The sequence below is a fragment of the Streptomyces jeddahensis genome, assembly GCF_001642995.1.
GTDB classification, from domain to species: Bacteria; Actinomycetota; Actinomycetes; order Streptomycetales; family Streptomycetaceae; genus Streptomyces; species Streptomyces jeddahensis.
The window spans coordinates 1-57671 of sequence record NZ_LOHS01000075.1 but is presented as its reverse complement, the minus strand read 5'-3'; the positions used below and the strand labels follow the sequence as shown (position 1 = coordinate 57671).

The window sequence follows — 57671 nt, the reverse complement described above, 5'->3', positions numbered from 1 at the left end:
ACACCACCGACCAGGTCGCCGTGGTCGAGGCCGGAGTGGTCAACGCCGTGTTCTCGCGGGCCGTCGCCGAGCACGGCCTGTTCTACCCGCCGGACCCGTCGTCGTGGGAGATGTCGACGCTCGGCGGCAACGCCGCGACGAACGCCGGGGGCCTGTGCTGCGTGAAGTACGGGGTCACCGGGGACTTCGTGCGCGGCCTGACCGTCGTCCTCGCCGACGGCACCGTACTGCGGACCGGGCGCCGCACCGCCAAGGGCGTGGCCGGCTACGACCTCACACACCTGTTCGTGGGCTCCGAGGGCACGCTGGGCGTCATCACCGAAGTCGTCCTGGCGCTGCGCCCTGCCGCGCAGACCCCGCTGACCGCCGTCGCATTCTTCCCGACACCCGCTGAAGCGTGTGCCGCCGTCGCCGACTACATGGCGGACGGCACGCGGCCCAGCCTGCTGGAACTGATGGACCGTCCGACGATGGACGTGGTCTCGGCCTACCGCGACCTGGGCTTTCCGCCGGAGGCGGGCGCGGTGCTCATCGCCCAGTCGGACCGGGGTGATCAGGCGGCCGAGGACCTGAAGCGGTTCGCTCATGTCGCGCAGACGCACAGGGGCGACGCTGTGGTGGCCGACGACCCCGCGGAGGCCGAGATGCTGCTGGAGGCCCGTCGCCTGGTCGGGATCGCGACCCAGAGCCTCGGTGCCTACCTGGCCGAGGACGTGTGCGTGCCGCGCCGCGTGCTGGCGGACCTCGTCGACGGTGTGGCGGACATCGCGCGCCGTCACCGTGTGCTCATCACCTGCGTCGCGCACGCCGGGGACGGGAACCTGCACCCTCATGTGATCTTCGACCCGGCCAGGACGGACGAGGTGGAACGGGCGCAACGGGCCTTCGGCGCGGTGATGGACCTGGGCCTGGCACTGGGCGGCACGATCACCGGCGAGCACGGCGTCGGCGTACTCAAACGCGACTGGCTCACCAAGGAACTCGGGCCGGCCGGTCTACGGGTCCACCACAGCATCAAGCGGGCCCTGGACCCGCACGGCATCCTGAACCCGGGCAAGGTCCTGGCCGATCGGGTGTGAGAGCAGTCCTGATGTCGACCGGTCCGGCTCCGCGTGTCCACGAGTTCCCTGCGGGGCTCGAAGGGATCCGTAAGGGGCTCGAAGAGGGTCCGCAGGGAGATCGAAACTTGCCGAATATCTTTACGAGTACCGGGAATTGATACCTTCCCGGAGCGTGAGGCGAGGCCGGTCGAGGGGAGTGGGGTGGCTGACGACAGAGCCGGCAGAACCGAGCGGGATGCCGCGATACGCCGGCATCTCGCCGAGCACCTGCACAGACCGCAGGGGCCCTTGCGACCGCTGCCCGCGCTCGTGCTGCTCGGCTCGCGCGGCAGCGGCAAATCGGCGCTCACGGCGCAACTGCGCGAGTGGGCCCAGCGCATCCCGTTGGCGGCGCTCGATCTGGAGCCCATCGGCGAGCGTGGCGGCACCCGGATCGACGTACTGACCGAGCTGGCCTTCCAGCTCAGCGCACACCGCGACGGGTTGCCGCAACTGGGCTTCCCCGCACTGGGATCGCTGCTCGCCGCGGTGGGCACCGCGGTCGACGTACGCAGCCGGGAGCAAGCCGTACGCGACATGGCGGAAGCGCTGCGGCAGGGCCGCGCGCGTGAGCACTCGTACGAGGAACTGCAGGGCATCGCCGACGGCATCGCCCAGCTCGCCGGGCTGCCCGGGTGGACCTCCGCCGTGCTGCCGCTGGTCCAGGGCGGCATGCGGCTGGGCCTGTGGATGCGGCTGCGCCGCCGCTTCTCGGAGACCTCAGCGGGCGGCCCCGGCCGGGGCTCGACGACCGACTTCCTGGTCGGCGTCAACCGTCTCTACCACGGCTATCCGGCCCAGCGCGCCGAGGCGGAGCGGGTCCTGCTCGACGCCTTCCTCGCCGACCTGCGCGGTGCCTACGCGACGAGGCGCGCCGACCGGCTGCGCACCACGCACTGCCTGGCCCTGCTCGACAACGCCGACTCGCCCGTCGGGGAGTCCTTCCTCAACCTGCTGCTCGACGCCCGTACGCGTTCCGGCCGCCCCGACCCGCTGCTCGTGGTCGCCACGGCCCGCCGCCGGCCCGAGGCCCTGGTACGCGCCGAGACCGGCGGCGGCCGCCGCCTCGACTACCGCGACAGCTGGTCGCAGGACGGCGAGTTCCAGCCCCTGGCGGCGGGCCTGCTGACCGCCGGGCGGTTGCGCGACCTGGAGCGGCGCGAGGTCGAGGCCCAGGCCGCCACCACGCTCGACGCACTGCCGCCCGGCTCCGTGCTGCCCCACGCCGACAACGCGGTGCGCTGGCTCGGCTGGATCGTGTACGAGCTCACGCGGGGGCACCCTCGCGGTACCGCCGCCGTCCTCGACACCCTGCGCCGCATGCCCGCCGACATGCCCTGGGACGAGCGGGTACGCCAGTGCCTCGCGCCGCTCGACGGCAGTGTCCAGCCGCAGCCGGTACTGTCCGCAGGGCCCGCCCTGCTCGACCTGCTGCTGCGCGACTGCTCGGCGCAGCTGACCCGGGTCCTGCCGCGCACCGCCGCCTGCGCCACGCTGGGCCGCGCCGAGACCTGCGAAGGCCTCTGGGAGGGGCAGGAGCCGGTGCTGCGCGAGTTCGTCAGCCTCAGCGCCGACGACCTGCGCACCGTGCCCGATCCGGACGAAGGGCTGCCGGCGCTGCACCGCCTCACCCGTTTCCTGCTCCTGCGCCGCCTCGACGCCGTGCAGGGCGACGCCGTCCAGCCGGACACCTGGACGGGCGCGCACCGTGCGCTGCGCGCGGCCGCCCGCGCCCGCGGCGACCTGCGCGCCGTCGCCTACCACGATCTGGCCCTGGGCGACCTGCGCGCCGCGGCGGACTACCTGCGGGAGCGTTTCGACGAGTGCGGCGCCGACGAGTGGTGCGCCGACCTGGCCTGGATCCAGCGGGCCCCCGCGCGCTGGGGCGGCGCCCTGCCCGAACCGGCCCGCGAGCGCTACGAACGCCTCGTCGGGGTCGCCGAGGGCGATGCCGCACGGCGCGCCATCACCCGCCTCCTCACGGCGGGCTGGATCACCGCGCACCCCAGGCACGACGGTACGGGCCCGCAACCGTACGCGGATCCGCTCGGCGATCCGTACGCCGAGCTGTACCCGGACATCGCCGAGGAGTTCCTCACCCTGCGGCGGCCCATCGGCAACGAGCACGACCGTCATGTGCTGCTGCGCATGGCCCAGCGGTACGAAAGGAAGCCCTGGTGGTGACGATGACCGACGACCGCACGTTCGTCCCGCCGCGCCCGCCGCGCCGCACGGCCCCGTGGATCGCCGCCGGCGCTGTTGTGCTGGCCGGCGCGGTGTGGGGCGCCTGGGCGGCGTACGACGCCTATCAGCAGGACCGGCAGGAGTGTGCGCCGGGCATCCTCAAGCAGGGGCCGCGCCAGGAGTGCATCGGCGTCAGCGACGGCTCGTTCGCCTTCGACGACTCGCTCGCGGACGTCATGGACAAGATCGAGGCGGAGAACCGCCGGGTCGAGGAGTCCGGCAAGCCGTACGTGTCGATCGCCTACGTCGAGCCGCTGACCACCGTGAAGGGCGAGGAGGAGGCGAAGTACGGGCTGCGCGGCGAGCTGATCGGCGCGTATCTCGCTCAACTGGAGCTAAACGACCCCGAGTTGGGTGCGGGCCGCGGCGACCTTCCGCAGATCCGGCTCCTCGTCGGCAATCTCGGTTTGCGCTCCGAACAGTGGAAGCCTCTCACCGACGACCTGATCGCCAAGTCGAAGGACGACAACCACCTGGTGGCCGTCGCTGGTTTCGGCCAGAGCCGCGGCGGCACCCAGTACGCGGTCGACGCGCTGCGCGCCGCCGGCATCCCCATGATGGGCGCGACAGTGACCGCGGACAGCCTCAGCGACGCCTCCAGGCCGGGCTTCTTCCGCGTCTCGGCACCCAACCGGGACCAGGCGAGCGGCGCTGTCAACTACCTGAAGGAGCAGCAGAAGAAGGACCCCGGCTACAAGGTCGCGGTGATCCGCGACCGCAACACGGACGACATCTACAACACGTCCCTCTCGGCGTCCTTCGAGTCCGCCGCGACGGACCGCGGGCTGCGGCTCGAAGGCGCCCCGCTGGAGTTCCTCTCCGGGGTCGACGGCGTCTCGAACGCGTTCTCGTCCGTCACCGACAAGGTGTGCGCTCTCAAGCCCGATGCCGTGTTCTTCGCGGGCCGCGGCATCAACCTCCGCAATTTCATCAACTCGATGTCGGCGCCGGACCGCCGCTGCGAGGTCACCTTGCTGACCGGGGACGACGCGGTCGGCGTGTACTACGGCTCATCGGAGAGCGAGTCGCGGCGGGCGAAGTTCCGTACGGAGTGGCAGGACAGCCGGGTCACCGTCCTGTACACGGCACTCGGCCATCCCAGCCTCGCCGCGGAGCTGTACGCCAAGGCCAACAATCCGCTTCCGGACTTCCTGAAGCTGTACCACGCGGAGTTCGGCGGTGCGTCGGACGACGACCAGCGGGTCCTCCAGGACGGGCAGACCGTCCTCGGCCACGACGCGGTGTGGACGGTCGGCGTCGCCGTGCGCAACGCGGCGGGGCCCGACGGCAAGGGCCAGGTGAACCCGGGAGCCACCCTGCAGATGCTGATGCAACTCGGCGGTTCCGAAGCCGTGTCCGGGCTGAGCGGCCCCATCTCCTTCGGCTCGGACGGCAACCCGGACGGCAAGCCGATGGCTCTGGTGCGGATGGAGCCGAACGGGACGTACACGTTCCGGGACGTGCTGCGGCCGTAGCCGTTCACCCTGAAGCGGGCGACCGCTTCACCACTCGTCCAACACGACGCGGCGGGTGCCCTGGAGGATACCGCCACGCCCCTGAGGCAGTGGGGGATTGATTCCGAGGCACCCGCGTCGCTCCGTCAGCGGTCGGTCGAAGGGCGCCGGCGTCAGTCGAGGCCGGCGGACTTCAGCCAGGCCTTGGCTACGTCCAGCGGGTCCTTCTTCTCGAGCTGAACCTGGGCGTCCAGATCGAGGAGTGCCTCCGTGTCGAGCTTGGCCGAGACCGCGTTGAGGGCGTCGACGCCCTCCTGGGACAGCCCCGACTTGTAGACCAGCGGTTGCACGTTCTGGAACCCGAAGAGGTTCTTCGGGTCCTGGAGGACCACGAACTTCTCCTTGGTGATGGTCGGGTCCGTGGTGAAGATGTCCGCGGCCTGCACGGTGTTCTTCTTCAGCGCCGCCTGGGTCAGCGGGCCGCCCGCGTCCAGGGCCTTGAAGGACTTGAACTCCAGGCCGTACACGGACTTCAGGCCCACCATGCCCTGATGCCGGGTCTGGAACTCCGGGCCGCCGCCGAAGACCAGGTCCTTCGCTATGTCCTTGAGGTCGGCGATGCTGGACTTCTCGGTGAGGTTGTACTTCTTGGCGGTCTCCGCGTTGACCGTGACGGAGTCCTTGTCCTGCGCGGTCGACGGCTCCAGCAGCGTCAGCTTGGAGTCGAGTTCGGCGTTGATGGCGGCCGTCGTCTCGGCGACCGTCTTCGGGGTGGCCTTGGGGTCGAGGTAGGCCAGCAGCGCGCCGTTGTACTCGGGCATGACGCTGATGGAGCCGTTCTTGATCAGACCGTAGGTCGTCTCGCGGCTGCCGATGTTGTGCTTGTAGGTGACCTTGATGCCCTTGGCTTTCAGGGCCTCGCCATAAATGTCGGCGAGCAGGATGCTCTCGGCGAAGTTGTTCGAGCCGACGACGACGGTGCTGCCGTTCGCCTTGTCTTCCGAAAGCGGGTTGTCGGACTTGTTGTCGGAGGACGACGAACACCCGGCGAGGAGCGCCGCCGCGGCCGTGAGCGCGACGGCGGCCGCGCCAGGATGTCTCGTGCTGGACCTGCTGCTCTTCGCGGTATGAGTCACAATTCCCGTTCCGATTCCGGAGGTTGGTGGGGGGATGGCAATGGAAGGGTCGGGGCGGCGTACTCGCACCGCCACTTCACTGATCCAATCCAGCCGCCTCTCAGTCAGTCAAGAGTGGACTGGGCAGTTTGGATACAGCCATGTGAATTCTTCGTACGCCGCACGCGGTGCCCGACGGGCCCGGGACGATGGAGGATCCGCCCCGGGCCCGGGGCCCTTTGTACACCGCCGCTAGGCGCTCCTGCGCACCCCTGGCGACACCGCGAGCCGCGTGACCGCCCAGAACACCGCCAGCGTCGCCAGCGCCAGCACGGCGACCAGGGTGGCGCCGCCCACCACCTTCTCGTAGTCGCGCTGGTAGAGGCCGTCGACGATGTAGCGGCCGAGGCCGCCGAGGCTGACGTAGGCGGCGATCGTGGCCGTCGAGACGATCTGGATGGCCGCCGAGCGCAGGCCGCTCAGGATCAGCGGCAGCGCGACGGGCAGTTCGACCTGGAGCAGGATCCGGGACTCCTGCATGCCCATGCCCCGCGCGGCGTCCACCGGGGACGGGTCGACGGAGCGCACGGCCTCGTACGTGGTCACCAGGATCGGCGGGATCGCGAGGACGACGAGCGGGATCATCACGGGCAGCAGCCCGAGCCCGAGCAGTACGAACATCAGCACGAGCAGGCCGAAGCTGGGCAGCGCGCGGGCGGCGGTGGCGATGAAGGCCAGCGTGTTGCCGCCGCGCCCGGTGTGGCCGGTCAGCAGGCCCACCGGCAGTCCGATGGCGGCGGCGATGCCGAGCGCCATCAGCGAGTACCCGATGTGTTCGAGGACCCGGTGCGGGATGCCGTCGTAGCCGTGCCAGTGGGCGCTGTCGCTGAAGAAGGCGTTGACGAAGCTCAGTACGTTCACCGGACGGCGTCCTCCAGGGCGGGCGCGGCCGGTTCGGGCGCTCCGGCCGCCTTCGGTCGCTTACGGGTGCCGCGCGGCATCCACGGGGTCAGCAGGACGCGTACGAGGACCAGCAGGGCGTCCATGACGATGGCGAGGAAGGCCGTCGTGACCACGGAGTTCACCGCGAGCACGGGCCGGTGGTAGAACATCGCGTCCGCGAGCAGGTTGCCGAGGGCCCCCTGGTTGCCGATGAGGGTTCCGACGCTCACGAGGGAGATGCTCGAGACGGTGGCGACCCGCAGGCCGGCGATGATGGCGGGCACGGCGATCGGCAACTGCACCTGGACGTACCGCCGTACGGGCCCGAAGCCCATGGCGGTGGCCGCGGCCAGCGTCTCCTGCGGAACGGAGCGGACGCCGTCGACGATCGCGGGGACGAGTACGACCAGGCTGTACACGGCGAGCGGGATCATCACGGTGAGCTCGGTCTGGCCGGTGTAGTCAATCAGGACGACGAAGAAGGCCAGCGACGGGATGGCGTACAGCACGGTCGTGACGCCGAGCACCGGCGGATACAGCCAGCGGAACCGCACGCACAGCTGGGCGAGCGGCAGCGCGAGCAGCAGTCCGGCCAGCACCGGCAGCAGGGCCTCCCGCAGGTGCAGTCCGATGAGTCCGAGATAGCTGTGCTGGAGGTCGCTCGGGATGTCGAAGAACCCGTTCACCCGGCGACCTTCTCGTCCGTTCGGCGTCCCGTGTGGTGTCCGGTCTGATGTCCCGCGCGGTGTCCCTCGGCGTGGGCGCTGCGGATCGCCTCGCCGATGGTCTGCTGCGAGACGACGCCGACGACCCGTCCGGTGCCGTCCACGGCGACGGCCCAGCCGGTGGGCGAGAGCACGGCGCCGTCGAGCGCGGCCCGCAGCGACTCCTCGCCGTGCTCGAAGGGCCGCCCGTAGGGCAGGAGCCGCTCGGTCACCACGTCTCCTGGGGTCAGGTCGTCCGGCTCGCTCCAGCCGAGCGGCTTTCCTTCCGGGTCGGTGACGAGGAGGTAGGGCACGTCCGGGGTACTGACGGCGGCGATCTGCTCGGCGGTGGCGTCGACGGCGACGACGGGAGCCGTCTTCAGCTCGAGCCCGGCGGAGGCGAAGAAGGACAGCCGGCGGATGCCGCGGTCGGTGCCGAGGAAGTCCTCGACGAAGGCGTCCGCCGGTGCGGACAGCAGCTCGTCAGGCGGCGCGAACTGGGCGAGCTTGCCGCCGGTGCGCATCACGGCAACCATCGTGCCCAGCTTGATGGCCTCGTCGATGTCATGCGTGACGAAGACGATGGTCTTGCCCAACTCCTCCTGGATGCGGAGAAGTTCGTCCTGCAGCCCCTTGCGCACCACCGGGTCCACGGCGGAGAACGGCTCGTCCATCAGCAGCACCGGCGGATCCGCGGCGAGCGCCCGCGCCACGCCCACGCGCTGCTGCTGGCCGCCCGACAGCTGGTACGGGTACCGCTTGGCGAGCGATGCGTCGAGCCCCACGCGCTCCATCAGCTCCCGAGCGCGCTCCCGTGCCTTCTCCTTGCCCCAGCCGAGCATGCGGGGCACGGTGGCGATGTTGTCGATGATCGTGCGGTGCTGGAAGAGCCCGGCGTTCTGGATGACGTAACCCATGGACCGGCGCAGGGTGTTGACCGGCTGCTTCTGGATGTCGACGCCGTCGAGGAGGATCGTGCCCTCGCTCGGCTCGACCATCCTGTTGATCATGCGCAGGGTCGTCGTCTTGCCGCATCCGGACGGCCCGACGAGGACGGTGATCGAGCGATCCGGTATCTCCAGCGAGAGCCGGTCGACGGCCACCGTGCCGTCCGGGTACCGCTTGGTGACTTCATCTATCCGTATCAAAACGCCGAATACCCCTCGGGTCTGGCAGAAGCTACCCGCTTGCGGAAACGGTCACGCGGGCCGTTGCGGGGAGAGTCTAGACCCGTTGTGTTGCGGCACTTTGACGGGTGGGCGACGGGGTTGCGCCGAGGGTGCGCCGGAGCGGGACGGTGCGCCGGGGCCGAGGTGTCAGACCTCGACCCCGGGCCGAGACGTCAGGATCGCGCCGCGCGCGCCGACATCAACGCGTAGACCAGGACACCCGCGAAGAGGAACAGCACGCCTTGGTAGACGGCGGAGTAACCGGAGCCCGCCAGAAGCCACATGGAGAAGCCGAACGCCGCCAGCGCGAGCACGGCGTCCCGGGCGAGACGGGCCGGGCGGACCCGGTCGCGCTGCCCCGAGAAGAGGAAGTACAGCTGTGCCGCGGTCGCGAGAAGGTACGGGACGGTCGCGGTGAAGGTCGTGATCAGCACCAGGATCTCGAACACCCGGGCCGTCCCGGCCATGTAGTTGTAAACGGTCAGCAGCGAGGCGAGGACGACCGTGACGATCACGCCGAAGGTCGGCACGCCCCGTCGCTTCTCGGCGAAGCGTGCCGGGAACAGCCCGTCGCGGGAGGCGGCGTACGCGGTCTGGGCGCTGAGCAGCGTCCAGCCGTTGAGCGCGCCCACGATCGACACCAGCGCCGCGCAGGCGACCGCCGCGCCGCCCCACGTGCCGCCGAACATGGCGTTCACGGCGTCGCTGAAGGGGGCGCTGGAGGTGACCAGCTTGTCGTGGGCGACGGTGCCGAAGACGGAGAGGGTGCCCAGCAGGTAGACCAGCGCCGCGCCGAGCGTGCCGAGGACGGTCGCCCGCCCGACGTTGCGCCGCGGGTCGCGCACCTCGCCGGCGCTGACCGCCGCCGACTCGACGCCGAGGTAGCTGAAGAGCAGGATCGCGGCGGACGCGGAGACCGCGCCGAGGGCGCCGCCTTCGCCTGCCTGGAACGGACCGAGGTTGTCCGGGTCGAAGAAGAACAGCCCGCCGATCGCGACCAGCAGCAGAGGCACGAACTTCAGCACGGTGGAGACGAGCTGCACCGCGCCGACGTATCGGGTCCCGGCGAGGTTGGCGAGGGCCGGCAGCCACTGCAGGACGAGTGCGGCGGTCATCATCAGCCACGGGGAGCCGTGCAGGGGCAGCAGCACGTCCAGGTAGCCCACGGCGGTGACGGCCAGCGCCGCGTTGCTCACCCAGGAGGTGATCCAGTACGACCACGCGGCCAGGAACCCCGCGAAGTCGCCGAAGGCCTCGCGCACGTAGACGTACGGCCCGCCGGTGCGCGGGTCGCGCTGCGCCAGCCGCCCGAAGACGAGCGCGAGCGCGATGGCCCCGACGGTGAGCACGCCGAAGGCGACGAGGCTGATCGTTCCGTACGGGGCGACGGATGCGGGGAGCAGGAAGATGCCGCCGCCGATGATGTTGCCCATGACCAGCGCGGTGGCGACGGGAAGCCCGAAGCGCCGGGCGTGCCGGCTGCCTCCTTCCCCTTCGGGGGACGGGCGGTGCCCCGTCTGGGAGGCGGGGCCTTGGGCCGGGGCCGCGATGGGCCCGGCCGGGGCCGGAGCCGACGAGGAGACGGTTCCGGTGTCGTGCATGGGGGGTGGTGCGCCTTTCGTCGTGCTGGTCACCGTCGCCCGGCCCCGCGGGTCCGGCGTCGGCTCCCCCGGCCTGCGCAGCGACGGCCCGGCGTACGGGCGCACGCCTGCTGCGAGAACCGCTGGGGGGATGCACTCCATGGTCGGTTATCGGACATCGCACACCAAATCACCGAGGAATGTCCGCTGAACCGGCACCCGAGGCCGGAAATCGGACAGATCTGGACCCCTGTGACCGCGCATCCTTCGCCGTTGGGATGGACGGACGCCTCAGCGAGGTCCGAGGTCCGAGGTCCAAGGTCCGAGGTCCGAGGTCTGGGAGGGCGCGCACGGGCACGCCCTCCGCAGCGACCAGCAGCCAACGACGGCAACCTCAGCGGCCGGCGCCGAGCTCGGCCGCGACCAGCCGGTTCAGATGGAGACGGGCGTCCTCCGTGCTCAGCGGCGGCGCCTGCCGCAGCCGCTGCAGCGCCAGACCGTCTGCGAGCGCGGCGAAGCGGACCGTGAAACCGTCCGGGTCCTCGCAGACGAAATCCCCGTCGGCGACACCGCGCTCGACCAGTGCCCGGATCTGGCCGTGCCAGGCCTCGTACCGCTCGGCCTGGCCGCGGGCGAAGGCCAGGTCCGTCTCCTGATCGCCCGCGCTCCAGTAGTCGAACCACATACGCCAGTGCCGGTCGGTGTCCTCCGTGAACAGCGCGTCGATGAGCAGTCGCAGCGCCTCGGCGGCGCTGGTCGCGTGCTCGGCGGCCTCGCTGAGCGCCGCGTAGTACCGCTCGATGTGCAGCACCATCGCCTCGGAGAGGATCTCCTGGACGCTGCCGAAGTGGTACGTGACCGTGCCGACCGAAACGCCGGCCGCGGCGGCGACGTCGCGCACTCCGACCGAGGCGTAGCCGCGTTCGGCGATCAGCGGCACGGCCGCCTCGACGATGAGGCGGCGGCGCACCTCGGTGGGCTGCCGGGTGCGGTCGGCGGCGGCGACGGCACGGCGAGGTGTCCTGGCGGCCTTCACGCGGACGTCCTCGGGGTGGTGCGGTGCCATGCGCGCTTGGCCACTGTCTCTCCGTTCGCCCGTGCTTCGACGCGACTGTCCATGATGAAGTCCGCGGACGTGGCGCGCAGCTCCGTACGGGTGACGATCTCGGCGTCCCAGTCGTTCCCGTGGCCCTTCGCGTGATCGTCACCGAGTTCGATCCCGTGATCGTCACCGAGTTCGTTCCAGAGTGCGTCCCCGCGCCGCAACCGGATCGTCCATTCGGACACGGCCGTGGCGGAGAGCGGATCGTCGGTACGGATGCGGTACGTTTCGCGGGCGCTCTCCTCGTAACGCAGCCCGTCGGGATACGTACGCGAGCCCCCGTAGTTGGGGTCGACCTCCAGCGTCCACTCCCCCTTCGCCACGTCGTGCGTGACGAGCCGCTCCGCTCGCGGATCCGCCGGCTGGTCGTACGTCACCGGGAGCGGCGGGGCCTGCTCGGGTTCCTCGAACCGGATCGGCTCCCGGCCCTCGTCGTGCGCCGGATCACGTACGGGCAGGAGCAGGGCGCTGTCGGCAGGCACGACGGTCAGCTGGCCGCGCTCGCCGTGCGGCCACACCCACGGCCAGTACGAGTCGGAGACGGCGACGCGGATACGGTGCCCCGGCGGGAACGCGTACCCGATGCCGGTCAGTTCGACCTCCACGTCCTCGTACGTCCCCGGGGTCCACTCCACGGCCTGGTCGCGCCCGTGCCTGCTCAGCAGGTTGAGCACGCCGCGGGTGACCAGCGTCGAGGAGCCGTCGGGCGCGACGTCGCACAGCCGGGCGATGACGTTCGCGCGCGGCGTGGCGCTGTCGAGGCGGAGCCGGACGCGCGGCCGTCCGAGGATCTCCACCCGCGTCTGAAGCGGCGCCGAGTCGAAGCAGACGGACCGGCCGTCCTCCTCGCGCTGGTCGGGCGGCAGGTCGCTCGCGTTGCCGAAGGGGAAGAAACGGCCGGAGTCGAGGCCGGTGTGCTGCGGCGACCGTACGAGAACGGGGTCGCCGCCGCTGCCGAGCGGCCGCTCGTCCCAGGTGACGGACGGGGACGGCCAGACCGCCTCGCCCACCCACCGGCCCGGCATGACGTCGTACGACGTGGCAGGCGGCACCGGTTCGTTGATCCACGCCCGGAGCCGCGGCTCCCGCATGACGCCCGTGTCGGCGCCTTTGAGGTGCTGGTCCCACCAGCGCAGGGTCTCCTGCAGGAACCCGATCGCGGGGCCCGGCGGCAGCCCGCGGTCCGGGTACTGATGCGACCAGGGACCGACCAGCCCGCGGACCTTGTCCTCGGGCAGGTGCTCCACCAGCCGCAGCACGGTGTCGCGGTACGGGTCGTTCCAGCCGCCGACGGCCAGCACGGCCGCGTCGAGCGCGGAGTAGTCCTCGCAGACGCTGCCGTGCCGCCAGTAGTCGTCGCGCTCCTGGTGGGCGAGCCAGGTGTGCAGGAACGGCTCGAGGGCGTCCAGGCGCTCGCGCCACATGGGCAGCCAGCGGTCCCGGCCGACGTTGGCCGGGTCCGGCGGGCGGGAGGCGAAGGCGAGCATGGTGCCCGCCCAGGCGAGCATGTCGATGCCCAGGACGGCACCGCCCGTGTAGTGGACGTCGTTGTCGTACCGGTCGTCCGTCGAGCAGACGGTCACGATCGCCTTCAGCGGCTCGGGCGCGAGAGCGGCGATCTGCAGGGCGTTGAACCCGCCCCATGAGATCCCGAACATCCCTACCGCGCCGGTGCACCAGGGCTGCGCGGCAAGCCAGTTGACGATGTCGACGCCGTCGGCGAGCTCCTGCGCGTCGTACTCGTCGCCGGGCGTGCCCTCGCTGTCGCCGTGACCCCTGATGTCCAGGCGGACGGAGGCGTAGCCGTGTCCGGCGTACCAGGGATGGCGCTGGGCGTCGCGGGGCGCGGTCCAGTCGCTCTTGCGGTAGGGCAGGTATTCGAGCAGTGCGGGCACGGGGTCCGTCTCGGCGTCCTCGGGCCGCCAGATCCTTGCGTGCAGCCGCGTCCTCCCGTCCCGGGTGGGGATCCAGACGTCGTCGCGCCGGACCTGGCGGGGGAACTGCTCGCGGTACTTCACGGGGCTCCTTTGCGGTGTCGGGTGAGTGAGTTGTGCTCTCGGGGGCGGGGGCACGGGCAGCTCCCGGCAGGACCTACGCCACGGCCCGCCATCGCCGCACCCGGTGACCATCGCCGTGGTCGGTCCACATGTCGTCCGGCTCGGCCGCGTCCGCCCAGTCCGGGCCGGGTTCGGCCAACGGCGGCGCATCCGGGTCGGGTTCAAGGGCGGCGGCCATCAGCTGTCGCGTGTAGGGATGCCCCGGTGCCGCGAAAACCGCCTCCGTGGGACCCTCCTCCACGACGACCCCGTGGCGCAGGACGACGACCCGGTCGGCGATGCCCCGCACGACGGCCAGGTCGTGGCTGATGAACAGGCAGGCCAGCTGCCGTTCCCGCCGAAGGTCGTCCAGCAGCCGCAGAACGTCAGCCTGTACGGAGACGTCCAGGGCGGTGGTGATCTCGTCGGCGATCAGCACATCGGGCTCGCCGGCCAGCGCCCGGGCGATGCCGATGCGCTGCCGCTGCCCGCCGGAGAGCTGCGCGGGCAGCCGGTCGGCGAGCGCCGGGTCGAGCCGTACGTCGGCTATCAGCTGCCGAGCACGGGTGGCGGCCTCCGTACGCGAGGACGCGGTGCCGAAGAACCGCAGCGGGCGGCGGACCGTGTCGCCGACCGCGCGCCGCGGGTTGAGGGACATGTCCGCGTTCTGGAAGACGAGTTGGACCTTGCGCCGCAGGGAGAGCGGCCGTTTCTGCGCGGGACGGGCGAGATCGCCCGCGTCGTGGGCCATCGTGCCGCCGGAAGGTGTGCGCAGGCCCGCGAGCGTCCAGGCGAGCGTGGACTTGCCGCTTCCCGACTCGCCGACGAGGGCCAGCACTTCGCCGCGCCGGACGTCGAAGGAGACGCCGTGCACGGCACGCGATGACCCGTAGTCGATGGTGACGTCGCGCGCGGAGACGGCCACAGGTGCGTCAGCGGGTACTTCCACCTTGGGGCGCACCTCCCGCTGCCCGGCATCCCCGACGATCGCCAGCCCGGTGTCGTCGAGCCGCGGCACGCTGGCCAGCAGCCGTCGGGTGTACGGGTCTTCGGGTGCGGCGAACAGCCGGTGGGTGGGGGCGGCCTCGACGACGCGCCCCGACCGCAGCACGGTCACCTCGTCCGCCATGTGCGCGACGACCCCGAGGTCGTGGCTGACCAGCACCGCAGCGAGGCCGAGTTCGTCGCGCAGCGCGCCGATCAGGTCGAGGACGCTGCGCTGGGTGACGACGTCCAGACCGGTCGTGGGCTCGTCGAGGACGAGCACCTTGGGGCGGGCCGCAATGGCCATGGCGATGGCGACGCGCTGCTGCTGTCCGCCGGAGAGTTCGTGCGGGTAGCGGCGGGCGAGTTCGGCGGGGCGGGGCAGTCGCACCTGTTCGAGCAGGTCCACGACGGGAACGTCGCCGCCCGCCTCCTCGATCTGCCGCCCGATCCGCATGGACGGCGTCAGAGCGTGGCCCGCGTTCTGGGCGATCATCGCGACCGTTCCGCCGCGCAGCCGCCGCAACTCCTGTGCGGAGAGGGCGAAGACGTCCTTGCCGTCGACGCGCACGGAACCGCCGGTGATCCGGGATCCGTGCCGGAGATGCCCGAGCAGTGTCGCCGCAACCGTCGACTTTCCGCTGCCGGACTCGCCGACCAGGGCCACCGTCCGGCCGGGTGCCACCTCCAGCGACACCTCATGGACGACGGGCACCTCGCGCCCGCCCGAGCGGTAGGCCACGGACAGCCCGGCCACGGAAACGATGGATGCGGTGGATGCGGTGGATGCGGTGGAACCGGTGGACGCGCCGGACGTGCTGGATGCGGGGGATGCGGATGCCATCAGGAGCCCTCCCTGATCCGGTCGACGCCCCAGGCCTTCGACAGGCCGTCGGCCGCGAGGTTGAGCCCGACCACCAGCGTGGCCAGGGCAATGATGGGCGCGAGGCTGGCCATCGGGACGACGGTGATTGCGGTGCGGTTCTCGGCGACCATCAGGCCCCAGTCGGGGGTCGGCGGGTCGGCGCCGAAACCGAGGAACGACAGCGAGCTGATGAGCAGTACGACCCAGGAGGCCCGCATCGCGGCCTCGACGCACACCACGTCGGTGATGTTGGGCAGCACCTCGCGCCGCAGGATCGACCAGGTGCCCTCGCCGCGCGCGCGGGCCGCGGTCACGTAGTCGGCGGGCACGACCGCGAGGGCCGCGCCCCGTACGACCCGTATGACCTGGGGTACGCAGACCACGCCGATCGCGAAGACGATGACGCCGGAGCCGGTACCGAGCGCGGTGACGATGACGAGCAGCGTCAGGATCGACGGCACGGACAGGACCGCGTCCAGGACCCGCATCAGGACGTCGTCGAACCAGCCGCCGCGCAGCGCCGCCGCGCATCCGACGACCGTGCCGAGGGCCATGGTCAGCAGCGTCGCGGCGAGGGAGACGCCGAGGGCGTACCGGCCGCCGTACAGCACGCGCGCCAGCACATCACGGCCGTACTGGTCGGTGCCCGCCAGGTGCTCCCAGCTGGGCCCGAGCAGCGCCTGCGAAGCGTTGTTGGCGATGGGGTCGTACGAGGTGAGGACGGGTGCGAGCAGGGCGATCAGCAGGTGGACGGCGACGATCACAAGGCCGATGGCGGCGGCGCGCGAGGAGCGCAGGGTGCGCCAGGCGCGCGTGGCGGCGGCGACCCGTCCGGCCGGGGCCGGGGCTGGGACCGCGGGGCTTTCCAGGGTGGTCATCGGGTCCTCCCTCGCGTGCGGAGCTTGGGGTTGAGGGCCATCGCTCCGAGGTCGGCGGCGAGGTTGCAGACGACGTACACGACCGCGCTGATCAGCGCGATGGCCTGGATGACGGGCAGGTCCCGGTTCTGCACCGAGGAGAGCATCAGCTTGCCGATGCCCGGGTAGTTGAAGACGTTCTCGACGACGGCGACTCCGCCCGCCAGCCAGGCGACGTTGAGGGCGATGACGTGGAGGGTGGGCAGCAGTGCGCTCGGCAGGGTGTGCCGGGTGACGACCCGCCAGGTCGACAGGCCCTTGAGCCGGGCCGTGGTCACGTACTCGCTCGCCATCACGTCGATCACGGAGGTACGGGCCATGCGCACGATGTACGCGGCCATGACGACGGCGAGGGCGGCGGCCGGGAGCCATACGGCGGGCAGGAGCTGCCCGACGCTCGCCTCGGGCCCGTACAGCACGACCGCGGGGAACATCGGCAGTGCGACCGAGAAGCACAGCACCAGCACAGTGGCGACGACGAACTCGGGGACGCTCATCCCGACCAGGCTCACCGTGGAGATCAGGTGGTCGGGCCAGCGGTCGCGGTACAGGCCGGCAAGTATGCCGAGGAGCAGCGAGCCGGTGACGGCGAACAGGATCGTCACGAGGGCGATCACGGCGGAGTTCCCGAGGTACAGGGCGACTTCGCCGCCGACGGCCTTCCCGGAGACGAGCGATGTGCCGAAGTCTCCGTGCAGGGCGCCCTGGATCCAGTCGGCGTAGCGCTCCCAGGCGGGCTGGTCGAGCTTCAGCTTCTCGCGCAGGGCAGCGACGGCATCGGCCGTTGCGTCCTTGCCGAGGACCTGCGTGGCGACATCGCCGGGCAGGGCCTGTACGGCGAGAAAGACCAGCACGGAGGAGAGGACCAGGGTGCCGAAGGCGGCGGCCACGCGTCGCGCGACGAAGGAGAACATGCTCAGGCTCCCTTCAGGCCGATGCCGAGGTAGTCGAACTCGAAGCCGTGCTCGGCGTAGCCGCGCACCTTCCGCGAGATGCCGACGAGCCGGTCGGCGAACATCGGAGTCATGGCACCGCCCTTGTCCATGACGAAGGTCTGCGCCTCGCCGTACAGTTCGCGGCGCCGCGCGTCGTCCGTCTCGCGGCGAGCCCGGTCGAGCAGCGCGTCGAAGTCCTTGTCCGACCAGGCGGTTTCGTTGTAGGAGGACCCGCTGCGGAAGACCTGGGTGAACAGCTGGTCGACGGGCCGTCCGGTGTACCAGTAGGTGGCCATCAGCGGCTTCTTCATCCAGATCTGCGTGTAGTACGAGTCCGCGGCGGCCGTCTTGACCCAACGCGGATGCCGGCCCGCTTGGCCGAATCCTGGTAGGCGAGAGCCATGGGCGTGAAGATCGGGTCGTAGGAGGACGTGTAGAGGTCGACCGCCAGGCCCTCGTGCCCCGCCTTCTTCAGCAGGTGCCGGGCCTTGTCCGGGTCGTGTTCCGGGTGGGCGGCGATGTGGGCGGGGTCGCTGGGCGGGACGGGGTTGTCCCAGCCGGCCGTGCCCGCGCCCTGCAGCGCGACCTTCACCACGTACTCGGGGTCGTAGGCGAGCTTCATGGCCTGCCGCACGCGGACGTCGGTGAACGGTTTCTCGGTGGTGAGCATCGGCAGTACGTACCACTGGGCGTTCTCGACGCGGGCGACGGTGGCCCGGTCGGAGGCGGCGACGACGCGGGCGGTGGCGAAGTCCAGGTTGGTCTGGGACAGCAGGTCGACCTGCCCGGCGAGCAGTGCGTTGGAACGCGCCTGCATGTCGGCGACCGTGTAGAAGTCGATGGCGTCGAGGACCGGACGCCCCTGCCAGTGGTCCTGGTACGCGGTGATGCGGCCGGGGCCGGCCGGGGTGAAAGACTCCAGCTTGAACGGGCCGGTGCCGATGCCGGTGCGGCCGATGGCGCGGGCACTTCCGTCGGGGATGACGTAGCAGTTGTAGTGCGTGAGGAGGCTGGGGAACTCGGCGTTGGGGGTCTTGAGGGGGACGACGAGGGTGTGGTCGTCGGGGGTGCGCAGTTGCCTGGCATCGACGAGAGGCGCGAGGACGGCGGCCTGCGGTGACGCGGTCTTCTCGTCGAGGATGTGGCGGAGGGTGTAGGCGGCGTCGGCGGACGTGAGGGGCCGGCCGTCGTGGAAGGTGACGCCCCGGCGGATACGGAAGGTCCAGGTGCGCGCCTTGTCGTCGGGCTCCCAGGATTCGGCGAGGTCGGGGGCGAGCTTGCCGTCGGCACCGATGCGGACGAGCCGGTTGTAGAGCGCGCCCAGGTATTCGTACGCCGACAGGGCGCTCGCCGGGTCGAGGGTCTCGGCGTCGGATGCGGGCGGCCGGGCGATGCGGAGGGTGCCGCCGCGGTCGGGGTCGCCCTTGGCGGCACCGGCGGGCAGAGCGGGGGCGGCCGACGCGCCCGTGCAGCCGGTGAGCAGCCAGGACGCACCAAGGGATGCGGCGCCCGCCGTGGCCGCGGCAAGGACCGACCGCCGTCCTGGACGGTGGATGTCGGACATGTACCGATCACCCCTCTCGCTATTCGTTCGGCCGAACGATTGAGTGAAGTCCGTGAACGATAACGAGCCGACGGTTCTGCGCCAACCCTTGGAGCGCGGAAATCAACCGGGGAAACACACTCGTTACGCCGATGCCGACGGCGTGCGTCCAGCCGCTGGGGTACCCGGAGTCGCGCAGGAGCGGACCTCGCACACGTCCGCCAGCGCGCCTGCGAACTCGCGGCGCGGTTCAGGGGCGAGCCGCCGACCGCTGCCGCAGCGACCACGTCACCCGTCATCTGATCCGGACGCGGTCCGTGACGACCGGCGCGGCGGCACGGCACGGACAGAAGACGCATCACGGGTAGAAGACGCATACTGAACTGCGTGTCCGGCAGGGACTGGGTGCTGCACGTCGATCTCGACCAGTTCATCGCCGCGGTCGAGGTGGCTCGTCGGCCCGAGTTGCGTGGACGGCCGGTGGTGGTCGGCGGCTCCGGCGACCCCACCCAGCGAGGGGTGGTGGCCACCGCCTCCTACGAGGCGCGCGAGTTCGGCATCCACTCCGGCATGCCGCTGCGTACGGCGGCCAAGCGCTGCCCCGAAGCCGTGTTCCTGCCCTCGGACCCGCCCGCCTACCAGCGGGTCTCCGGCCAGTTCATGGCCACGCTGCACCGGTTCCCGGTGGTCGTCGAGGAGCTCGGCTGGGACGAGGCGTTCCTCGGCGCCCGCACCGACGATCCCGAGGCCATGGCCGCAGAGATACGCGAGGCCGTACGGGCCGGCACCGGCCTGTCCTGCTCGGTGGGCATCGGCGACAACAAACTGCGCGCCAAGCTGGCCACCGGATTCGCCAAGCCGGCCGGCACGTACCGCCTCACCCGCGACAACTGGGCGGCCGTGATGGCGGAACGGCCGACCGACGCGCTGTGGGGCATCGGACGCAAGACCGCGAGAAGGCTGGCCGATGCGGGCCTGCTCACCGTCGCCCAGCTGGCCAGGGCCGACCCCGACGAACTCGCAGCGCGGTTCGGCCCGACGCAGGGACCGTGGTACCGGATGCTCGCACTGGGTGTCGGTGACACCGAGGTCAGCGGTGCTCCCTACGTTCCGCGCTCACGCAGCCGCGAGACCACCTTCCAGCACGACCTGACCGACCGCTCCGAGATCGGCGAACACGTCGCCGCCCTGGCCAGACGCGTGGCGCGCGATGTGGCCGACGAAGGCCGCCCGGCACACCGTGTCGCGGTGAAGGTGCGGTACGCGCCCTTTTTCACGCAGACCCACGGCATCACGCTGCCCACGCCGAGCAGCGACCCGGCCGAGATCGAGCGCGCGGCGCTGGCAGTGCTGGAACGGTTCGAATACGACCGCCCGGTACGGCTGCTCGGCGTGCGCGCCGAATTCGGTGAGACGTAAGATCTCCCGCCATAGAATTTGGTTCCAAATGATCGGACGGCCGACTCGGTCGTCCGGATCCGGCAGGGAGAAACAGAGGGAGCGCCAGTGCCCGGCGATCGGTCCATCACGGAGGCGGAGAGGCTCGCCGAGGCGAAGCTCGGCGGCATACCCATTCGCCGGGAGCAGATGGCGGCGGTGGCCAACATCTACCGGGCGGCGTCGGCGGTCAGACAGCACCTGGAGAACTCGGTGCTGCGGAGCTCAGATCTGACCTGGACCGCGTTCGTGGTCCTGTGGGTGGTGTGGGTGTGGGGCGAGTCGGAGACCCGGCACGTCGCCGAGGAGGCGGGCATCTCCAAGGGGACGCTGACGGGTGTGGCCCGCACCCTGGAGTCGCGCGGACTTCTGCGGCGCATCGGCCATCCCACCGACGGCAGGCTGGTCCTCCTCAGCCTCACGGACAAGGGTGAGGACTTCATGCAGCGGGTGTTTCCCGCGTTCAATGAGGAAGAGGCCTTCGTGACAGCGCAGTTGAGCAGCGCGGAGTGCCGGGGCCTCGCCGAAGGACTGCGACGCGTCGTGCTCCAGGTCGAAGAGCACGGTGAGGAGCGTCGTCGGGCCCTGCTGGACGGTGCGGAGCCGGCGCCGAGGCGCAGCGGGCGCCGTCCCAGGGCCTGACCGGGCATTTCTCAGCCGGTTCGGCGCGCGGCATGCACCAGCGCGTCGAACAGAAGCTGCTGGGCGGGGTCCTCGTGGGCCGTGTCCTCCGGATGCCACTGGACGCCGACGAACCAGCCCGCCGCGTCCGTCCGTTCGACGGCTTCGACCGTTCCGTCGGCGGCGCGGGCGGTGACGGTCAGCCCGCTGCCCAGCCGGTCGATGTGCTGGTGGTGGTAGCAGGACGCCTCGACCTTGTCGGCGCGCGTGATCCGGGCGAGGGCCGAGCCGCCGGTGAGGGTGACGGGGTGCCTGAGGTGCCGGTGCTCGTGCTCGGGGCCGCCCATGTCCTGGTGCAGGGTTCCTCCGAGAACGGTGTTGACCACTTGCAGACCGCGGCAGATCGCCAGGAGCGGCAGCCGCGCCGCCAGGGCCTGGCGCGCGACCTCGAGGTCGAAGGCGTCTTGTTCGTCGTCCACGTCGTAGACGGTCTCGTGCGCGTCCGCGGCTCCGTATCGGTGGGGAGCGATGTCACCGCCGCCCGGGAGCAGGACGCCGTCGAACCGGTCGAGGCGGGCGGCGACCTCGGCCGGGTCGCAGGTGCCGCCGGGCGCGTGCGGGTGGATGGTCACGGGCTCGCCGCCCGCCCGCCAGACCGCCTCGATCAGGGCGCGGGCATTGACCTCGGCGGCGTAGCGGAGGGCCGAGGTGGTGGCGGAGAAGCGGGCCGGAACGGCGATCAGGGGCCGGGGTGCGGACGTCACAGCTGGATCCAGGTGGTCTTCAGTTCGGTGTACTTCTCCAGGGCGTGCACGGACTTGTCGCGGCCGTTGCCCGACTGCTTCATGCCGCCGAAGGGGACGGTGAGATCGCCCTCCTCGTAGCAGTTGACCCAGACCGTTCCGGCCTTCAGGGCGCGGGAGACCTGGTGGGCGGTGGACAGGTCGGAGGTCCACAGGCCCGCGGCGAGGCCGTACTCGGTGGCGTTGGCCAGCCGTACCGCCTCGTCGAGGTCGTCGAAGGTGAGGACGGACAGGACGGGGCCGAAGATCTCCTCCCGGGCCAGTCGCATGCCGGGGTCCACGCGGTCGAAGACAGTGGGCTGGAGGAGGCTGCCGCCGGTGGCGGTCCGGGTGCGCTCGCCGCCGATGCGCAGTCGGGCGCCCTCCGCCTGGCCGGTGGCGATGTGGTCGAGGACGCGGTCCAGGTGGGCTGCTGAGACCAGGGCGCCCATCTCTGTTGCCGGGTCGAGCGGGTCACCGACCCGGAGTTCCCGCGCACGCCGGACGACGGCCTCGGTGACCTGCTCGGCTATGGAGGAGTGCACGAGGAGCCGCGAGGGCGCGGTGCACATCTCGCCCTGGTTGAAGAAGATGCCCCACGCGGCGGTGGCGGCGGCCTTGTCCAGGTCCGGGGCATCGGGGAGGACGATGTTCGGCGACTTGCCGCCCAGTTCCAGCCAGACGCGCTTGAGGTTGGAGTCCGCGGCGTAGCGCAGGAAGTGGCGGCCGACGGCGGTGGAGCCGGTGAACGCCAGGACGTCGACGTCGGGGTGGAGGCCGAGGGCCCGCCCGGCCACCGGTCCGTTGCCGTTGACCACGTTGAGCACGCCGGGCGGCAGTCCCGCCTCGGTCGCGACCGCGGCCAGCAGCAGGGCGGAGAGCGGTGAGTTCTCCGACGGCTTGAGCACGACCGTGCAGCCGGCCGCGAGTGCGGGGGCGACCTTCCAGCCGGCGAGCGTCAGCGGGAAGTTCCAGGGCACCACCGCCCCGACGACGCCTGCCGGCTCACGGGTGACCAGGGCGAGGGCGTCCGGTGGGGTGTGCGGGGACTCGTCGGTGAGCTTGTCGGCCAGCTGTCCGTACCAGCGGAAAGTGTTGATCACGGCGCGCAGTTCGATGTCGTGGGCATCCGTGATCGGCTTGCCCATCTCCAGGCTCACGGTCAGCGCCAGTTCCTCGCGCCGCTCTTCCAGGAGTTCGGCGATGCGTACGAGGACCCGGCCGCGGTCGGCGGGTGCCAGTCGCGGCCACGGCCCGCTGTCGAAGGCTCGGCGCGCCGCGGCCACGGCGGCGTCCACCTCGGCGGCACCGCCGTCGGCGACCTCGGCGAGCACATGGCCGTCCCGTGGCGAGACGACGGAGAAGCTGGAGCCGCCACCGGCTTCCTCGACGCCGTCGATGTGGTGGGCGCCGGGCAGCTCGACTGCTTCGGCTCGGCGGAGCCATTCGTCGTGGGTGACGGCGGGCATGCGGTCCTCCAGAACACGTTGATCATTTGATCTCAAACGAAATGGGTGTGACTGTGCCCGTACCGGCGCGCACACGGATACCGGGCGCGCGCCGGAGGCGGGAAAGGATCAGCCGCCCTGGGCCTCCGGAACCCGGCCGCGCCTGACGCGTTCGGTGATCACTCCGAGCGCCATCACCGCAGGTACCGACAGCACGAGCCACAGGGCCGTACGCGCCTCACCGCCGATGAGAGTGGTGAAGTTGTCCAGGATCAGCCAGATGGCACCTGCGAGGCCGAGCGCACCCAGCGTCGGCGCGATCAGGGTGTTCCACAGGCGGGTGTCCTGGCGTCCGCGGCGGAAGAAGACGACCACGGACACCGAGGTCAGCAGGTACAGCAGCATCATCGCCAGGACCGCGAGTCCGCTGAACCACGAGAACAGCGTCAGTACCGGGTCCTTGCCGGCCAGCGCGAAGGGCACGACGAGGGCCAGGGCGATGACGGTCTGGGCGCAGCCGGCGATCCACGGCGAGTGACGGGTGCTGACGGTACACAGGCGGCGCGGCAGCAGGCCGTCGCGGCTGAGCGAGAAAAGGTAGCGGTTGGCGGAGTTGTGGAAGGTGAGGATGCCCGCGAACAGGGACGTGGCGAGCAGGGCGGGCAGCACGTCGTTCACCCAGCCGCCGAACTGTGCGGCGATGGGGGCGAAGACGAAAGCGGAGGCGTCGCCGCTCTCCAGCGCCTTGCCCGCCGCCCCCGCGGCCTTGGAGGCACCGTAGGCGGAGATCAGCATCCAGGACGTCAGGGCGAAGAAGCCGGTGACCACCACCACCGACAGATAGGTGGCCCGTGGCACGGTCTTCTTCGGCTCCCGGGCCTCCTCGCCGTAGATCGCTGTCGCCTCGAAGCCGAACATGGAGGCGACGGCGAACATCACGGCGACACCGGGCGCTCCCTGCAGGGCCGCCGACGGGGAGAAGCTGTTGGCGACACCCAGTCCCTCGGGCCCGCCGCCCTTGAACAGGGTGACCAGCCCGAACAGCAGCAGAATGCTGAACTCCGCCAGGACGAACACGGCCAGCACCTTGGCGCCCATCTCGATCCCTGCGGCGCCGAGTGCCTGCACCACGGCCATCGTGACGAGCGTCCACGCCCACCACGGCACGTCCAGACCGGTGTGGTGGGCGACCAGGCCGCTCACGGTCGCTCCGTACAGGCCGTACATGGCGGCCTGGATGGTGCAGTACGCGAACAGGGCGACGCCCGCGCTGCCGGCACCCGCGGTCCGCCCGAGTCCCTTGCCGATGTAGGTGTAGAAGGCGCCCGCGTCGACGACGTGGCGGCCCATCGCGACGAAGCCGACCGAGAACAGCAGGACCACCGCTCCCGCCAGCACATAGGCCGCAGGGGTACCGGACCCGTTGCCGATCGCGACGGAGATCGGGGCCGCCCCGGCGATACCGGTCAGCGGGGCCTGAGCGGACAGGACGAAGAAGAGGATGCCCAGGACGCCCAGGGCATTGGGCTTGAGTGTGGATGCGTCCCGCACGGTCCGCTCTGCGGAGACCGTCTGACTGTCCACTCGGATCACCTGCCAGAAAAGGAGGGGAGGATCGTTTCAGGCCAAACGAGTTGCCTCATCGTGTGGCGTAACTATCCGTTTGGCAAGGGGTTCAGGGCCGGCAATCGGTCGGCGCCGCGAATTCTTACAGCGCCGTGACCTGGCGACCCGGTGGGCGTTCGATCCCCGTGTGGGTCAGGCGATCCCCGTCTGGGTCAGTCGCCGTCCGCACCCTCGGCGAGCCCCTGCAGCAGGGTCCGCAGCTCCGCGAGGGCCTCTTCCGTGACCTCCCGCTCCCCGAACACGAGCTGGTGCAGCACCAGGCCCTCGAGTGCCGCGAAGACCAGCCGGTACAGGCCCCGGTCGACCGGCCGGGGCAGCATCCGGGACAGCTCCCGCTGCGTGGCGTCGAAGTACTCCTCGTACAGGGCGCGCAGGTGCGGCAGCAGCTCCGGCCTGCGGCGCGCCTCCAGGAGCAGTTCGTACTGGAAAGCCTGGAGGTCCGGACAGGACTCGACCATGTCCGCCAAGCCCGCGGAGAAGTCCGAGACCTTGCCCGTTCCGGTGTCGAGCGCGCTGCTGCTGAGCGAGGACCTGATGGCGTGCGAGACGGCCTCCTCGATCAGCGCGTCCCGTGAGCCGAAGTGATGCACCACGAGCCCGTGGGTGACCCCGGCCTCCTCCGCCACGGCCCGGTAGGTGAGCTTGCGCAGCCCGCCCCGGGCCACCACGCGCACGGCGGCGTCGAGCAGGGCCACGCGCCCGGCCCCGTAGTTCTTCACGCGCTTGCGGGGGCGGCGCTCACCGGCGGACTCGACGGGCTCACTCATGGCCCCGACCCTACCGACGCCGCTCCGCTCAGCGCTTCGGCGGCCTGATACCACGGAACTCCCAGTCGCCGCCGAGGGCGGTGGACAGCACCTCCTCGGACTCGGTCGGCTGGGCGCCGACGTCGGTGCGGATCGCGGTCGGCCCGGTGACGATGTGGTTGGTGAGCTTGCCGAGGCCCTCGACCTCCACCTCCACGACATCGCCGGGCTGCACCGGGCGCGAGTTGGCGGGCGTGCCGGACAGCAGCACGTCACCGGGGTACAAGGTGATGGTGCGGGCGATGTCGGCGACGAGGTAGTGCATGTCCCACTTCATCTCGTCCGTCGAGCCGTCCTGGACGACCTCGCCGTTGACGTAGGTCCGCAGGCGCTTGCCGTGGAAGTCCCAGTCGGTGACGAGGCCGGGACCGAGCGGGCAGAGGGTGTCGGAGCCCTTGACGCGGAGCATGGATCCTGCGTCGGTGTCGCGGAAGTCGTGCAGGCCGTAGTCGTTGGCGACCGTGTAGCCCGCGATGTACTCCCCCGCCTCCGCGGGCGAGATGTTGCGGGCGGTCCTCCGGATGACGATGGCCACCTCGCCCTCGTAGTTGAGCCACTTGCAGCCCTCGGGCCGGACGATCGCTCCCTTGTGGGAGTTGAGGGACGAGGTCGGCTTGTGGAAGTACGTGGGGGTGTCGGGCAGGGCGATCTGGAACTCGTCGACGCGGCTGCGGTGGTTGAGGTGGACGGCGATCACCTTGGAGGGGACGACCGGGGGCAGGTGCCGGGCGTCCTCGATCTTGACACGGCGGCCGTCTCCGGCGACGAGTTCGTCGCCGTCCCGAACGGTCTCGACGACGGCGCCGTCGAGGAGGATGCGGCGGTACTCGGGCATGGCGGGTTGCCTTTCTGCGGGCGTCCTAGACGCGGCTGTGCGGGTGGCGAGGGGCGGAAGGCGCGGAGGACGCGGTCAGGCCGGTGCCGGTCCAGCCGTCGGCCGGGCGGTCGAACCAGAGGTGGACCTGGCCGGTGCCGACGGAGTTCTCGTACTCGCCGTACTGGCGGGCCTTGGCCGTGCAGGCCTGCTCGCCGAGGGCGCCCGCCATCATCAGATAGTGGAAGAACTTCGCCTCGGGCTTGTACTTCCAGAACTCGTCCATGCGATCGAGGACCTTGTCGTGGCGGCCCTCCTTGAACCAGGCGATGCGCTCATAGTCGGCCTCGCGCGCCTCGGGGGTGCGGATGTGCACCGGGTCGCTGGCCTCGTGGTCGCGCAGTTCGCGCAGCGGCCAGAAGGTGTGCGACAGCGCGCCCGAGGCGATCAGCAGCACGCGGCGGCCAGGGGTGGCGGCGATGCCGTCGGCGAGGGCGCGGCCGAGGCGGAGGTGGTCCTCCATGTCGCCGGTCTGGCAGACGCCGATGGTCACCCACCGCTTGTCGGGCAGGCCCTCGCCGAGGAACTTCCACAGGTTGATGGTGGCGTAGTAGATCGGCAGGTACTCGTCGTCGATCGCGGTGATCCAGGTGCCGTGCTTGTCGGCGAACGAGGCAAGGTTGTGGGCCAGTTCGGGGTCGCCGGGGAAGTCGTAGGGCATACGGCACATGCCGCGCGGCAGTTCCTCGGAGGTGAACAGGCCCGCGCGCCGCTGCTGGGCGGTGACGACGAACTCGACGGTGGTCGCCCAGTGGGAGTCCAGGACGACGACGGTGTCGTAGTCGTCGCGTTCGAAGACGTCCTTGCGGAGCTGCTGCAGGCCGGTGACGAGGGTGATCTCCTTGCCCTCGTTGAGCTCCAGCCGGTCGGCCTCCGGGAGCACGATGGTGGGGACGTGGGCGAGGAGGCCCGCCCCGACGATCTTACCCATGGTTGTTCCATCCGTTCGGGGCGGTCACGGTGTTCTTGACGTCGCAGTAGAAGTCGAAGCTCCAGGTGCCGCCCTCGCGGCCGACGCCGGAGAGTCGGGAGCCGCCGAAGGGGGCTTGCAGGTCTCGTACGAAGAAGCAGTTGACCCAGACGGTGCCCGCGACGAGCTGGGAGGTCACGCGGTCGGCACGCTCGGGGTCGCCGGTGGCGACGGTGGCGGCGAGGCCGAAGCGGGTGTCGTTGGCGAGGCGCACCGCCTCGTCCTCGTCAGCGAACGTCTGCAGGGTGAGGACCGGTCCGAAGACCTCCTCCTGGACGATCTCGGAGTCCTGGGCGACGTCGGTGAGCAGGGTCGGGGCGTAGTACTGGCCGTCCTTGCAGTGACCGCCGATGACCGCACGGGCCCCGGCGGCGATCGCCCGCTGCACGAAGCCGTCGATCTTCTCCAGCTGACGGGGGTGGATGTTGGGGCCGATGTCGGTCGCCTCGTCGCGCGGGTCGCCCTGCTTCAAGGCGGTGGCCTTCTCGACGAAGCGGCGCGTGAACTCCTCGGTGATCGACTCCTCAACCAGCAGCCGGGTGCCCGCCAGGCACACCTGCCCGGCGTTGTCGTACTGCTCGACGGCGAGATCGACGGCGAGATCGAGGTCGGCGTCGGCGAACACCAACAGCGGTGATTTCCCGCCCAGTTCGAGGCTGAGCGGAGTGAGATTCGACGCGGCCGAGGCGGCGATCCGCTTGGCCGTCGGCACCGAGCCGGTGAAGCTGATCCGGCGTACGTCCGGGTGCGAGGTGAGCGCGTCGCCGATCTCCGAGCCGTACCCCTGGACGACGTTCAGCACCCCGGCCGGGAGTCCGGCCTCGGCGGCGATGTCGGCGAGCAGCGAGGCGGTCAGCGGGGACCACTCGGCGGGCTTGAGGATCACGGTGTTGCCGGCGGCGAGCGCGGGCGCCACCTTCCAGGTGGCCAGCATCAGGGGCGCGTTCCAGGGCGTGATCAGCACGCACGGGCCGGCCGGGTCCCACGAGACGTGGTTGGTGTGGCCGCGTGTCTGGAAGTCCTCGTGATCCAGCGTGCGCAGCCAGTCGGCGAAGAAGCGGAAGTTGTGGGCGACGCGGGGCATCACGCCGCGCCGGTGCGAGCGCAGCAGGGCGCCGTTGTCGTTGGTCTCGACGATGGCCAGCTCTTCGAGGCGCTTTTCGACGCCGTCGGCGATGGCGTGCAGGATGCGGGCGCGTTCGGCGCGGGGCGTGGCGGCCCAGCCGGGGAACGCGGCCTTGGCGGCGGCCACGGCGGCCGCGGCCTCCGTCGGCGTGCCGCGGGAGATCTCGCCGAGCGTGCTGCCGTCGATGGGCGAGACGTCGGTGAAAGTCTCGGCGGAGGCGACGCGCTCGCCGCCGATCCGGTGCCGGGTGTCGACGGCGACCCCGGCCACGGTGATGGTGTGCTCGGTCATGTCCGGACTCCAAGTGGTCTCGTACGGAGAGGGTTATGCGGCACCGGAGGTGCCGGACTCCAGCAGCCGCCCGCCGTCCCACTCGACACCGACCTGCCGGTAGTAGGCGGCGATCGGCTCGCGGATCTCCAGGCGGGCCAGCTCCTCGGTGGGCGCCTCGAACAGCTCCAGCTCGGCGTCGCCGACCCAGGGCTGCCCGCCCTCGAAGGAAGCGGCACCCGACTCGATCAGCTCGTCCAGCGCGAGCCCCTTGCCCTTCTCGATCGACGGCAGCCAGCGGTGGTGGGCCATCGGGTGGCCGTTGACGAAGCCGTTGGTCTCGGAGGGTTCGCGCAGGGTGACCACGGCCTGGGCCAGACGCCGGTCGGCGGCGGCAAGCGTGGCGCCGAAGCGCGCACCCCCCTCGATCCGCGGAGCCGGCCCGTAGGGGTGGGGGCGGGTCTGGTGGATGGAGCCGAGCTTCTTCGGGTAGCCCTGGTGCAGCCCCCGGGCGATCGCGAAGTCCTTGTCGACCCAGATGTACACGCAGCGCGAGTACGTCTGCCCCTTGTACTTGCAGCGGACGACCGCGAATGCCTCCTTGTACTGGGAGAGCACCGGGTCCAGCAGCTCATCCCCCGAGGTGGAGCAGGACTGCCAGTCGGCCCAGATCAGGGCGACCGCACCCGGGTCCTCGTCGGCCAACTCCAGTGGCTCGGGCAGCAGTTCACGTACGCGGGCGGGGTCGGTGCGGTACTCGACGGTGAGCAGATCGCCGGAGTAGCGCCACGGCGGAGAGGGGATCAGCGACGAGGCGCCCGTCGCCGTCTTGGGGTGGAAGTATCCACGGAGTCCACGGTCGGTGGTCATGGTCAGGGGTTCCTTAGGCAGTGAGGGCGGGCTGCTTCAGCAGTTCGGCGCGGTAGCGGGCGGCTGCGGCTGCGGCTGCCTGTCCGCCCAGGGCGACGACGCCGACCAGGCGACCGCCTTGGTGGTAGCCGGCGAGGACGTCCCCGTCGAGGTCGCCGTCGAGGACGCGCACGTCGTCCTTGCCGAGGACGGGCGCACCGAAGGACTGGAGCCGGAAGTCGTGCTGGTCGCTCCAGAAGGTGGGCAGCGGCGCGAACGGGGCCGGCGCGATGTCCGCACCGGCGAGATGCGCGGCCAGCACCTTGGCGGCGTGCTTGGCGGTGTCGGTGGGAATGGACCAGTGCTCGACTCGGCGGGGCACGCCGTCGTAGCGGGCGTTGGGGAAACGGGCGACGTCGCCGACGGCGACCACGGCGGGGCGGCCGCCGACACGCAGGTGCTCGTCCGTCAGCACACCGTCGGCCAGGTCGAGGCCGTTGCCCTCGAGCCACTCGGTGTTGGCGACGGATCCGACGGATTCCACGACCACGTCGGCCGGGAGGACCCTGCCGTCGCCGAGTACGACGCCGGTGACGCGGTCGTCGCCCTCGAAACCGGCGACACCGGTGCCGAGTGCAAAGCGCACCCCGCGCTCCTTGTGCCGCTTCAGCAGTGCGCGGGCCAGCAGTTCGCCGAGCGGCCCCATCATGGGGAGGGGCAGCGGGTCGACGACGGTGACCTCGGCGGCGCCCAGGGCGACGGCGGTGGCTGCGACCTCGCAGCCGATGAAGCCGGCTCCTACCACGACCACGCGCGCACCCGGACGGGTCAGGGCCTCGCGCAATCCCTGGGCGTCGGCCAGCGTACGGACGGTGTGCCGCCCGTCGACGGGACCGGGGCAACGGAGCCGCCCGGGCCGCATGCCCGTGGCGACGACCAGCCCGGCGTAGGGCAGGACCTCTCCGCCATGGAGCTCGACGATCCGCCGCGCGAGGTCAGCGGCTACCACCTTCGCGCCCAGACGCCATTCCACGTCGGAGACGCTCGCGCGGGGCCGGAAGGCCAGCGACTCGAAGGGCGCCTTGCCGGCGAGTACCTCCTTGGACAGCGGAGGCCGGTTGTAGGGCATGTGGGGTTCGTCCCCGACGAGCGTGATCGGCCCGTCCCAGCCGGCGGCGCGCAGCTGCTCGGCGGCGCGCAGGCCGGCCATGGAGGCACCGGCCACGACGATGGGTGCGCCCACGGCTCAGTCCTCGATCCGGATGGCCTGCAGCGGGCAGACGTCGGCGGCCTCTTCGACGTCGTCGCGCAGCGCGTCGTCGGGGTCGCTGACGTAGGCCAGGCGTCCGGCCTCGTCGAAGCTGAAGACGTCGGGTGCGGCGAAGACGCACTGGCCGTGGTCCTGGCACTTGTTCATGTCGACGACGACCTTCATGGCCGGTCCTCCTGTGCTGAGGGCGTCGGGGCAGGGAGAGGCAGAGAAGAAAGAGGGGCCCGGCCCGGATGCGACCGGGCCCCGGCCACAGAGGTGCGGCGGACACCGCACCCCCTACTCGTTTGGCTTCAAACAACATAGGAAGTGGCCGGACCCTGGTCAATAGCTATCCGCATGGATAAATTTTTCGGGCCAACCCCTTGCCGGGAGGTGGCGGGCTCCATACCGTTTGGCATCAAACAATGAGTGCGGCTCCTGCTCCTTCCCTTGCAGTACGCAGTCCGACGCCGCCCCTCCGCCCCTTCCCCCAGGGCCCTCGAGGCCTGGGAGGCGCCCCAACTTCCCCTAGAGGAGACATCGGTGAGCGCATCCGACCCCCAACCCGTCCGCCGGCACATGGACCGGCTCGCCGCCGAGGGCATCGACGTGGTGCGGGTGACCTATCCCGACCTCATCGGCACCGACCGCGCCCGCGACGTACTGCTGGATCACCTGCCCTCGGCCTGCGACCACGGTCTGGCCTTCTGCCGCGCCGTGTACCACACCAGCCCCCAGGGCGACGTGGTCCCGGTCCCCGGTGGCCTCGACGCGGGCCTGCCTGACATCTGCGTACGCCCCGACCTGGACACACTTGTCCCGCTCCCGTGGGAGCCCGGCGTCGCCGCCTGCCTGGGCGACGTCACCGACCCGGCCACCGGCCTGCCCGCCCCCGAGTCACCCCGGGACCTGCTGCGCGCGGTCCTGGACCGATGTACCGAACACGGACTGCGCCCGGTGGTCGGCCCGGAACTGGAGTACTTCCTGTGCGAACCGGATCCCGCGGGTGGCTGGCGCCGCTACAGCGAGGCATCCGGAGTCGTCTACACCGCTGGCCTGCGCGCCGATCCCGACAACCACGTGCTGCGGATGCTGCGCCTCCTGCGCGACCTGAACGTCGGTGTGATCAGCGGGAACCACGAGTTCGACGGCGGGCAGTTCGAGATCAATCTGACCCACTCCGACGCGATGGACGCCGCAGACCGTGCCTTCCGCTTCAAGTCGGCGATCAAGGAACTGGCCCGCAAGGAGGGCCGGCTGGCCACCTTCATGGCCAAACCGTTCAACGACGCCGGGGGCTCCGGCTTCCACCTGCACTTGTCGTGCGACAACGACGAGGGACACAACGTCTTCGACGACCCGTCGGCGCCCCACGGCCTGTCCGCCACCGCACGCCACGCCGCCGCCGGCATCCTCGCCCACGCCCCGGCCTTGGCCGCCTTGGCCAACCCGACGGTCAACTCCTACAAACGCTTCGGGCCCGACACGCTCGCCCCCTGGCTGATCGACTGGGGCCTGGACAACCGCAGCGCCATGGTCCGCATCCCGCCCGAGCGCGGCTCCGGCGCCCGCCTCGAGCTGCGCCTGGGCGACGCCGGCGCCAACCCGTACCTGCTGATCGCCGGCACCGTCGCCGCCGCGCTGCTGGGCGTCCAGGCCGGCGAGGAGCCGCCCGCGCCGCTCGAGGGATACGGCTACGACACTGCCAAGTCCGCGACGCTGCCCACCAGCCTGTCTGCCGCCCTCGACGCCCTGGAGGCGGACACCGCCCTCGCCGACGTCCTGGGCAAGGACTTCACCACCTCCTACCTCGCCTACAAGCGCGACGAGGTCGCGCGCTTCCAACGGCACGTCACCGACTGGGAGTTCACCGAGTACGCCTACCACCTGTGACGCAAGGAGCCGCCACATCATGACCACGACCGCCCAGTCCGTGACCGACACCCAGTCCGTGGCCGACACCCAGTCCGTGACCGAGGCCGTGCTCGAGCCGCTGCCCCTGGCCGACGTCGACCTCGCCGACCTCGACAACTTCACCGACGGCATCACGCCCTGGCGGATGTTCCACACCCTCCGCCACGAGGACCCTGTCCACTGGCAGCCCGAGGAGGCGCCCAACTCCGGCTTCTGGGCCGTGACCCGGCACGCCGACATCGCCCGTGTCGACCGCGACGCGGAGACCTTCACGTCCACGAAGTTCGTCAACCTCGAAGAGGTCGACGACGACCAGATCAAGAAGCGCGCCTCCATCCTGGAGCTCGACGGCGTCCGCCACCGCGCGATGCGCAGCCTGCTGCAGCGCCAGTTCGGCGCGAGCGTCATCAACAGCTACACCGACTTCCTGCGCGGCCTGACCGCGACCACGCTGGACGCGGCGCTGGCCAAGGGCACCTTCGACTTCGTCAAGGAGGTCTCCGCCGACTTCCCCATCAACGTCCTCGCCCGCCTCCTCGACGTGCCGCCGGAGGACAACCAGCAGCTCATCGACTGGGGCAACCGCATCATCGGCAACACCGACCCCGACTACGCGGACGTACTCCTGCACAGCGAGGAGAGCGAGAAGTACCGCGACCTGCCGTTCCGCTCCCCCGCCTCGCTGGAGGTCTTCGCCTACGGCAGGGAGCTGGCGCGGCAGCGGCGCGGCGGGAACGGCACCGACCTGATCTCCAGGCTCGTCAACGAGACACCGCGCGACGGAGTACCGCTCTCGCAGCAGGACTTCGACAACTACTTCCTGCTCCTGGTCGTCGCCGGAAACGAGACCACCCGGCACACCATCACGCACTCGATGCTCGCCCTGCTGCAGCACCCCGAGCAGCTGGCCCGCCTCCAGGAGGACCCCTCCCTCATCCCGGTCGCGGTGGAGGAGTTCCTGCGCTGGGCCTCACCCGTCTACCACTTCCGCCGGACCGCGACCCGCGACGTCGAACTCGGCGGCAAGCGGATCAAGGAGGGCGACAAGGTCGTTATGTGGTTCGCCTCCGGCAACCGCGACGAGGAGGTGTTCGGCAACCCCTACGACTTCGACGTCGCCCGGCAGAACAACGACCACGTCACGTTCGGCAAGGGCAGCCCGCACCTGTGCCTGGGCAATCTGCTCGCCCGCACCGAGATCCGGATCATGTTCGAGGAGCTCATCCCGCGTCTGGCGGACATCCGCCTCGCCGGCGACGTCCCCCGCGTCCGCTCCAACTTCGTGAACGGCATCAAGAAGCTGCCGGTCGAGGTGACCCTCGCCTGACCGCCCGTCCGGCGGTCGGCCGCACCCCACGGTCTCGGGGCGTGACCGACCGCCGTTGCCGTGTGTGCCCGTGCCCTACGGCCAGCGCGAGGATTCGCTGCAAGACGCGGACAGTCACGCCGCAAGCGGCAGCGGTAGGGAAATATGTCGCCCTCCGGGGGTAGCCGACCGTACAGTCGCCCCCATGAAGCTGCTCTCCGTGAATGTCGGCAGGCCCCGCCCCAACCCATGGAAGGGCCTCAGCGCGACGGGCATAGACAAGCGGCCCGTCGATGGCCCGGTCGCTGTGATCGCCCCCGGCGCCAAGGGCACCGGTACGGTCGGTCTCGTCGGCGACCGGGTCTACGACGTGAAGCACCACGGCGGCTCCGACCAGGCCGTATACGCCTATGCCCGCGAGGATCTCACTAGGTGGGAGGCCGAGTTGGGCAGGCCGCTCACGAACGGCGTCTTCGGAGAGAACCTCACGACCGTCGACCTCGACGTCAACGGCGCCCTGATCGGCGAGCGCTGGCGCATCGGGCCAGATGTCGTCCTGGAGGTGTCGTGCCCGCGGATCCCGTGCGCGACGTTCCAGGGCTGGCTGGAGCGTGACGGTTGGATCAAGCTGTTCACTCAGGCCGCGCTGCCGGGCGCGTATCTGCGTGTGATCGAGCCGGGGCAGATCCGCGCCGCCGATCCGGTGGAGATCGTGCGCCGACCCGACCATGACGTGACCGTCGCGCTCGTCTTCCGTGCGATCACACGTGAGCCGGAACTGCTGCCGCGGCTACTGGTCGCCGACGCACTGCCGGAGGAGATCAAGGAACGGGCCCGCAGGCGTACCACCGCGTAGACGATCGATTTGGGCGCACCCCGGCCCTCAACCGGCGTGCACCCGCTCCACGAAGTACTCGACGTCTTCAGCGGAAGGCCGCAACACGCCGTCCCGCACGGCGAGCGCGGTGGCCTCCGCACGCGAGGCGCATCCGGTCTTGCGCAGCAGGTGCTCGATGTGACTGTGCACCGTCCGCGGCGACAGGAACAGAGCCTGCGCGATGGCCTGGTTGGTCTGGCCCCTCGCGGCCCGCGTCAGCACTTCCAGCTCGCGTGGGCTCAGACCGTACGGCAGCTCGGCGGGCGCCTCGTGCACCAGAACCGCCTTCCGCGCGATCGCCGACCCCACCGTGCACCGGCGCAGTACCACCCGGCGCCAACCGCTCCCGACCGGCCACAGGACCCGCAGCCGGATGCCGCCCACATCTGTGAACGCCCCGACGAGGCGGCGGAAGCCGTCGTCTTCCAACACCTCGGCGGGTGCTCGGCCCGGCAGATCGATGACGCCGTCGGCAGTGACGAGGTTGGCCCCCGCCTCCGTCGGCAGTTCGTGGAGGTCGTTGGTACGGGCTGTCGGGTCGGCGAGGGCGCCCAGTGCCGGGAGGATCGAGGCGAGCAGTCGCCGCGCCTCCGTGTCGTAGGCGTCCGGCCCTTGAGTGGACAGGTGGATCAGGCCGACGAGGCGCCCCTCGTGGCGCAGCGCCCCCGTCATCCCATCACGGAAACCGGCCGGCCGGACCCGCTCGGCGTAGAACCAGCCGTGCCGGAAGCGCGGCCCGGGATCGTCGGCGTCCTCGGAGATGGACTTCGGCAGTGTCTGCCGTACGACGTTGCCGTACCACGGGGTCGAGACGAATTCGGCGGCCAGCGCCTGAGAGGTCTCGGCGGGGTAGCCGATGCCCGCGATCTGCGTGTGGGTTCCGGTGATGGGATCGATCCCGAGCAGGGTCACGGCGTCGAAGGGCAGGGCCCGGCCGAGCTCGTGCAGCGCCTGGGCGCAGGCCGTGGCGGTGTCGCGTTCGCGGGTGAGCATGCCGATGCGGGTTGCGGCCGCGATCTGGCGATGGCTGAGCATACGAGCCTCCCGGGCCCGGTTCCGCACAGATTGTTTGGGCCCTAACGATAGGCGGTTCCCGAAGCACCGCACAATGCCGTTCACCGTTCCGTAACGGGGGATTCCTCCTGCTCGGCGCTGGTGGCTCGCACAGTCGGTATTTGTACGGATGGCAGGGCGCGACGCCCGGGTCTTTCCTGTTCGGCACAGCCGGACGCCCGCCGTACCGGGCCACATCCTCTGGGAGAGCCCCGCCATGACCAGATTCCCCTACTCCGCCCTATCTGCCTCACGCCGGCAGTTCCTCACCTGGTCCGGCGGCGCCGTCGCGGTCGGCGCGCTGGCCACCGCGGGCTGCTCGGCGCCCGGCGACGGCGCCGGCTCGGCGAAGGCCGCGGACGCGGCCGCCGGCTCGTCATCGGGGTCGAAGCCTCTCACCAGGATCGGCCTGGACTACCCTTTCACCCAACTCCCGCTCTACTCGACCCTGGTGAAGCTCTCCACCGCCGCCGCGAAGAAGCACGGCGTCTCCCTGCTGACCACGAGCGACGCGGGCAACGCCGACACACAGGCCACCAACCTCAATACCTGGGTCTCCCAGAAGGTCCCGGCCATCGTGTCGTTCCCGATGGTCTTCGAGGCCACGGAGTCCATCGCCAAGGCGGCACTGGACGCGGGCCTGATCTGGGTGACGTACGGCGGCTCGCTGGAGCATCAGAGCGCGGACATCCAGTTCAGCTTCCTCAAGGGCGGCACGCTGCTCGGGGAGGCCGCGGCGAAGTGGGCCAACGAGCACCTCGGCGGCAAGGGCAAGGTCGCCTTCCTCACCGACAGTACGATCCAGCTGGGACGCGAGCGCACCAAGGGCATGATCGACGCGTTCACCGAGCACGCACCCGGAGTCGACGTGGTCGCCCGGGAGCAGGCCATCGACCCGGACACCGGGCTGTCGAAGTCCCGTGCCGTCCTCGCCAAGCACCCCGACCTGAACATCATTCTCGGGGTCACGGACGCCGCGGCGTACGGCGGTTTCAAAGCGCTCCAGCAGGCGGGCCGGGCGAAGGGCGACGCCAAGACCTTCGTCGGCGGCCAGGACGGCTCCGCCCCCTCCCTCCTCGCCATCAAGCAGGGCACGTTCTACCGCGCCTCGGCCGCCCTGGCACCGAAGGACATCGCCTCCGCCATCGTCGACGTACCGCTCGCGGTCGCCGCCGGGAAGGCGAACCCCGGCGCCGAGGTGCCGATCACGCTCGTCCAGCACGGCGACACCGTGAGGATCGACGCGCTGCTCGCCCAGAACGCCTAGGCACTCACCATGTCGGAACCCAATCTCCGTATCCGCGGACTGAGCAAGTCCTTCGGCGGCGTCAGGGCGCTGGACGGCGTGGACCTCACCGTCCCCGCAGGCCAGGTGCACGCCCTCCTCGGGCACAACGGCGCAGGCAAGTCCACCCTGATCAAGTGCCTCGGCGGGGCCTTCCCGCCGGACGCGGGCACGATCGAGGTGGGCGGGGCCCGCTACACGCAGCTGAGCCCGCGCGAGTCGATCGCCGCAGGCGTGGCGATCATCTTCCAGACACTCAGCGTCGTCGACTCACTGACGGTGGCCGAGAACATCTTCCTCGGCCAGGAGTGGACCAAGTACGGCCGCATCGACCGGCGCGCGCAGGAAGAGGTCGCGGCCGGACTGCTCCAGCGGGTCGCGGCGAGCTGCTCGCCGCGCGACCGGGTGGGCGAACTGCCCATGGGACAGCGGCAGTTGGTGGAGATCGCCAAGGCGCTCAGCCGCAGCGCCTCGGTGCTGGTCCTGGACGAGCCGACCGCCGCCTTGTCCGGAGCCGAGAGCGGCGCCCTGGCCGAGCGGGTGGAGGATCTGCGCGCCCAGGGGCTGGCCATCGTGTACGTCACACATCTGCTGGCCGAGGTGGAGCGGCTCGCAGACGCCGTCACGGTGCTGCGCGACGGGCGCGTGACCCATCACTCGCCGGTGTCGGGGCAGACGCGGCGCGAGCTGGTCGATGCCATCGTCGGCCGGCCGGATCCGCTCCCGCCGATCACGGCAGTGGGTGGGACGGGCGATGAACCGAGGACAGCCACCGAACGCGGGATCGCCCTCGGCAGCTCGCACGACAGAGCCCACGGTGTCCCGCCTGCCGCGCGTCTCACGGTGGACGGGCTGTGCGGCCCCGGGTTCGGACCCGTCGACGTCCGTGTCGCCGAAGGCGAGATCGTCGGACTGTACGGGCTCATCGGCTCCGGCCGTACGCGCATCCTGGAGACCCTCTTCGGCAGGCGCCGCGCCTCGGGCGGAACCGTGCGCGTCCGAGACCGGGCCATCGTTGCCGCCCGGCCGGCCGACGCGCTGGCCGCGGGGTTCGCCCTCGTACCGGCGGACCGGCGCAGGCAGGGGCTGTTCCCGGGCTTGAGTGCCCACGACAACGCGCTGCTGCCGACCGTCCGTCCGCTGGCCAGGGCGGGCGTGCGGGCGCTGGGCGCCGAGCGGCGGATCTTCGGCGCACTGTCCGACGCCGTCGGGTTGCGCCCCGCCCGGCCGCGCCTGCCGGCGGCCGCCTTCTCCGGCGGGAACCAGCAGAAGCTCGTCCTGGGCCGGTGGATCAACGAGGCGCGCAGCGTCGACGTCCTGCTGCTCGACGAGCCCACGCAGGGCGTCGACGTGGGCGCCCGGCAGGAGATCTACCAGGTCGTCTCCACACTCGCCGCCCAGCAGGGAACGGCCGTGCTGTTCGCCTCCAGCGACCCCGAAGAGGTCGTCGCGCTCGCCCACCGCTGCCTGATCATCTCCGCCGGCCGGATCGTCGGCGAGCTGAGCGGCGCCGAACTCACCGAAGCCGCCCTCCTGTCGGCCGTCCACGACGCCGACGCGGCCCCGAAGACGACTCCCTCCGAAGGAGCAGCATGACCACCGCCACCACCACCCCCGCCGACCACCTGTCGCCGGGCCTACGCGCGGCAGGAAGCGGACTGAACACCATGCGGCGGCATCCGCTGCTCCTCGTCCTCGCCCTGATGGTGCTGGTCTTCCAGCTGACGACCGGCAGCTTCCTCGACGCGGGCAACCTGCGCGGGATCGCCACCGACGCGGCCACCCTCGCCATCGTGGCCGTACCGCTGGCTCTGCTGGTCGTCAGCGGCTACCTCGACCTGTCGGTCGGCTCCACCCTCGCCCTGGGCGGGCTGGTGGCCGGCTGGCTCGCCGGGCAGCAGCACCAGTCGCCGGTCGTCGCCGTGCTCGGCGCGCTGGCCGCGGGCGCCGCGGTGGGCGCGGTGAACGGCATCCTGTGCTGCCACCTGGGGCTGTCCGCCTTCATCGTGACGCTGGCCATGCTGGCCGCGGTGCGCGGACTGGCGCAGCAGCTCTTCCCGTTGCCCTTGAGCAGCTTCGGCTCGGGGTTCGCCTGGCTCGGCGGGGCGCGCATCGCCGGGATCGACGCACCAGTCGTCATCGCCGCGCTGGTGCTCGTGGCGGGCGCTCTGTTCCTGGCGTTCACCCCCGCCGGGCGGCACGTCTTCGCCATCGGCGTCAACCGGGAGGCCGCCTACCTCTCCGGCATCAACATCCGCCGGGCGCCGTTCGCGCTGTTCGTCGTCACGGGAGTCGCGGCGGCCCTGGCCGGAGCCATCAAGGCGTCGGTGCTGGACAGCGTGGTCGCCGGGACCTCGGGGGCCGGGTTCGAACTGACCGTGCTCACCGCGGTGCTGCTGGGCGGGGTCGCGCTCACCGGTGGCTCCGGCTCGGTCTTCGGCGTACTGCTCGGCGTGCTCTTTCTCGGCTGTCTGCAGAACGGTCTGACGCTGCTGAACGTACCGACGTTCTGGCAGCAGATGGCCCAGGGAGTCGCCCTGGTGGCGGGCGCCGCCCTCGCCTCCTTCGGTCCGCGGCTGACGCGGTGACCACATCCCCCTGTCTGAGAGAAAGGCTTCACGTGAGCGACAGCGCCCCCTCCCTCCTCCTGACCGGCGGTCAGGTACTGACCATGGACGCCGACTTCTCGGTGGTCGAAGGCGTGGCCGTGCGCGGCCGCGACATCGTCGCCACCGGCAGCGACGCCGACATGCGCGGCCTGGCCGGGCCCGCAACGAGGGTCGTCGAACTCGGCGGCCGGACAGTCCTTCCCGGCATCAACGACTCCCACCTGCACGGGGCCGCTTACGGCATGACGAAGCCGCCCTTCGCCATCGACGTCGGCCACCCAGCGGTGGCGTCGATCGCCGACATCGCCGCCGCCGTGGACCTGGCGGTGCGTGCGTCCCGGCCCGGCGAGTGGGTCACCGGGCTGGGCTGGGACCCCGGCTACCTGGCGGAGTGCCTGGCGGACCCGCGGCGCTTGCCGCACCGCCGGGACCTGGACGCGGTCGCCCCTGACCACCCGGTATGCCTGACCGACTTCTCCTCGCACATGGTGTGGGCGAACAGTGCCGCACTGCGCCGGTGCGGCATCGACGCGGCAAGCGTGCCACCGCCGGGCGGCGTCATCGACCTCGATCCGGACGGCGAACCCACCGGCATCCTGCGCGAGGCCGCCCAGCGCCTGGTCCAGGCCGCCCTGCCATCGCGCACCGTCGCCCAGCGCCGCCACGCCATCCAGAACGTGATCCGCGAGCTCCACACCCGCGGCATCACCAGCTACACCGAGCCCGGCCTCGGCCCGGGCGGCACCGGAACCCTGTTCGGCGGGCTGAGCACCGACAACTGGACCGCCTACGCAGACCTCGCGGCCACCGGCGGCCTCCAGGCCCGGGTCAGCGTCCTGCTGCTGCCCGCACCCATGGGCGGCTCCGCCGACGACGTACGCAAGGGACTGGCCGAACTGCGGCGCCCGGACTCCGCGGACCCGCGCCTGCTGCACGCCATCGGCGTCAAGATCTTCGCCGACGGGGTGCCGCCGAACCGTACGGCGTGGATGAAGGAGCCGTACGCCGACGGCGGCCACGGCGCGCTGTGCGTGCACGGCGATACCCCGGCGCTCCAGGTCGACGAACTCCGCGAGATGATCCGTGTTGCCCACGAAGCGGGTTTCCAACTGGGCGTGCACGTCACCGGAGACCGCGCCATCGACACGGTCGTGGACGCCTTCGTCGCGGCGGACGCGGCCGCGCCGCGCCCGCACGCCCGGCACTACGTCATCCACGGCGACTTCATCGGTGCCGGCAGCCTCGCGAAACTGGCAGCGCACGGCTACGGCGTCAACATGAACCCCGCCATCAAGTGGACCATCTCCGACCTGATGGACGAGGTCGTCGGGCCCGCGCGCTCCGCGTACCAGTGGCCCGTACGCTCCGCGTTCGAGGCCGGGATCCCGGTCTGTGCCAGCTCCGACGCACCGATCACGGAGCCCGACTGGCGGCAGGGGGTCGCCGCGATGATGTTGCGCGAGTCGAAGGCGAGCGGCCGGCGCAGCGGCCCCGAGCAGTGCGTGGGCCTCGCCGAGGCCCTGCGCGCGTACACGATCAATCCGGCACGCCAGGACTTCGCGGAGGACTGGAAGGGATCCATCGAGGTCGGCAAGGTCGCGGACCTGTGCGTCCTGGACCGCCCGCTGCTGGGCCTGGACCCGCACGGGATCACGGACATCGCGGTGGACCTGACGGTGTTCGACGGGCAGGTCGTCCACGAGCGCTGAGCCACTCGCGAGGCCCGCCGACGACGGGGAGTAGCATGTCATCAAGCGATGACATCACTCGATGACAAGATTTGCCCGTCTGTGCAACCGCCGCGCACTCCCTCACTCCCCCGGCAACGGGCGCTGGTTCCGGTACTGGTCTCCCTCGGCCTGCTGGTCGCGATCGTCAGCAGCCTCGGCGCTCCGCTGATCCCGACGATCGCCGCCGTGGACGACGTGTCCCTGTCCAGTGCGCAGTGGTCGTTGACGGTGACGATGCTGGTCGGCGCCGTCGCCACCCCGACAATGGGGCGCCTGGGCGACGGCCCGCACCGCCGGAAGGTGATCCTCACCGGCCTGGCCGCGGTGCTGGTGGGCAGCGTGCTGGCGGCTCTGCCGCTGGGCTTCGGCGCGCTGATCGCGGGCCGGGCGCTCCAGGGTCTCGGGATCGGGCTGACGCCGTTGGCCATGGCCACGGCCCGTGACGCGCTGCCGCCGGAGCGGTCGCGGTCGGCGGTGGCGACGCTGTCGCTCACAGCCGCCGCGGGCATCGGTCTCGGCTACCCCGTGACCGGGTTGCTCGCGGAGTACCTCGGCCTGTACGCCGGGTTCTGGTTCGCGGCGATCGCCGCCGCCGTGACCCTGGCCGCCGCCGTCGTCGCCCTTCCTCCGTCGCCGCAGCGCCCGGCGCACCGACTGGACGTGCTCGGTGCCGTGCTGCTGGCCGCGGGCATGGCAGGGCTGCTGTTCGCGCTCACCCAGGGCGGGCACTGGGGCTGGGCGTCGGCCCGTCTGCTGGTACTGGCCGTCGTGTCGGTGCTGCTGCTGGTCTGGTGGGTCGTCCATGAGCTGCGTACGCCGCATCCGCTGGTGGACGTACGGCTGGTCCGGGGCCGGGTGGTGCTCGCGGCCAACCTCACCGCTGTGGTGGGCGGTGTGGGAATGTACCTGCTGATGTCACTGGTGACCCGGTTCGTGCAGACGCCGGGGACTGGTGCTGGTTCCGTTCTCAGCCGGCAGCCTGGCAGCTGGCCGGCTGGTGCGCGTCCTGAGCCGCACCGTCCCGCTCGCCCGGCTCCTGCCCCTGGGCTGCCTGATCTCCCTCGTGGCCGTCCTCTCCTTCGTGCTCGCCCGCGACAGCCTGTGGCAGGTGTTCGTCACCATGGCCCTGGCCGGGCTGGGCATCGGTATCACCGTCTCGGTCATGCCCGCACTGATCGTGGGTGCGGTGCCGGCGCGGGAAACCGGCAGCGCGATGAGTTTCAATCACGTCGTGAAGTACATCGGCTACTCGACCGGCAGTGCGCTCAGCGCGGTGGTGCTCCAGGCCCACACCGCCGCGGGCCAGGCACTGCCGTCGAACGACGGCTACCGGACGGCCGGACTGCTTGCCTGCGCCGTGTGGGTGGCCACGGGCCTGGTGAGCTACCTGCTGATCCGGTCGCGTGGCGGCGGCACGCGGACGGTGCTGACCGCTGGTGGGCAGAAGCCGGCGAAGCATGCAGACGCCGGCACGTTGCCGCACCAGGACGGCGGCACGCGACACAGCTCGGTCGACCGGTGAGCGACGGAACGCCGGCGCGCCGCCGCGATGCGGCGCGCAGCCGTGAGCAGTTGCTGCGGGCGGCGAGCGAGCTGTTCGCCGAGCGGGGATTCGACCGCACCACGACCCGCGACATCGGAGAGCGCGCGGGCGTGGACCCGGCCCTCATCGCCCGCTACTTCGGCAACAAGACCCAGCTGTACGTCGCCACGCTGCAGAACGCGACGGGCGACGCGGTTCCGGCCGACCTGCTGGACCCGGACCGGCTCCTCGAACTCCTCGAACGGGTCGACCTCCGCGGCCCCGGTCCGATCACCCAGGTCGCCGTCCAGCCGCACAGCGCCCCCGCAGCCCAGGACGCCGCCCGCGCGGCACTGCGCACCCGACTGGTCGAGCCGCTGCTCGACCGTTTCACCCGCGAGGGGCTGGACCGGCCGCGTCTGCGGGCCGAGATCGTGGTGGCGGCGTTGATCGGGGTCCTGCTGGGACGCAGGTCGGGCGCATTCGACGAACTCGGCCAAGCCGAACCCGATGACCTGGTCACGCTGCTGCGGGACACGCTCAGCGGTGGGTCCTGAGGACGGGGGAGGCAAGCGAGGCTGACCCGCCGACGGACGCGGGCTGCCCCGCCGACAGATCCGTCACCCGGGGAGGGGAGGTTGGCCCGCGTCATAGACCAGCAGGCGGAGTTCGGGCAGCACGCGCGCCTCGGGGCTCGGGATGTGCCGTTGCAGTCTGCCGTCGTGCATGAGGTGCAGAACCTCGACCTCGCGGGCGAGGACCAGGAAGTCGGCGATCATCTTGCGGTGGCAGCGCCACCACACGGACTCCGCGCACATGACCGTGGTGCGTTCTGCGGCCACCTCGACGAGCAGGTCCTCGATGGCGGCGAGAAACCCCGGGGAGCGCATATGGGCGGCGTACCCGCAGAACGCACGGTTGCGCAGCGCGGTGTCGGGCGTGTCCGGCCGAGCCTTGCGCCAGCCGCCGAGCCGCTTCTCCCAGCGGTAGCCCAAACCGGCCTGCGGCAGCCAGCGTGACATCGCGTCGCGGTTGGCGTCGGGGTTGTGCCGGCTGGCCGGCGCCGTCCGCACATCGACCAGTCGGCGCACCTCGGCGCCATGCAGAAGCCGCGTCATCTCCACCGCGCCGGCGGTGCCGTGGCCGAAAGTCAGCAGCTGCATGTCACGTGGGCCTTGCTGAAGCGGAATGTCGTGAAGCGGAATGTCGTGAAGCGGCATGTGGTGAAGCAGCATCGCGCGTAACCGCGTCCATACGCCGATTATCGCCCGTGACACTTCGGCCCCTGCCGAAGCATTCGGTTTCTATGCTCGCATCGTGAACACCGCATATCTCGGCAGCGTGCCCGCCGCGGCGCCCGACATCCGCATGGGCGGCGGTTGTGTGAAATCAGGCGACGCGTGACGGCGGCGGAAATGCTCGCCGTTTTCGGCGCGGGTATCGGTGCCGGCGCCATCAACGCAGTCGTCGGCTCCGGAACATTGATCACCTTTCCGGTTCTGCTGGCGACCGGGCTTCCGCCCGTCACCGCGACGGTCTCCAACGCACTCGGCCTGATCCCCGGCTCGATCAGCGGGGCCATCGGCTACCGAAAGGAGCTCAGCGGGCAGAGCCGACGCATCCTGAAGTTCTGTGCTGGCGCCCTCGTCGGCGGTCTCACGGGCGCCACGCTCCTGCTGGCCCTGCCCGCGACGGCATTCGAGAGAATCGTGCCGGTCCTGGTGGGCCTCGCTCTCGTTCTGGTCGTCCTCCAGCCCTGGATCAGCAGAAAACTACGCCACCGCCGCGAACTGAACGGCGAGTCCATGCGCCCCGACGGCGGCCTGCTGCTGTTCACCGGGCTGACCCTGGCGAGCGTGTACGGCGGCTATTTCGCCGCCGCCCAAGGAATCATCTACATGTCCCTGATGGGCATGCTCCTCGACGACAGCATGCAACGCCTCAACGCCATCAAGAACGTTCTCGTCGCCGTCGTGAACGCAGTCGCCGCGGTCTTCTTCCTCTTCGCCGCCGCATTCGACTGGACCGCTGTCGTACTCCTCGCGGTCGGTTCGGCCGTCGGCGGCCAGATCGGGGCCGCGGCGGGCCGCCGTCTCGGCCCCGCAGTCCTGCGCGGCATCATCGTGGCGGTCGGCACCGTGGCCATCGTCCAGTTGCTGCTTCGCTGACGTGCGCCTTCGGCGTGGGCGTACGGCGGCCCGCATCCTCGCCGGTTCGCCATGCGCGCGCGCGGCCCGTTCAGCCCGCCACAGGGTCCACCGCGTCACGCCAGACCTTGACGTCCACCGTGATGTAGTCCGTCGTATCCGGCGAGGGCGCCGTGCCGCGGAAGGTGATGAGGCCGACGTGGCCAGTGCCGCTGATCACGCACAGCCGGTCGCCCACAGCGAGGTCTTTCACCCAGACGTAACTCTCACTGCCGGTCTGTGCGAGGCACGAATCCAGCGTTCCCGCGGCGCGGGGCGCCAGGCGGGTCATCTGGCTCTGGCTGGTGGAACCGGGGGCCACGACGGCGCCGGAGGAGTACACGGCGTACGTGAAGTCCTCGTCACTGGTGCCCGTGTCGGCCTTGGAGCGTACGGGGTTGTCGGCCAGGTACAGGTCATGGCTGGCCGTCATGCGGATGCCGGTGTAGGTGACGGGGGCCGGCTGGGCGGCGGCCGTCGCGGTCGGTTTGCGGGAGGCGGCCGCTGTCGGTGACGTGGCCGGCTCGGCGGAGCCGGGCGGGGAGGTACGGGTCGGGGACGGGGAAGCGTTCGGCTTCTGCTTCGCCTTGGACTTCTTCGACGGCGACGCGGACGGGTGACCGGAACCGGTCGGCTGCTGCCCCGCCGTGGGGCTCGAGGACCGCCCCGCCTGCGCCGTCACGTCTTCCGGCCGCTCGTCGGGACGCAGGACGCCGGACAGGAACAGGGCCCCGGTCGCCGTGGCCGCGGTCAGGACGACCGCGCCGCCCGTGACGAGCCCCCACCGCTTGGTACGGCCACGCGATTCAGACCCCGCGACGCCGGCACTGGTCGGCGCGGAGTGCAGCGGGGCGCCTGCACCACCCTCTGGGGACGCGGCACCCAAAGCGGCCTGTGCACCACACGCTGCGCCGGCCGCTCCCAGGCCCGGGGACGCACCATCCGAACCGGCCTCTTCGTCGAGCAGGCCGCCTCCTCCCGTGCCCGGGAACGCGCTCTCCTGCCTCGGGCCGCTCTGCCGTGGGATGCGCAGGGCCATGGTGCTCATGGTGGCCGCCCGTGACGGCTGCTGCTGAGGCTCGCGCGCGACGTGCTCCGCCAGCTGCCCCACCACGGACGCCGGCAGCCAGCTCTGGCCGCGGCGCAGGCCGCCCTCCGGATTGGCGGCGGCGCACAGGCGTATGACGTCGGCCGGTGTCAGCCGCCGCGCCGGATCCTTGTGCAGGCAGCCCGCCACCAGGTCCACCAACGCGTCGGGGAGTTCGCCCAGCTGGGGCTCCTCGTGCACGATGCGGTACAGCACTCCGTGCGAGGGGCCGTCGCCGAAGGCACCCGCGCCGGTCGCGGCGAAGGCGGTGATCTGGCCGAGCGCGAACACGTCGGCAGCACCGGTGATCTCGCCGCCGAGTGCCTGCTCGGGCGCCATGAAGGCCGGCGTGCCGATCGCGGACCCGCTGTGGGTGAGGGCGGTGGCGTCCACGGCGCGCGCCACACCGAAGTCGATGACGCGGGGACCGTCGGCCGCGAGCAGCACATTCGACGGCTTGAGGTCGCGGTGCACGACCCCGGCGCGGTGGATGTCCTGGAGCGCCTCGGCCACCCCCGCTGCCAGCAGGAGCACCGTCTCCTTGGGCAGCGGCCCGTGCTCCTTGACGGCCTCCGCGAGGGAGGGGCCGGGTACGTAGGCGGTGGCGAGCCAGGGCATGGGCCCTTCGGTGTCGCTGTCCAGGACGGGCGCGGTGCATATGCCCTTGACCCGGCGGGCGTTGGCCACCTCCTGCCGGAACCGGTCACGGAAGTCGGCGTCGTCCGCGAGTTCGGGACGGATGACCTTCACGGCGACCGGTCGTCCGCCGGGTGTGTGGGACAGGTAGACGCGCCCCATACCCCCGGCACCGAGCCGCGCCACCAGACGGTATCGCCCTGCAGTACGTGGATCATCGTCCTGAAGCGGCTGGAACCTCTCCGCACCCGTCCCCGTCTGCACGTGCCCGACTCCCGTAGCGCTCTGCCCTCTGTCACACAACTGGTGCGGAACACTACCGGTGTTCGAGGGACAACAGTGACGGACGGCAGCCTTCGGCACGTACCTGGTGCCCTCGGTCCTCTTCGGCCATCTCCGGCCGTTGCGTGGCATTGCGACAGCAGGTACCCGCCTGTCAGGCAGGGACGAGGTCGCGGGCGCAGCGGAAGCCGCCGTGGCCGGTCGAGGAGTCCGGGGTGTTGTGCGAGCGGGCAGCCACGCGGTAGCGGTTGCAGTATGAGGCGTGGCACAGGTAGGAACCGCCGCGGATGACCCTCTCCTGCTGGCCGAGGAGCGCGGGAGGTGTCCCCACGCCCGGCCTGAACAGGTCGGCGCACCACTCCCAGACGTTGCCGGACGTGTTGTACAGACCGAATCCGTTGGGCTCGTACGCGGTGACGGGCACCGTCCCTGTCCGGCCGCCGGGCCGGTCCGAACGGTGGGGGAACTCGCCCAGCCAGGTGTTGCACATCTCCCGGCCGGCCGGGGTGAATTCGTCGCCCCAGGGATAGCGGGCGCCCTCGAGCCCACCGCGCGCCGCGTACTCCCATTCGGCCTCGGTGGGCAGCCGCACCCCGGCCCAGGTGCAGTAGGCGAGGGCATCCGCGTGCGAGACATGGACGACGGGGTGGTCCGCCCGGTCCTCGACGTCGGAGCCCGGGCCCTCGGGCGCGCGCCAGGAGGCCCCGGCGACGCCGAGCCACCACGGCGCCTGGGCCACGCTGCCCAGTACATGCGCCCGCGCCTCGTCATGGACGAGCAGGTGGAAGACGAAGGAGCTGCCGAACCGTTCGGCGTCCGTGACATGGCCGGTGGCCTCGGCGAACGCGGCGAAGTCGGCGTTGGTGACGGCGGTGACGTCGATGGCGAACGGCGCCACGGTCACCTCGCGGGCCGGGCCCTCGCCGTCGGCCGGATAGCCCTCGCCGAACGCGTCACCCATTCGGAACGCGCCACCGGGCAGCTCCGCCATCCGCCGTACGGGACGCGGGGCTTCCGGCATCCGCCCGGTCGGCTGTGCGGGCAGGTCCACCGCCGCGCCGGTGCGCGGGCCACGGCCGGGGCTGCAACAAGCCTTCGGCGCTGCGCCGTTGTGGTTGCGCGGGTCCGGCGTGGGGTCCGGGGCTCTCATGGAGGGCTCCTGGGGCAGAGGCGAACGGTGTCCAGGGTGCAAGCATCCCTCGACCGTGTAAGGGCCTGACCGGCGCCCCCTTTCCAGCGCGGCCCACTCCGTACCCCCACCCGGCCGCACCCACCCGGATCAAGCCGTTCTGCGAACCCGACCCCGTCTTCCTACGGTGACTGAATGGCAGTCAGACGCTTCCTGTGCTCATCCGTCATCCGCGCCGTGGCCCTGGTCACCGGCGCGCTCGTCCTCCTGCCCACGCCGGCGGCGGCGGTCGCCAGGGCGGAGCCGGCGCCGCCCCCGCCCCGGCCCGCTCCCCCGCGTTCCATCCTGGACGGACCGGGGACGAAAGTATGGGCCGCCAGGAGCACACCGGACCTGCCCGACGATCTCTCCGCACTGTCCTGGCTGGTGGCCGACGCGGACACGGGCGAAGTGCTCGCCGCGCGGAACGCACACCGCCGGCTGCCGCCCGCCAGCACGCTGAAGACGCTGTTCGCCGTCACGGTCCTGCCGCGTCTCGACGCGCGCGCACGCCACACGGCCACGGACAAGGACCTCGCCGGCATCGGCGAGGGCAGCAGCCTGGTGGGGGTCTCACCCGGACTGACGTACAGGGTGGCGGACCTGTGGCGAGGAGTCTTCCTGATGTCGGGCAACGACGCCGTACATGTGCTGGCGGCCATGAACGGCGGGGTGGAGACCACCGTCCGGCAGATGCAGGCGAAGGCACGCGCTCTCGGCGCCCGGGACACCCACGTGGTGACTCCGGACGGCTATGACGAGCCGGGGCAGGTCTCCTCCGCGTACGACCTCGCCGTGTTCGGACGGGCAGGGCTGCGGGACCCGGATTTCGTACGGTACTGCTCGACCGCCGAGGCCGACTTCCCCGGCGACGACGGGTCCACGTACCCGATCGCGAACACCAACCGGCTGCTCACCGGTGCCGACGGCGTGGGCCGTTATCCCGGTCTTATCGGCATCAAGAACGGCTACACCAGCAACGCCGGATACACCCTGATCGCGGCGGCCCGCCATGAGGGGCGCACCCTGCTGGTGACGGTCATGAACCCCCAGTCGTCCAGCGGACAGGCGGTGTACGAGGAGGCGAGGGAGCTGCTGGACTGGGGCTTCGACGCGGCGGGCGGTGTCAGGCCCGTCGGATCGCTGCTGCCTCCGTCAGCGACGCGTCCGGCCGCCGCCGCTGAGCCGACCGGTCCGGACCCGCAGAACGAGCGGGCCGAGAAGGCCGAAGGCGGCCGGCCCGGGAAGGCTGACTGGCCCGTTGTCGCGATCGCCGGCACCGGCTCGGCCGTCCTGGTGTCCGGTGCGCTGGCGACCGGTGTCCTCGTGGCGGTCCGGCGCCGGAACAGGAAGCCGTCCGGAGGCGACGCGCCTGCATGACCGGCGAGGCCGCCACGGCCGGGCAGGCACGGCCTCGCAGCGCCGGTGTGTGGACAACCAGGGGCAACCGATCGTTATGCTGCGCCCCGAACCGTTCAAACGCACATGCGCACGGACACGGCGAGGGGGCCGTCATGCGGGAGCCGGTCGAACTCAGGCGTCAGCGGATCCTGGCGGTCGTCCAGTCGCGCGGCGCGGCCCGCGTCACCGATCTCGCCGCCGAGCTGGACGTCTCGGTGATCACGATCCGCCGGGACGTCGAGGAGCTGGCGCGGGCCGGCAAACTGCGCCGCGGTCACGGCGTGGCGCGGTCGGTCGCTCCCGTCGAGGAGAGCCCGGCACCCGACGAGCCCCCCGCGGACGGCGACACGGTCGCGCTGGTCGTACCGGAGCGCCATTCGTATCTCTTCGAGACCCTGCACGGCGCGCGGCCGGTCCTCGAGAAGGCCGGGCTGCGTATCGCCCTGCACATCGCCCCGCAGGTGCCCGGGGCGGAACGCCCGCTGGTGGAACGCGCGCTGGCAGGCGGCGCACGCGGGCTGCTGATCGCTCCCCGGTGGCGCAGCGCCGCCGCCGAGGAGGCGGACCACGGCTGGCTGTCGGAGGTGGGCGTGCCGACGGTGCTGATGGAGCGTCGGCCGCGGCCCGGCAGTGCGCTGCACGCGCTGGACTCGGTGTGCTCCGACCACTGGTACGGGGTCCATCTCGCCGTGGACCATCTCGTCTCGCTCGGTCACCGGCGGATCATGCTCGCCGCGCGGAACGACAGCCCGACGGCACGCGCCGTCCGGGCGGCCTTCGCCGACATCGCCGCCGGGCGCCCGGAGATCGAGGACTGGGCGATCACGCTGAGCTCCCCGGACGCCGTGCCAAGGCCGGGTGGCCGGGGCCGTTCGGCGGCCGCCGGGGCACCGGCCTCCTCCAGCCGCGGTGCGACGTCGGCCGACGGGGGCACCGCTCCGTCGAGCGGTCCTAGCGGCGGCGCACCGGCCGACGGCGCACCTGCGTGGGGCGAGGGCGCCCACGCGCCGGGCGGCGGCGGCACGGGCCCGTCCCGCGACTCCGGCACACCGCCCGGCGAGGCCACCGCTTCGGCAGCCGGCGACATCCACGTCGATCTCGCCGCCTTGCTGCGCGAACGCCGCGCAACGGCCGCCGTGCTGCACGGAGACGTGGACGCTCTGATGCTCGTTCAACACCTCACGGACAGCGGCGTGAAGGTGCCGCAGGACTGCTCCGTCGTGGCGTACGACGACGTGGTGGCCGCCTTCGGCAGTACGCCGTTGACGGCCGTGGCCCCGCCGAAGGCGGCGATCGGGCGCGCGGCCGCCGAGTTGCTGCTGTACCGGCTGGCGGGTCCGCACGGGGCGGGGTCCGAGCCGGTGCGCAGGATCGAGCTGCTGCCCGAGCTCAAGGTGCGCGGCTCGGCGCTGCCCATTCCCGTCCTGGAGTGAGCGTTTGACCGCTTTCCCGATCTTCTGATCGGTCTATTGACCCGGACCGGTCAGGCGATCAGTATTCCCGTGTCCCGAAAAGGAGCCGCGGGAGGCATCCATGCCCGGTCGACAGAGCCGTCGATCCGTGCTCGCCGCGATCACCGCGCTGCCGCTGACCGGTGCCGTCGGCGCCTGCAGCGGAGGCAGCGAGAACCGGCGATCGCGCAGCACCAGCACCACCACACGCATCACCTTCTGGTCGGCACTGCGCGGCAGTCAGGAGGTGGTGGACGCGTTCAACCGTACGCACGACCGCATCCAGGTCGACTTCCAGCAGATCCCCTCGGGCGGCCAGGGCGGCTACGCCAAGCTCAGCAACGCCGCCCGCGCGGGCAACGCCCCGGACGTCGCCACCATCGAGTACCCGCAGGTGCCCGGCTTCGCCATCGACGGCGTCGCCCGGGACATCACCTCGCTCGTCAGCGACCGGCTCCGCGCGAAGCTGCTGCCGCAGGCACTCGGCCTGACGACGTTTCAGGGGCGGCAGTACAGCGTCCCGCTGGACGTCGAGCCGATGGTCATGCACTACCGCACCGACCTCTTCCACCACTACGGCCTCCGGGTTCCCCGTACCTGGGACGAGTTCGCGGAGACCGCGCGGGCGGTAGGGCGCAAGGCGCGCGACCAGCGGCTCGTGCTCTTCCCCACGGACGGGGCGATGCAGTTCGCCGCCTACTCCTGGCAGGCGGGCGCCCAGTGGTTCGACACCCGCGACGGTGCGTGGAACGTCTCGCTCGCCGACGAGCCGACCCGGCGCGTCGCGGCGTACTGGCAGCGGCTGGTCGACGACGACGTGGTCTTCATGAACGCGGTGGAGAGCCGTCAGAGCGACGCCCAGATCGGGGAGGGCCTGGTGCTGACCCGGCTCAGCGGCGCCTGGGAGGCGGGTGCGCAGATGAACGCGCGGCCGGCGCAGAAGGGCCAGTGGAAGATCGCACCGCTCCCCCAGTGGGACCCGGACCGGCCGGTGGTCGGCACCCACGGCGGCTCCACGTTCGCGGTCACCAAGGACAGCCGGCACCCGGAAGCCGCGATGGAGTTCATCGAGTGGCAGGTCTCCCACCCCGACGCGTTGCGTGCCCGGCTGTCCAGCGGCACCAGCAGCCAGTACCCGGCCGCCCCGGACCTCGTCGCCGTCGGCCGCGATGCCTTCGACCGCTCGTACTACGACGGCCAGGACATCTACACGCTCTTCGAGGAGCAGGCGGGCAGGATCCGCGACGGCTGGGTCTGGGGACCGCGTATGACGGCGACCCAGCGGGTCATGCAGGACGGCTTCGCGAGAGCCAGCGGCGGTCAGGGTTCGCTCATCGGCTCCGTGCGCGCGGCGCAGGACGGCACCATGCCCGACCTGAAGGCGCTGGGGCTGTCCACCACCGAGCACAGCACATGAGCGCTGTGGCTCCCGGCCGGACACAGCACGTGAGCGCCGTGACTTCGCTGAGCAGCGAAGCCTCGCCCCCTCCCTGCGCCCGCTCGAAAGGCAGGTGACACCCCATGACCACGACAGCCACGTCCCGCGCCACGGCCGCCGCCCGCGGCGACGCCCGCGCCTCCGGCACGGCCGCGCACGGCTCCCGCAAGGCGGCCCGCCGCCGTCAACTCGCCGCGTGCGCCGTTTTGATGACGCCGTTCTTCCTGCTTCTGCTGACGGTCTTCCTGATCCCCGTCGGGACCGCCGTGAGCTTGAGCTTCTTCAGCGACGACCAGCCGGGGCTCGGCTTCGGCCCGGAGCGCACCGTCTTCGTCGGGCTCCGCAGCTACGCGGCCGTGCTGACCGACCCGACGTTCCTGTCGGGGCTCGGCACGGTCGCCCTGTACTGCCTGATCTACATCCCGCTGATGGTGATCGGCGCCCTCGCACTCGCTCTGCTGCTCGACTCCGGTGTGGTCCGGCTGCGGTCGTGGGCGCAGCTCGGGCTGTTCCTGCCGCACGCCGTGCCGGGGATCATCGCCGCACTGATCTGGCTGTATCTGTACACGCCCGGCATCAGCCCGGTGATCGAGCTGCTCGGCAAGGCCGACATCACGGTCGACTTCCTCGGCGTGCACACCGTGCTCCCGTCGATCGTGAACATCGCGCTGTGGAGCAACCTGGGCTACAACATGGTGGTCTTCTACGCCGCGTTGCAGGCCGTGCCCCGCGAGGTCATCGAGGCCTCGGTGGTCGACGGCGCCGGCCCGGTCCGTACGGCGCTGCTGGTCAAGACGCCGCTGGTGCGCTCGTCGATCGTGGTGGTCGGGATGTTCACCCTCATCTGGGCGCTGCAGCTGTTCACCGAGCCGATGCTGCTCAGCCAGTCCTCACCGATGATCAACTCGCGTTTCTCGCCGAGCATGTACATCTACGACGCCGCGTTCACCCGCAACAACTACAGCCTGGCCGCGGCCGCCTCCGTCGTGCTGCTGATGTGCACGATCGCCCTCTCCTACGGGATCACCCGCTGGACCAGCCGCGCAGGCTCCGCCGAGGAGGCCGCCCGATGAGCGCATCCCACACCACCGCGCTGCGTCCCCGCCTGCTGGGCCGCGCCTCCGTCAATACCGTGGTCGCCCTCTCCGTCCTCTACACGCTTCTGCCGGTGCTGTGGCTGGTGCTGGCCGCCACCAAGAACCGGGACGCGCTCTTCGGCAGCGACCTGCTGTCGCTCGGCGACTTCTCCTTCGTACAGAATCTGCGCGACCTGTTCACGATGGACGGCGGGCTGTACGGACGCTGGTACGTCAACAGCCTGCTGTACGCCGTCGTCGGGGCCGCGGTCGGCGCGCTGGTGAGCGTGGCCTGCGGCTACGCCTTCGACAAGTACCGCTTCCGGCACAAGGAGAAGCTGTTCGGTCTGGTCCTCGCCGCGGTGATGGTGCCGCAGACCGTGCTGGCGCTTCCGCTCTATCTGATGGCCTCGGGCGCCGGGCTGGTGAACACCTTCTGGGCGGTCTTCATCCCGGTCCTGTTCAATCCCTTCGGCGTCTACCTCGGGCGGATCTTCAGCCACGGCTACGTACCGGACGAGGTGCTGGAGGCCGCGCGCGTCGACGGCGCGGGCGAGCTGACGACCTACCTGCGGGTCTCGCTGCGGATGCTGGGGCCCGGACTCGTCACCGTCTTCCTGTTCCAGCTCACCGCCATCTGGAACAACTTCTTCCTGCCGATGGTGATGCTGTCCGACCAGGACCTGTACCCGGTGAGCCTCGGCCTCTACCAGTGGAACAGCTCCGCCACCGTATCGCCCGAGTACTACCCGGTCGTCATCATGGGTTCGCTGCTCGCGATCGTGCCGCTGATCCTCGCCTTCGTCCTGCTGCAGCGGTTCTGGCGGTCGGGGCTCACGGCGGGGGCCGTCAAATGACCGCAGGCCGCGGCGAGTTCCGTACGGCAGTTCCAGGAGATGGGAGTTCCAGGAGTCAGATGGCCAGCTCAGCACCAGGCACACGTGCCCGGCCGCGTCCGCGTGCCGCCCTCGCCATGTCGCAGGACGCCGCGGCGGCCGTGCTCGATCCGGCGTCCCTGGCCGCGCTCGGCGAGGTGTGCGACCTCGCTCCGCTGCCCGTACTCGACGACTTCACCACCGACCGGGCCCGTACCGTCCTCGCGGACGTCGAGCTCCTCGTCACCGGCTGGGGCTGCCCACGCCTCGACCAGGCCGTGCTCGATGCCGCGCCCCGGCTGCGTGCCGTCGTGCACACCGCCGGCTCGGTCCGGCCGCACATCACCGATGCCTGCTGGGAGCGCGGCATCGAGGTGTCGTCGGCGGCCTCGGCCAACGCCCTGCCGGTTGCCGAGTACACGGTCGCGATGATCCTGCTGGCCGGAAAGCGTGTTCTGGAACGGGCGCGCGACTACCGCGCGGCCCGGCGGCGCGACGACTGGCTGCGCACGCCCGCCAGCGTGGGCAACTACCAGCGCACCGTCGGCATCCTCTCCGCCTCGCTCGTCGGCCGCCGCGTGATCGACCTGCTGCGCCCGTACGATCTGCGGATCCTGCTGCACGATCCGTACGTCCCCGACGACGAGGTGACCGCGCTGGGCGCCCGCCCGGCCCGTCTGGACGAACTCTTCGCGCAGAGCGACATCGTGAGCGTCCACACCCCGCTGCTGCCCACCACCCGAGGCCTCGTCAGCCGCGAACTGCTCGCCGCCATGCGCCCGGACAGCGTGCTGATCAACACGGCCCGCGGCGCCGTCGTCGACCAGGACGCGCTCACCGACGTCCTGCTGGAAGGCAGGATCCGTGCCGTCCTGGACGTCACCGAGCCCGAGGTGCTGCCGCCGGACCATCCGCTGTGGGACTGCGAGAACGCCCTCATCACCCCGCACCTCGCCGGCTCCCAGGGCAACGAATGGCGCCGGCTCGCAGAGCTGGCCGTCAGCGAGGCCGGACGCTGGGCCGCGGGCGACGGCTTCGCCCATCCCGTACGACGCGAAAGGCTGGCATTCCTCGCATGAGCTCGCCGCTCCAACTCCCTGAAGATGACCGCGACCTCAGCCCGTACACCGGCTACACCCGGGCCCACTGGGAAGCCGCCGCCGACGGGCTGCTGCGCGCCGCCTGGCGGTGGGCCACGCCCGGCGGCGCCCTGCTCGACCTGCCGGGACGGCCGTCACGGTCGGGTGTCCGATCAGACGGCCTGGAGGGATACGCCCGCACCTTCCTCGCGGCCGCGTTCCGCGTGGCGGGCGCGGACGGCAAGGACCCGCACGGGTGGCTCGACCGCTACGCGGACGGAATCGCCGCCGGAACGCGCACCCCCGGCCGGGACGACGCCGAGTCCTGGCCGCTGATCCTCGACCACGACGTGCAGGGCCAGCCGATGGTCGAGTCGGCGTCCGTGGCCCTCGGGCTGCGGCTGACCCGGCCGTGGCTGTGGGACCGGCTGGAGCCGGACGTGCAGGACCGGGCCGAGGAGTGGCTGCGCGGCGCGATCCGCCATGTGCCCGCGCCGAACAACTGGTACCTGTTCCCCTTCACCGTGGCAGGGTTCCTGGAGTCGGTCGGCCGCGGCGACGCGGAGACGGCCCGCGCACACGAGCGGGCCCTGGAGCTGCTGGAGACCTGGTACCGCGGCCAGGGCTGGTACGCCGACGGCGACGGCCGCGCCTTCGACCACTACAACGGGTGGGCGCTGCACCTCTACCCCGTGCTCCACGCGCACCTCGCCCAGGACACGGAGATGTCGGCGCTCTACGGCGCCCGGCTGCGTGAACATCTGAAGGGTTTCGGGCTGTTCTTCGGCGGCGACGGCGCCCCGCTCCACTTCGGACGCTCCTTGTCGTACCGCTTCGCCGCCGGCGCGGCGGTGGCCCTGGGAGCGCTCACGGGCCACACCCCGCTCACACCGGGGACGTCGCGGTGCCTGCTGAGCGGATCTCTGCGGTACTTCCTCGACCGTGGCGCGGTCGGCGACGACGGCCTGCTCAGCCTCGGGTGGCACGGCCCCCACGAGGCGACACTGCAGACCTATTCGGGCCCGTCCTCGCCGTACTGGGCGTCGAAAGCATTCGTGTCGCTGCTCGCTCCCGCGGACCATCCGCTGTGGACGGCGACCGAAGAGAGCGCTCCCAGCGAGGACGCCGACCGCGTCCTGGCACTGCCCGCTCCCGGTCTGCTGCTGCAGAGCACCCGCGCGGACGGCATCGTCCGGCTGCACAACCACGGCAGCGACCATGTCCGGCCGCACGAGGGCGAGTCGGCCGCCGAGGACGACCCGCACTACGGCCGCCTGGCGTACTCGACACGGACCGGGCCCACGGCGAAGGCCAACGTCCCTGACAACCACCTCTCCGTGGAGATCGCCGGGGTCCGCAGCGTCCGCCGCCGCATCCGGCCGCTGGGTGCCGGAGACGGTGACGGCTGGGGCTGGGCGGCCTCCTGGCACCTTCCCGTGTTCGTCTCGGGCCCGCCGATGGTGCCGGGGCTGCGGGTGGAGAGCGTCACGGTGGTGCGGGGACGGTACGAACTGCGGGTGCACCGCGTGGTCGGCGCCCCGGCGGGGGCCCGCGTCACGCAGACGGGTTGGGCCACCGGGCCCGACGAGCCGCTCGCATCGGCCCTCCACCCGCTGCACGGCTGGCAGGACGTCGACGACGTCCGTGCACCGCAGGGCACGGCCTTCAGCCGCTGGGCGCGCGTTCCACGCCTGACGGCCGGTGCGGAGAGTACGGGGCTGTACGCCGCCCTGGCCACGCTCTCAGCGGAGCCCGATCCGGCCCCGCTGTCCGCCGCCGTGACCGCGGTGACGGTGGAGACGGACAGCATCGAGGTGCTGTGGGCGGACGACGGGTCCCGCACGTGCATCGGCTTCGAACCGCTGGAGGTCGGCATGTTCAGCCCGTCCGGCGCTTGAGGACGAGGGCCCCTTCCCAGCCCGTCCGGCGTTTGAGGACGAGCCCA

General features: G+C 71.2%; 48 protein-coding genes and 1 pseudogene (1 of these 49 running past the window's edge). 23 read left to right on the top strand and 26 right to left on the bottom strand.

The annotated features are described in order from the left end of the window. From STSP_RS14565 to STSP_RS14555, 3 genes are all read left to right on the top strand, one after another. On the top strand, nucleotides 1–1079 hold the 3' portion of the coding sequence (locus STSP_RS14565; RefSeq protein WP_232789634.1) for an FAD-binding oxidoreductase. 331 nt of this gene lie to the left of the window's left edge; only the last 1079 of its 1410 coding nucleotides appear in the window; the start codon falls outside the window, past its left edge; the stop codon is at nucleotides 1077–1079. 183 nt (nucleotides 1080–1262) lie between these two features. Further along, on the top strand, nucleotides 1263–3284 hold the full coding sequence (locus STSP_RS14560; protein ID WP_078067169.1) for a hypothetical protein: 2022 nt from the start codon (nucleotides 1263–1265) through the stop codon (nucleotides 3282–3284). Then, entirely contained in the window at nucleotides 3278–4819 is a 1542-nt protein-coding gene (locus STSP_RS14555; protein ID WP_078067168.1) for a type 1 periplasmic-binding domain-containing protein, read from the top strand. Before STSP_RS14560 ends, STSP_RS14555 begins: the two co-directional genes overlap by 7 nt. A gap of 152 nt (nucleotides 4820–4971) precedes the next feature. On the opposite strand, the gene STSP_RS14550 is transcribed toward STSP_RS14555, so the two are convergent. The 12 genes from STSP_RS14550 to STSP_RS14500 all read right to left on the bottom strand — a co-directional run bounded on the left by STSP_RS14550 (nucleotide 4972) and on the right by STSP_RS14500 (nucleotide 18711). Then, nucleotides 4972–5934, bottom strand: a complete 963-nt coding sequence (locus STSP_RS14550; protein WP_067277164.1) for an ABC transporter substrate-binding protein — start codon at nucleotides 5932–5934, stop codon at nucleotides 4972–4974. A 231-nt stretch (nucleotides 5935–6165) separates the two neighbouring features. Then, nucleotides 6166–6834 (bottom strand): ABC transporter permease, encoded by a 669-nt coding sequence (locus STSP_RS14545; RefSeq protein ID WP_067277161.1) that lies wholly within the window; start codon nucleotides 6832–6834, stop codon nucleotides 6166–6168. Then, nucleotides 6831–7541, bottom strand: a complete 711-nt coding sequence (locus STSP_RS14540; RefSeq protein WP_067277158.1) for an ABC transporter permease — start codon at nucleotides 7539–7541, stop codon at nucleotides 6831–6833. The genes STSP_RS14545 and STSP_RS14540 overlap by 4 nt, the downstream gene beginning before the upstream one ends. Next, a complete protein-coding gene (locus STSP_RS14535) occupies nucleotides 7538–8707 on the bottom strand; it encodes an ABC transporter ATP-binding protein (protein ID WP_067277155.1) in 1170 nt (389 codons plus the stop codon). The genes STSP_RS14540 and STSP_RS14535 overlap by 4 nt, the downstream gene beginning before the upstream one ends. 194 nt (nucleotides 8708–8901) lie before the next feature. After that, complete coding sequence (locus STSP_RS14530) at nucleotides 8902–10329, bottom strand: amino acid permease (RefSeq protein ID WP_067277153.1); 1428 nt, start codon at nucleotides 10327–10329, stop codon at nucleotides 8902–8904. A gap of 373 nt (nucleotides 10330–10702) precedes the next feature. Next, nucleotides 10703–11374 carry a TetR/AcrR family transcriptional regulator gene (locus STSP_RS14525; RefSeq protein ID WP_067277150.1) on the bottom strand — a complete coding sequence of 224 codons (672 nt, stop codon included), beginning with the start codon at nucleotides 11372–11374 and terminating at the stop codon, nucleotides 10703–10705. Beyond that, entirely contained in the window at nucleotides 11341–13428 is a 2088-nt protein-coding gene (locus tag STSP_RS14520; RefSeq protein WP_067277147.1) for a CocE/NonD family hydrolase, read from the bottom strand. Before STSP_RS14520 ends, STSP_RS14525 begins: the two co-directional genes overlap by 34 nt. A gap of 73 nt (nucleotides 13429–13501) precedes the next feature. Further along, nucleotides 13502–15274 carry a dipeptide ABC transporter ATP-binding protein gene (locus STSP_RS14515; RefSeq protein WP_078067167.1) on the bottom strand — a complete coding sequence of 591 codons (1773 nt, stop codon included), beginning with the start codon at nucleotides 15272–15274 and terminating at the stop codon, nucleotides 13502–13504. Continuing rightward, on the bottom strand, nucleotides 15274–16173 hold the full coding sequence (locus STSP_RS14510; RefSeq protein ID WP_067277144.1) for an ABC transporter permease: 900 nt from the start codon (nucleotides 16171–16173) through the stop codon (nucleotides 15274–15276). The genes STSP_RS14515 and STSP_RS14510 overlap by 1 nt, the downstream gene beginning before the upstream one ends. Beyond that, nucleotides 16170–17126 (bottom strand): ABC transporter permease, encoded by a 957-nt coding sequence (locus tag STSP_RS14505; RefSeq protein ID WP_067277142.1) that lies wholly within the window; start codon nucleotides 17124–17126, stop codon nucleotides 16170–16172. Before STSP_RS14505 ends, STSP_RS14510 begins: the two co-directional genes overlap by 4 nt. Nucleotides 17127–17128: 2 nt before the next feature. Then, a complete protein-coding gene (locus STSP_RS40185) occupies nucleotides 17129–17458 on the bottom strand; it encodes a hypothetical protein (RefSeq protein ID WP_232789633.1) in 330 nt (109 codons plus the stop codon). Continuing rightward, nucleotides 17455–18711 carry an ABC transporter substrate-binding protein gene (locus STSP_RS14500; RefSeq protein ID WP_232789632.1) on the bottom strand — a complete coding sequence of 419 codons (1257 nt, stop codon included), beginning with the start codon at nucleotides 18709–18711 and terminating at the stop codon, nucleotides 17455–17457. Before STSP_RS14500 ends, STSP_RS40185 begins: the two co-directional genes overlap by 4 nt. A gap of 366 nt (nucleotides 18712–19077) precedes the next feature. Here STSP_RS14500 and STSP_RS14495 point away from each other — a divergent pair, with 366 nt between their 5' ends. Together STSP_RS14495 and STSP_RS14490 are read left to right on the top strand one after the other, a co-directional pair. After that, nucleotides 19078–20109 (top strand): DNA polymerase IV, encoded by a 1032-nt coding sequence (locus tag STSP_RS14495; RefSeq protein ID WP_067277137.1) that lies wholly within the window; start codon nucleotides 19078–19080, stop codon nucleotides 20107–20109. A gap of 87 nt (nucleotides 20110–20196) precedes the next feature. Further along, entirely contained in the window at nucleotides 20197–20769 is a 573-nt protein-coding gene (locus STSP_RS14490) for a MarR family winged helix-turn-helix transcriptional regulator (protein WP_067277135.1), read from the top strand. A gap of 11 nt (nucleotides 20770–20780) precedes the next feature. Here the strand turns inward: STSP_RS14490 and STSP_RS14485 are convergent, their stop codons facing one another. From STSP_RS14485 to STSP_RS14440, 10 genes are all read right to left on the bottom strand, one after another. Further along, complete coding sequence (locus STSP_RS14485; protein WP_067277133.1) at nucleotides 20781–21512, bottom strand: gamma-glutamyl-gamma-aminobutyrate hydrolase family protein; 732 nt, start codon at nucleotides 21510–21512, stop codon at nucleotides 20781–20783. Beyond that, a complete protein-coding gene (locus tag STSP_RS14480) occupies nucleotides 21509–22999 on the bottom strand; it encodes an aldehyde dehydrogenase (protein WP_067277128.1) in 1491 nt (496 codons plus the stop codon). Before STSP_RS14480 ends, STSP_RS14485 begins: the two co-directional genes overlap by 4 nt. Before the next feature lie 108 nt (nucleotides 23000–23107). Further along, on the bottom strand, nucleotides 23108–24562 hold the full coding sequence (locus STSP_RS14475; protein ID WP_067277123.1) for an APC family permease: 1455 nt from the start codon (nucleotides 24560–24562) through the stop codon (nucleotides 23108–23110). A 194-nt stretch (nucleotides 24563–24756) separates the two neighbouring features. After that, entirely contained in the window at nucleotides 24757–25371 is a 615-nt protein-coding gene (locus STSP_RS14470; protein ID WP_067277117.1) for a TetR/AcrR family transcriptional regulator, read from the bottom strand. Between the two features lie 28 nt (nucleotides 25372–25399). Next, entirely contained in the window at nucleotides 25400–26245 is an 846-nt protein-coding gene (locus tag STSP_RS14465) for a fumarylacetoacetate hydrolase family protein (protein WP_067277115.1), read from the bottom strand. Between the two features lie 25 nt (nucleotides 26246–26270). Next, on the bottom strand, nucleotides 26271–27215 hold the full coding sequence (locus tag STSP_RS14460) for a 3,4-dihydroxyphenylacetate 2,3-dioxygenase (protein WP_067277114.1): 945 nt from the start codon (nucleotides 27213–27215) through the stop codon (nucleotides 26271–26273). Beyond that, the gene (locus STSP_RS14455) at nucleotides 27208–28671 is read right to left on the bottom strand and encodes an aldehyde dehydrogenase (RefSeq protein ID WP_067277110.1); all 1464 of its coding nucleotides are present in this window, start codon (nucleotides 28669–28671) and stop codon (nucleotides 27208–27210) included. Before STSP_RS14455 ends, STSP_RS14460 begins: the two co-directional genes overlap by 8 nt. 33 nt (nucleotides 28672–28704) lie before the next feature. Then, nucleotides 28705–29520 (bottom strand): acetoacetate decarboxylase family protein, encoded by an 816-nt coding sequence (locus STSP_RS14450; protein ID WP_067277107.1) that lies wholly within the window; start codon nucleotides 29518–29520, stop codon nucleotides 28705–28707. A 13-nt stretch (nucleotides 29521–29533) separates the two neighbouring features. Further along, nucleotides 29534–30742 (bottom strand): NAD(P)/FAD-dependent oxidoreductase, encoded by a 1209-nt coding sequence (locus STSP_RS14445; protein ID WP_067277104.1) that lies wholly within the window; start codon nucleotides 30740–30742, stop codon nucleotides 29534–29536. Nucleotides 30743–30745: 3 nt separating this feature from the next. Continuing rightward, nucleotides 30746–30934: a ferredoxin gene (locus tag STSP_RS14440; RefSeq protein WP_067277102.1), complete on the bottom strand. Its 189-nt coding sequence runs from the start codon at nucleotides 30932–30934 to the stop codon at nucleotides 30746–30748. Nucleotides 30935–31294: 360 nt separating this feature from the next. Between STSP_RS14440 and STSP_RS14435 the strand changes: the two genes are divergently transcribed. The 3 genes from STSP_RS14435 to STSP_RS14425 all read left to right on the top strand — a co-directional run bounded on the left by STSP_RS14435 (nucleotide 31295) and on the right by STSP_RS14425 (nucleotide 34827). Then, the gene (locus STSP_RS14435; protein ID WP_067277098.1) at nucleotides 31295–32644 is read left to right on the top strand and encodes a glutamine synthetase family protein; all 1350 of its coding nucleotides are present in this window, start codon (nucleotides 31295–31297) and stop codon (nucleotides 32642–32644) included. 19 nt (nucleotides 32645–32663) lie between these two features. Continuing rightward, nucleotides 32664–33992, top strand: coding sequence for a cytochrome P450 (locus STSP_RS14430; protein ID WP_067277096.1), 1329 nt, complete (start codon nucleotides 32664–32666; stop codon nucleotides 33990–33992). A 184-nt stretch (nucleotides 33993–34176) separates the two neighbouring features. Continuing rightward, nucleotides 34177–34827, top strand: a complete 651-nt coding sequence (locus STSP_RS14425; RefSeq protein WP_067277094.1) for an MOSC domain-containing protein — start codon at nucleotides 34177–34179, stop codon at nucleotides 34825–34827. A 27-nt stretch (nucleotides 34828–34854) separates the two neighbouring features. Here the strand turns inward: STSP_RS14425 and STSP_RS14420 are convergent, their stop codons facing one another. Then, nucleotides 34855–35883 carry a helix-turn-helix transcriptional regulator gene (locus tag STSP_RS14420; protein WP_067277091.1) on the bottom strand — a complete coding sequence of 343 codons (1029 nt, stop codon included), beginning with the start codon at nucleotides 35881–35883 and terminating at the stop codon, nucleotides 34855–34857. Between the two features lie 235 nt (nucleotides 35884–36118). Between STSP_RS14420 and STSP_RS14415 the strand changes: the two genes are divergently transcribed. The 7 genes and pseudogenes from STSP_RS14415 (at nucleotide 36119) to STSP_RS39625 (ending at nucleotide 43604) form a co-directional block, all read left to right on the top strand. After that, nucleotides 36119–37168: a sugar ABC transporter substrate-binding protein gene (locus STSP_RS14415; protein ID WP_067277089.1), complete on the top strand. Its 1050-nt coding sequence runs from the start codon at nucleotides 36119–36121 to the stop codon at nucleotides 37166–37168. Nucleotides 37169–37177: 9 nt separating this feature from the next. Beyond that, a complete protein-coding gene (locus STSP_RS14410; RefSeq protein WP_067277086.1) occupies nucleotides 37178–38782 on the top strand; it encodes a sugar ABC transporter ATP-binding protein in 1605 nt (534 codons plus the stop codon). Continuing rightward, nucleotides 38779–39774, top strand: a complete 996-nt coding sequence (locus STSP_RS14405) for an ABC transporter permease (RefSeq protein ID WP_067277084.1) — start codon at nucleotides 38779–38781, stop codon at nucleotides 39772–39774. Before STSP_RS14410 ends, STSP_RS14405 begins: the two co-directional genes overlap by 4 nt. A 32-nt stretch (nucleotides 39775–39806) precedes the next feature. Further along, nucleotides 39807–41504: an amidohydrolase gene (locus STSP_RS14400; protein ID WP_067277081.1), complete on the top strand. Its 1698-nt coding sequence runs from the start codon at nucleotides 39807–39809 to the stop codon at nucleotides 41502–41504. A gap of 48 nt (nucleotides 41505–41552) precedes the next feature. Beyond that, nucleotides 41553–42110: pseudogene (locus tag STSP_RS40180) on the top strand (MFS transporter); the annotation flags it as partial. Between the two features lie 412 nt (nucleotides 42111–42522). Continuing rightward, a complete protein-coding gene (locus tag STSP_RS40175; RefSeq protein ID WP_232789646.1) occupies nucleotides 42523–43047 on the top strand; it encodes an MFS transporter in 525 nt (174 codons plus the stop codon). Continuing rightward, a complete protein-coding gene (locus STSP_RS39625) occupies nucleotides 43044–43604 on the top strand; it encodes a TetR/AcrR family transcriptional regulator (protein WP_067277065.1) in 561 nt (186 codons plus the stop codon). Before STSP_RS40175 ends, STSP_RS39625 begins: the two co-directional genes overlap by 4 nt. A 63-nt stretch (nucleotides 43605–43667) precedes the next feature. Here STSP_RS39625 and STSP_RS14380 read toward each other — a convergent pair whose 3' ends face one another. Continuing rightward, nucleotides 43668–44210: a DUF488 domain-containing protein gene (locus STSP_RS14380; RefSeq protein ID WP_067277390.1), complete on the bottom strand. Its 543-nt coding sequence runs from the start codon at nucleotides 44208–44210 to the stop codon at nucleotides 43668–43670. Nucleotides 44211–44447: 237 nt separating this feature from the next. On the opposite strand from STSP_RS14380, the gene STSP_RS14375 reads away from it, so the two are divergent. Then, a complete protein-coding gene (locus tag STSP_RS14375) occupies nucleotides 44448–45215 on the top strand; it encodes a sulfite exporter TauE/SafE family protein (RefSeq protein WP_067277062.1) in 768 nt (255 codons plus the stop codon). A 70-nt stretch (nucleotides 45216–45285) separates the two neighbouring features. Here STSP_RS14375 and STSP_RS14370 read toward each other — a convergent pair whose 3' ends face one another. Continuing rightward, nucleotides 45286–47118: a serine/threonine-protein kinase gene (locus STSP_RS14370; protein WP_232789631.1), complete on the bottom strand. Its 1833-nt coding sequence runs from the start codon at nucleotides 47116–47118 to the stop codon at nucleotides 45286–45288. Between the two features lie 274 nt (nucleotides 47119–47392). Further along, entirely contained in the window at nucleotides 47393–48388 is a 996-nt protein-coding gene (locus STSP_RS14365; RefSeq protein WP_456300503.1) for a formylglycine-generating enzyme family protein, read from the bottom strand. A gap of 174 nt (nucleotides 48389–48562) precedes the next feature. Between STSP_RS14365 and STSP_RS14360 the strand changes: the two genes are divergently transcribed. From STSP_RS14360 to STSP_RS14330, 7 genes are all read left to right on the top strand, one after another. Next, nucleotides 48563–49786, top strand: coding sequence for a D-alanyl-D-alanine carboxypeptidase family protein (locus tag STSP_RS14360; RefSeq protein ID WP_067277055.1), 1224 nt, complete (start codon nucleotides 48563–48565; stop codon nucleotides 49784–49786). Nucleotides 49787–49920: 134 nt separating this feature from the next. Next, nucleotides 49921–51240, top strand: a complete 1320-nt coding sequence (locus STSP_RS40170) for a substrate-binding domain-containing protein (RefSeq protein ID WP_078067166.1) — start codon at nucleotides 49921–49923, stop codon at nucleotides 51238–51240. 100 nt (nucleotides 51241–51340) lie between these two features. Further along, the gene (locus tag STSP_RS14350) at nucleotides 51341–52675 is read left to right on the top strand and encodes an ABC transporter substrate-binding protein (RefSeq protein WP_067277053.1); all 1335 of its coding nucleotides are present in this window, start codon (nucleotides 51341–51343) and stop codon (nucleotides 52673–52675) included. 104 nt (nucleotides 52676–52779) lie between these two features. Next, the gene (locus tag STSP_RS14345) at nucleotides 52780–53769 is read left to right on the top strand and encodes a carbohydrate ABC transporter permease (protein WP_067277051.1); all 990 of its coding nucleotides are present in this window, start codon (nucleotides 52780–52782) and stop codon (nucleotides 53767–53769) included. Next, nucleotides 53766–54629, top strand: coding sequence for a carbohydrate ABC transporter permease (locus STSP_RS14340; protein ID WP_067277049.1), 864 nt, complete (start codon nucleotides 53766–53768; stop codon nucleotides 54627–54629). The genes STSP_RS14345 and STSP_RS14340 overlap by 4 nt, the downstream gene beginning before the upstream one ends. 59 nt (nucleotides 54630–54688) lie before the next feature. Further along, nucleotides 54689–55726, top strand: coding sequence for a hydroxyacid dehydrogenase (locus STSP_RS14335; RefSeq protein WP_067277047.1), 1038 nt, complete (start codon nucleotides 54689–54691; stop codon nucleotides 55724–55726). Then, on the top strand, nucleotides 55723–57624 hold the full coding sequence (locus STSP_RS14330; RefSeq protein ID WP_067277044.1) for a DUF2264 domain-containing protein: 1902 nt from the start codon (nucleotides 55723–55725) through the stop codon (nucleotides 57622–57624). The genes STSP_RS14335 and STSP_RS14330 overlap by 4 nt, the downstream gene beginning before the upstream one ends. Nucleotides 57625–57671 lie beyond the last annotated feature (47 nt).

Bases quoted from the DNA above. Each gene is read 5' to 3' on its own strand.
- STSP_RS14530 (WP_067277153.1), bottom strand. From the start codon at position 10,329: ATGCACGACACCGGAACCGTCTCCTCGTCGGCTCCGGCCCCGGCCGGG.
- STSP_RS14525 (WP_067277150.1), bottom strand. From the start codon at position 11,374: ATGGCACCGCACCACCCCGAGGACGTCCGCGTGAAGGCCGCCAGGACA.
- STSP_RS14515 (WP_078067167.1), bottom strand. From the start codon at position 15,274: ATGGCATCCGCATCCCCCGCATCCAGCACGTCCGGCGCGTCCACCGGT.
- STSP_RS14510 (WP_067277144.1), bottom strand. From the start codon at position 16,173: ATGACCACCCTGGAAAGCCCCGCGGTCCCAGCCCCGGCCCCGGCCGGA.
- STSP_RS14505 (WP_067277142.1), bottom strand. From the start codon at position 17,126: ATGTTCTCCTTCGTCGCGCGACGCGTGGCCGCCGCCTTCGGCACCCTG.
- STSP_RS40185 (WP_232789633.1), bottom strand. From the start codon at position 17,458: ATGAAGAAGCCGCTGATGGCCACCTACTGGTACACCGGACGGCCCGTC.
- STSP_RS14500 (WP_232789632.1), bottom strand. From the start codon at position 18,711: ATGTCCGACATCCACCGTCCAGGACGGCGGTCGGTCCTTGCCGCGGCC.
- STSP_RS14480 (WP_067277128.1), bottom strand. From the start codon at position 22,999: ATGCCCGCCGTCACCCACGACGAATGGCTCCGCCGAGCCGAAGCAGTC.
- STSP_RS14470 (WP_067277117.1), bottom strand. From the start codon at position 25,371: ATGAGTGAGCCCGTCGAGTCCGCCGGTGAGCGCCGCCCCCGCAAGCGC.
- STSP_RS14465 (WP_067277115.1), bottom strand. From the start codon at position 26,245: ATGCCCGAGTACCGCCGCATCCTCCTCGACGGCGCCGTCGTCGAGACC.
- STSP_RS14460 (WP_067277114.1), bottom strand. From the start codon at position 27,215: ATGGGTAAGATCGTCGGGGCGGGCCTCCTCGCCCACGTCCCCACCATC.
- STSP_RS14455 (WP_067277110.1), bottom strand. From the start codon at position 28,671: ATGACCGAGCACACCATCACCGTGGCCGGGGTCGCCGTCGACACCCGG.
- STSP_RS14450 (WP_067277107.1), bottom strand. From the start codon at position 29,520: ATGACCACCGACCGTGGACTCCGTGGATACTTCCACCCCAAGACGGCG.
- STSP_RS14440 (WP_067277102.1), bottom strand. From the start codon at position 30,934: ATGAAGGTCGTCGTCGACATGAACAAGTGCCAGGACCACGGCCAGTGC.
- STSP_RS14430 (WP_067277096.1), top strand. From the start codon at position 32,664: ATGACCACGACCGCCCAGTCCGTGACCGACACCCAGTCCGTGGCCGAC.
- STSP_RS14425 (WP_067277094.1), top strand. From the start codon at position 34,177: ATGAAGCTGCTCTCCGTGAATGTCGGCAGGCCCCGCCCCAACCCATGG.
- STSP_RS14420 (WP_067277091.1), bottom strand. From the start codon at position 35,883: ATGCTCAGCCATCGCCAGATCGCGGCCGCAACCCGCATCGGCATGCTC.
- STSP_RS14415 (WP_067277089.1), top strand. From the start codon at position 36,119: ATGACCAGATTCCCCTACTCCGCCCTATCTGCCTCACGCCGGCAGTTC.
- STSP_RS14410 (WP_067277086.1), top strand. From the start codon at position 37,178: ATGTCGGAACCCAATCTCCGTATCCGCGGACTGAGCAAGTCCTTCGGC.
- STSP_RS14405 (WP_067277084.1), top strand. From the start codon at position 38,779: ATGACCACCGCCACCACCACCCCCGCCGACCACCTGTCGCCGGGCCTA.
- STSP_RS14380 (WP_067277390.1), bottom strand. From the start codon at position 44,210: ATGCAGCTGCTGACTTTCGGCCACGGCACCGCCGGCGCGGTGGAGATG.
- STSP_RS14370 (WP_232789631.1), bottom strand. From the start codon at position 47,118: ATGGGGCGCGTCTACCTGTCCCACACACCCGGCGGACGACCGGTCGCC.
- STSP_RS14365 (WP_456300503.1), bottom strand. From the start codon at position 48,388: ATGAGAGCCCCGGACCCCACGCCGGACCCGCGCAACCACAACGGCGCA.
- STSP_RS14360 (WP_067277055.1), top strand. From the start codon at position 48,563: ATGGCAGTCAGACGCTTCCTGTGCTCATCCGTCATCCGCGCCGTGGCC.
- STSP_RS40170 (WP_078067166.1), top strand. From the start codon at position 49,921: ATGCGGGAGCCGGTCGAACTCAGGCGTCAGCGGATCCTGGCGGTCGTC.
- STSP_RS14350 (WP_067277053.1), top strand. From the start codon at position 51,341: ATGCCCGGTCGACAGAGCCGTCGATCCGTGCTCGCCGCGATCACCGCG.
- STSP_RS14345 (WP_067277051.1), top strand. From the start codon at position 52,780: ATGACCACGACAGCCACGTCCCGCGCCACGGCCGCCGCCCGCGGCGAC.
- STSP_RS14340 (WP_067277049.1), top strand. From the start codon at position 53,766: ATGAGCGCATCCCACACCACCGCGCTGCGTCCCCGCCTGCTGGGCCGC.
- STSP_RS14335 (WP_067277047.1), top strand. From the start codon at position 54,689: ATGGCCAGCTCAGCACCAGGCACACGTGCCCGGCCGCGTCCGCGTGCC.
- STSP_RS14330 (WP_067277044.1), top strand. From the start codon at position 55,723: ATGAGCTCGCCGCTCCAACTCCCTGAAGATGACCGCGACCTCAGCCCG.